At 46.6% G+C, this 57,671-nt stretch carries 49 protein-coding genes, 1 pseudogene and 1 riboswitch; of the genes and pseudogenes, 23 read left to right on the top strand and 27 right to left on the bottom strand.

The genetic code is table 11. The features are described from left to right. Positions 1 to 921, top strand: a pseudogene (locus tag A1OO_RS09775) (hypothetical protein); the annotation flags it as partial. A 558-nt stretch (positions 922 to 1,479) separates the two neighbouring features. On the opposite strand, the gene A1OO_RS09780 reads toward A1OO_RS09775, so the two are convergent. Continuing rightward, entirely contained in the window at positions 1,480 to 2,634 is a 1,155-nt protein-coding gene (locus A1OO_RS09780; protein ID WP_017002905.1) for an amidase family protein, read from the bottom strand. A gap of 66 nt (positions 2,635 to 2,700) precedes the next feature. Beyond that, positions 2,701 to 3,855 carry a hypothetical protein gene (locus A1OO_RS09785; RefSeq protein WP_017002906.1) on the bottom strand — a complete coding sequence of 385 codons (1,155 nt, stop codon included), beginning with the start codon at positions 3,853 to 3,855 and terminating at the stop codon, positions 2,701 to 2,703. A 431-nt stretch (positions 3,856 to 4,286) separates the two neighbouring features. Beyond that, positions 4,287 to 4,413, top strand: a riboswitch (glycine riboswitch). A gap of 112 nt (positions 4,414 to 4,525) precedes the next feature. On the opposite strand from A1OO_RS09785, the gene A1OO_RS09790 reads away from it, so the two are divergent. After that, positions 4,526 to 5,908 (top strand): alanine/glycine:cation symporter family protein, encoded by a 1,383-nt coding sequence (locus A1OO_RS09790; RefSeq protein ID WP_017002908.1) that lies wholly within the window; start codon positions 4,526 to 4,528, stop codon positions 5,906 to 5,908. A gap of 83 nt (positions 5,909 to 5,991) precedes the next feature. On the opposite strand, the gene A1OO_RS09795 is transcribed toward A1OO_RS09790, so the two are convergent. Beyond that, positions 5,992 to 6,672, bottom strand: coding sequence for an HAD family hydrolase (locus A1OO_RS09795; protein ID WP_016962282.1), 681 nt, complete (start codon positions 6,670 to 6,672; stop codon positions 5,992 to 5,994). A gap of 620 nt (positions 6,673 to 7,292) precedes the next feature. Here A1OO_RS09795 and A1OO_RS09800 point away from each other — a divergent pair. From A1OO_RS09800 to A1OO_RS09815, 4 genes are all read left to right on the top strand, one after another. After that, positions 7,293 to 9,449, top strand: coding sequence for an adenosylcobalamin-dependent ribonucleoside-diphosphate reductase (locus tag A1OO_RS09800; protein ID WP_017002909.1), 2,157 nt, complete (start codon positions 7,293 to 7,295; stop codon positions 9,447 to 9,449). 91 nt (positions 9,450 to 9,540) lie between these two features. Beyond that, a complete protein-coding gene (locus A1OO_RS09805; RefSeq protein ID WP_016962286.1) occupies positions 9,541 to 10,242 on the top strand; it encodes an NrdJb in 702 nt (233 codons plus the stop codon). A gap of 188 nt (positions 10,243 to 10,430) precedes the next feature. Continuing rightward, the gene (locus tag A1OO_RS09810) at positions 10,431 to 11,021 is read left to right on the top strand and encodes an FMN-dependent NADH-azoreductase (RefSeq protein ID WP_017002910.1); all 591 of its coding nucleotides are present in this window, start codon (positions 10,431 to 10,433) and stop codon (positions 11,019 to 11,021) included. A gap of 224 nt (positions 11,022 to 11,245) precedes the next feature. After that, positions 11,246 to 11,722 carry a hypothetical protein gene (locus A1OO_RS09815; RefSeq protein WP_017002912.1) on the top strand — a complete coding sequence of 159 codons (477 nt, stop codon included), beginning with the start codon at positions 11,246 to 11,248 and terminating at the stop codon, positions 11,720 to 11,722. 96 nt (positions 11,723 to 11,818) lie between these two features. Here A1OO_RS09815 and A1OO_RS09820 read toward each other — a convergent pair whose 3' ends face one another. Both A1OO_RS09820 and A1OO_RS09825 read right to left on the bottom strand, forming a co-directional pair. Beyond that, a complete protein-coding gene (locus A1OO_RS09820) occupies positions 11,819 to 13,213 on the bottom strand; it encodes a MipA/OmpV family protein (RefSeq protein WP_017002913.1) in 1,395 nt (464 codons plus the stop codon). Positions 13,214 to 13,376: 163 nt separating this feature from the next. Then, the gene (locus A1OO_RS09825; RefSeq protein ID WP_016962294.1) at positions 13,377 to 14,012 is read right to left on the bottom strand and encodes a 2OG-Fe dioxygenase family protein; all 636 of its coding nucleotides are present in this window, start codon (positions 14,010 to 14,012) and stop codon (positions 13,377 to 13,379) included. Positions 14,013 to 14,356: 344 nt separating this feature from the next. On the opposite strand from A1OO_RS09825, the gene A1OO_RS09830 reads away from it, so the two are divergent. Beyond that, positions 14,357 to 15,127, top strand: a complete 771-nt coding sequence (locus A1OO_RS09830) for a hypothetical protein (RefSeq protein WP_026023797.1) — start codon at positions 14,357 to 14,359, stop codon at positions 15,125 to 15,127. A gap of 81 nt (positions 15,128 to 15,208) precedes the next feature. On the opposite strand, the gene A1OO_RS09835 is transcribed toward A1OO_RS09830, so the two are convergent. After that, a complete protein-coding gene (locus A1OO_RS09835; protein ID WP_017002914.1) occupies positions 15,209 to 16,351 on the bottom strand; it encodes a glycosyltransferase family 4 protein in 1,143 nt (380 codons plus the stop codon). A gap of 283 nt (positions 16,352 to 16,634) precedes the next feature. On the opposite strand from A1OO_RS09835, the gene A1OO_RS09840 reads away from it, so the two are divergent. Further along, positions 16,635 to 17,561 (top strand): glycosyltransferase family 2 protein, encoded by a 927-nt coding sequence (locus A1OO_RS09840; protein WP_017002915.1) that lies wholly within the window; start codon positions 16,635 to 16,637, stop codon positions 17,559 to 17,561. Positions 17,562 to 17,567: 6 nt separating this feature from the next. Further along, complete coding sequence (locus tag A1OO_RS09845) at positions 17,568 to 19,001, top strand: lipopolysaccharide biosynthesis protein (RefSeq protein ID WP_017002916.1); 1,434 nt, start codon at positions 17,568 to 17,570, stop codon at positions 18,999 to 19,001. 257 nt (positions 19,002 to 19,258) lie between these two features. Here the strand turns inward: A1OO_RS09845 and A1OO_RS09850 are convergent, their stop codons facing one another. The 9 genes from A1OO_RS09850 to A1OO_RS09890 form a co-directional block, all read right to left on the bottom strand. Further along, positions 19,259 to 20,032 (bottom strand): class II glutamine amidotransferase, encoded by a 774-nt coding sequence (locus A1OO_RS09850; protein ID WP_016962300.1) that lies wholly within the window; start codon positions 20,030 to 20,032, stop codon positions 19,259 to 19,261. A 105-nt stretch (positions 20,033 to 20,137) separates the two neighbouring features. Beyond that, a complete protein-coding gene (locus A1OO_RS09855) occupies positions 20,138 to 21,325 on the bottom strand; it encodes an NnrS family protein (protein ID WP_017002917.1) in 1,188 nt (395 codons plus the stop codon). A gap of 192 nt (positions 21,326 to 21,517) precedes the next feature. Beyond that, entirely contained in the window at positions 21,518 to 22,462 is a 945-nt protein-coding gene (locus tag A1OO_RS09860; protein WP_016962304.1) for an ABC transporter permease, read from the bottom strand. Continuing rightward, positions 22,459 to 23,427: an ABC transporter permease gene (locus tag A1OO_RS09865; RefSeq protein ID WP_017002918.1), complete on the bottom strand. Its 969-nt coding sequence runs from the start codon at positions 23,425 to 23,427 to the stop codon at positions 22,459 to 22,461. The genes A1OO_RS09860 and A1OO_RS09865 overlap by 4 nt, the downstream gene beginning before the upstream one ends. Further along, positions 23,424 to 24,440 (bottom strand): ABC transporter ATP-binding protein, encoded by a 1,017-nt coding sequence (locus A1OO_RS09870; protein WP_016962306.1) that lies wholly within the window; start codon positions 24,438 to 24,440, stop codon positions 23,424 to 23,426. The genes A1OO_RS09865 and A1OO_RS09870 overlap by 4 nt, the downstream gene beginning before the upstream one ends. Positions 24,441 to 24,451: 11 nt before the next feature. Next, positions 24,452 to 25,399: an ABC transporter ATP-binding protein gene (locus A1OO_RS09875; protein ID WP_016962307.1), complete on the bottom strand. Its 948-nt coding sequence runs from the start codon at positions 25,397 to 25,399 to the stop codon at positions 24,452 to 24,454. Between the two features lie 9 nt (positions 25,400 to 25,408). Next, the gene (locus A1OO_RS09880; RefSeq protein ID WP_017002919.1) at positions 25,409 to 27,064 is read right to left on the bottom strand and encodes a peptide ABC transporter substrate-binding protein; all 1,656 of its coding nucleotides are present in this window, start codon (positions 27,062 to 27,064) and stop codon (positions 25,409 to 25,411) included. Between the two features lie 618 nt (positions 27,065 to 27,682). Then, the gene (locus A1OO_RS09885) at positions 27,683 to 28,693 is read right to left on the bottom strand and encodes an acyltransferase (RefSeq protein WP_017002920.1); all 1,011 of its coding nucleotides are present in this window, start codon (positions 28,691 to 28,693) and stop codon (positions 27,683 to 27,685) included. 156 nt (positions 28,694 to 28,849) lie between these two features. Then, complete coding sequence (locus A1OO_RS09890) at positions 28,850 to 29,692, bottom strand: TauD/TfdA dioxygenase family protein (protein ID WP_017002921.1); 843 nt, start codon at positions 29,690 to 29,692, stop codon at positions 28,850 to 28,852. Between the two features lie 307 nt (positions 29,693 to 29,999). Between A1OO_RS09890 and sbcB the strand changes: the two genes are divergently transcribed. The 7 genes from sbcB to purT all read left to right on the top strand — a co-directional run bounded on the left by sbcB (position 30,000) and on the right by purT (position 36,654). Then, positions 30,000 to 31,424, top strand: a complete 1,425-nt coding sequence (sbcB, locus tag A1OO_RS09895; RefSeq protein ID WP_017002922.1) for an exodeoxyribonuclease I — start codon at positions 30,000 to 30,002, stop codon at positions 31,422 to 31,424. A gap of 122 nt (positions 31,425 to 31,546) precedes the next feature. After that, positions 31,547 to 32,056 carry a hypothetical protein gene (locus tag A1OO_RS09900; protein WP_017002923.1) on the top strand — a complete coding sequence of 170 codons (510 nt, stop codon included), beginning with the start codon at positions 31,547 to 31,549 and terminating at the stop codon, positions 32,054 to 32,056. A 116-nt stretch (positions 32,057 to 32,172) separates the two neighbouring features. Beyond that, entirely contained in the window at positions 32,173 to 32,520 is a 348-nt protein-coding gene (locus A1OO_RS09905) for a CidA/LrgA family protein (RefSeq protein WP_016962314.1), read from the top strand. Further along, positions 32,520 to 33,224, top strand: coding sequence for a CidB/LrgB family autolysis modulator (locus tag A1OO_RS09910; RefSeq protein ID WP_016962316.1), 705 nt, complete (start codon positions 32,520 to 32,522; stop codon positions 33,222 to 33,224). The genes A1OO_RS09905 and A1OO_RS09910 overlap by 1 nt, the downstream gene beginning before the upstream one ends. Before the next feature lie 135 nt (positions 33,225 to 33,359). Beyond that, positions 33,360 to 34,247 (top strand): cytidine deaminase, encoded by an 888-nt coding sequence (gene cdd / locus A1OO_RS09915; RefSeq protein ID WP_017002924.1) that lies wholly within the window; start codon positions 33,360 to 33,362, stop codon positions 34,245 to 34,247. Between the two features lie 122 nt (positions 34,248 to 34,369). Next, complete coding sequence (locus A1OO_RS09920; RefSeq protein WP_083248045.1) at positions 34,370 to 35,254, top strand: DMT family transporter; 885 nt, start codon at positions 34,370 to 34,372, stop codon at positions 35,252 to 35,254. Positions 35,255 to 35,478: 224 nt separating this feature from the next. Continuing rightward, complete coding sequence (gene purT / locus A1OO_RS09925) at positions 35,479 to 36,654, top strand: formate-dependent phosphoribosylglycinamide formyltransferase (protein ID WP_016962320.1); 1,176 nt, start codon at positions 35,479 to 35,481, stop codon at positions 36,652 to 36,654. A gap of 125 nt (positions 36,655 to 36,779) precedes the next feature. Here purT and A1OO_RS09930 read toward each other — a convergent pair whose 3' ends face one another. Beyond that, positions 36,780 to 37,421, bottom strand: coding sequence for a thiopurine S-methyltransferase (locus tag A1OO_RS09930; protein WP_017002925.1), 642 nt, complete (start codon positions 37,419 to 37,421; stop codon positions 36,780 to 36,782). 198 nt (positions 37,422 to 37,619) lie between these two features. Here A1OO_RS09930 and A1OO_RS09935 point away from each other — a divergent pair, with 198 nt between their 5' ends. Together A1OO_RS09935 and A1OO_RS09940 are read left to right on the top strand one after the other, a co-directional pair. Further along, entirely contained in the window at positions 37,620 to 38,147 is a 528-nt protein-coding gene (locus A1OO_RS09935; RefSeq protein WP_017002926.1) for a hypothetical protein, read from the top strand. 194 nt (positions 38,148 to 38,341) lie between these two features. After that, entirely contained in the window at positions 38,342 to 39,763 is a 1,422-nt protein-coding gene (locus A1OO_RS09940) for a basic amino acid/polyamine antiporter (protein WP_017002927.1), read from the top strand. Positions 39,764 to 39,885: 122 nt separating this feature from the next. Here A1OO_RS09940 and A1OO_RS09945 read toward each other — a convergent pair whose 3' ends face one another. Further along, on the bottom strand, positions 39,886 to 40,296 hold the full coding sequence (locus A1OO_RS09945) for a hypothetical protein (RefSeq protein WP_017002928.1): 411 nt from the start codon (positions 40,294 to 40,296) through the stop codon (positions 39,886 to 39,888). Between the two features lie 393 nt (positions 40,297 to 40,689). Further along, positions 40,690 to 41,067: a hypothetical protein gene (locus A1OO_RS09950; RefSeq protein ID WP_016962326.1), complete on the bottom strand. Its 378-nt coding sequence runs from the start codon at positions 41,065 to 41,067 to the stop codon at positions 40,690 to 40,692. A 283-nt stretch (positions 41,068 to 41,350) separates the two neighbouring features. Here A1OO_RS09950 and A1OO_RS09955 point away from each other — a divergent pair, with 283 nt between their 5' ends. Next, positions 41,351 to 42,055: a DUF2982 domain-containing protein gene (locus tag A1OO_RS09955; RefSeq protein WP_017002929.1), complete on the top strand. Its 705-nt coding sequence runs from the start codon at positions 41,351 to 41,353 to the stop codon at positions 42,053 to 42,055. A gap of 4 nt (positions 42,056 to 42,059) precedes the next feature. On the opposite strand, the gene A1OO_RS09960 is transcribed toward A1OO_RS09955, so the two are convergent. Then, positions 42,060 to 42,713 (bottom strand): MBL fold metallo-hydrolase, encoded by a 654-nt coding sequence (locus tag A1OO_RS09960; RefSeq protein ID WP_017002930.1) that lies wholly within the window; start codon positions 42,711 to 42,713, stop codon positions 42,060 to 42,062. 254 nt (positions 42,714 to 42,967) lie between these two features. On the opposite strand from A1OO_RS09960, the gene A1OO_RS09965 reads away from it, so the two are divergent. Both A1OO_RS09965 and A1OO_RS09970 read left to right on the top strand, forming a co-directional pair. After that, positions 42,968 to 43,807 carry a UDP-2,3-diacylglucosamine diphosphatase gene (locus A1OO_RS09965; protein ID WP_016962332.1) on the top strand — a complete coding sequence of 280 codons (840 nt, stop codon included), beginning with the start codon at positions 42,968 to 42,970 and terminating at the stop codon, positions 43,805 to 43,807. Between the two features lie 21 nt (positions 43,808 to 43,828). Then, positions 43,829 to 45,634 (top strand): GNAT family N-acyltransferase, encoded by a 1,806-nt coding sequence (locus A1OO_RS09970; protein ID WP_017002931.1) that lies wholly within the window; start codon positions 43,829 to 43,831, stop codon positions 45,632 to 45,634. An 89-nt stretch (positions 45,635 to 45,723) separates the two neighbouring features. Here A1OO_RS09970 and A1OO_RS09975 read toward each other — a convergent pair whose 3' ends face one another. From A1OO_RS09975 to A1OO_RS10000, 6 genes are all read right to left on the bottom strand, one after another. Then, a complete protein-coding gene (locus tag A1OO_RS09975; RefSeq protein WP_016962335.1) occupies positions 45,724 to 46,275 on the bottom strand; it encodes a DUF882 domain-containing protein in 552 nt (183 codons plus the stop codon). Between the two features lie 296 nt (positions 46,276 to 46,571). After that, a complete protein-coding gene (locus A1OO_RS09980) occupies positions 46,572 to 48,227 on the bottom strand; it encodes a L,D-transpeptidase family protein (RefSeq protein WP_017002932.1) in 1,656 nt (551 codons plus the stop codon). 101 nt (positions 48,228 to 48,328) lie between these two features. Beyond that, positions 48,329 to 49,441, bottom strand: coding sequence for a DUF1513 domain-containing protein (locus A1OO_RS09985; RefSeq protein ID WP_016962337.1), 1,113 nt, complete (start codon positions 49,439 to 49,441; stop codon positions 48,329 to 48,331). A gap of 3 nt (positions 49,442 to 49,444) precedes the next feature. Beyond that, on the bottom strand, positions 49,445 to 50,479 hold the full coding sequence (locus A1OO_RS09990; RefSeq protein WP_241819084.1) for an imelysin family protein: 1,035 nt from the start codon (positions 50,477 to 50,479) through the stop codon (positions 49,445 to 49,447). Between the two features lie 6 nt (positions 50,480 to 50,485). Next, complete coding sequence (locus tag A1OO_RS09995) at positions 50,486 to 51,877, bottom strand: di-heme oxidoredictase family protein (RefSeq protein WP_017002934.1); 1,392 nt, start codon at positions 51,875 to 51,877, stop codon at positions 50,486 to 50,488. Positions 51,878 to 51,952: 75 nt separating this feature from the next. Continuing rightward, complete coding sequence (locus A1OO_RS10000; protein WP_017002935.1) at positions 51,953 to 53,209, bottom strand: imelysin family protein; 1,257 nt, start codon at positions 53,207 to 53,209, stop codon at positions 51,953 to 51,955. A 308-nt stretch (positions 53,210 to 53,517) separates the two neighbouring features. Between A1OO_RS10000 and A1OO_RS10005 the strand changes: the two genes are divergently transcribed. Next, on the top strand, positions 53,518 to 54,009 hold the full coding sequence (locus A1OO_RS10005) for a MarR family winged helix-turn-helix transcriptional regulator (RefSeq protein ID WP_016962342.1): 492 nt from the start codon (positions 53,518 to 53,520) through the stop codon (positions 54,007 to 54,009). 143 nt (positions 54,010 to 54,152) lie between these two features. Here the strand turns inward: A1OO_RS10005 and A1OO_RS10010 are convergent, their stop codons facing one another. Continuing rightward, the gene (locus A1OO_RS10010; protein WP_017002936.1) at positions 54,153 to 55,043 is read right to left on the bottom strand and encodes a DMT family transporter; all 891 of its coding nucleotides are present in this window, start codon (positions 55,041 to 55,043) and stop codon (positions 54,153 to 54,155) included. Positions 55,044 to 55,351: 308 nt separating this feature from the next. Between A1OO_RS10010 and A1OO_RS10015 the strand changes: the two genes are divergently transcribed. Then, entirely contained in the window at positions 55,352 to 56,578 is a 1,227-nt protein-coding gene (locus A1OO_RS10015; protein WP_017002937.1) for an EAL domain-containing response regulator, read from the top strand. Positions 56,579 to 56,672: 94 nt separating this feature from the next. Here the strand turns inward: A1OO_RS10015 and A1OO_RS10020 are convergent, their stop codons facing one another. Further along, positions 56,673 to 57,575: an aldo/keto reductase gene (locus tag A1OO_RS10020; protein ID WP_035008454.1), complete on the bottom strand. Its 903-nt coding sequence runs from the start codon at positions 57,573 to 57,575 to the stop codon at positions 56,673 to 56,675. Positions 57,576 to 57,671 lie beyond the last annotated feature (96 nt).

Genomic DNA, 57,671 nt, shown 5'->3' on the forward strand with positions numbered 1-57,671 from the left:
CAAGATATTGACCGTGACAACGATGGCCTAACCAACGACGGTGAGTTGAGAGTGCCTGAAGCTGTATTAGATTGGCCTTTACTCACTGGGAACAGTAACGTCTCCAATGGTCTACTCAATGCCAATGGCGGATCGTGGACTTGGCAGGCTAATTCCTCACGTTTTTCTACCTACGGTTTTGAAGACAACTACCGCCTGAGCTTCAACGTTAAATCGTTGGGGACTTACAACATGATTGGTCTGGGAAACGTTGAGTCCTCCGCCAGCTACACTGATATTGACTATGCCTTCTATATCGTGGGGTCATCGTTAAGCATCTATGAGAATGGGTCGAGTCAGGGAACCTTTGGCACGGTTTCCATTGGAGACACATTGGCGATTGATGTTCTGCAAGGGGTCATTGTTTATCGAAACAACGGCAACATACTCAGAACAACCACCTACAACGGAGGAACGCCAGACTTCTACATTGATACCAGCTTTTACAGTGGTGCATTGAGTTTGGGAGACTTCCAGCTGATCCCGTTGTCACCCATGGCCAGTGTTGCTTTCACCATTGACACCGATGGCGATGGCTACTCAAATGACGTAGATTTGGATAGTGACAATGACACCATTCCAGATGTCATTGAGATTGGCCTGACTGATAACGATGATAACTTACTGGTGGATAACCCTGGCTTCCAAGGACTCATCGCGTTCGCCCCCGACTCAGACAATGACGGCATCCCTAACTATCTAGATTTAGAAAGCCAAAATGCCGCTAATGACGGAACAGCCTTTGACATGAGTGCTAGCAATTTTGCTTCTTTCGATACAAATGGAGATGGCCAATTAAACGGAGAGGATGAGTTTGGCGGAAATGACGCAAACGGAAATGGTGCGGACGATCTGATCGAACCCTCAGGCGCGTCCTTATAGCAAATAGAGAGTTTGCAAATGGCCACGATTCTGTGAATTAAGCAAAGAGGTAAGTCAAATGACTTGCCTCTTTTTCCTTTGACAAATTCAATCAAAAACACCCCTATAAAGTGGCGAATTTTGAAACAATTGCTGATCACTATGTGCGCCAACATTTAACAGATTACATTCACAACGACACCCGTCGAAATAAAATCGTCAAATTCGAAAATTAGACTATTAATATCATGGCGTTACAAATCAACCCCCCAAATAATTCACGTGGTTATCCACAGATTCTGTTGATAGGTTCACGACAGGCCAAATGCAATTTTTTTCATTTAAAACATAATGTTAAGGCAATAAAATCAAAATAATAAATTTTTCTTGACCTGTTGGTAAATTACGATGTCATTACGCCATGAAATAATATGAAAATTATTGGTGCATTAAGAGTGAACAAACAGTATGCACATCACTATGTTACACAAGAGTGTCTGCTTGATAAGCAACTGTGATTTGAGGACTCAAACGGATGGAAAAAGGTAGGAAAGGACGATTCGTTGCATAACATTAAGATCAGATAAACCAGCGGCCCGCCGCTTCAAAAAGCAAACGATCTTCACCAGGGTGAGCAAGTAGAGAAACTCCCATAGGCGTGCCATTGACGTTCAAAAAAGGCAGCGTGAGTTGTGCTAGGCCTGCCACTTCAGCAATGGCATATAAACGGCGTTGATTTAAAAGAAACGTGTCATCAAGAAACATATCGTCAGGCGGTTGCCCAGGTGAAGTTGGAATCATTAACAACTCACCGCTAGAAAAAAAGCCTTGGATGCTGTCACTAAATAGTTCTCTTTTTTTCTTCGTTTCAACAAATTCTTTAAAGCTATTCCCTCGAATACGGCTCAAAAATTCTGCGGTTTCATCTGAAAATTTAGGCTTGTGAACATCAAACCATTGACCATACTGCAGATCAATTTCTCTTCCCAATATCACGGTGTGTATATTATGGGCTTGAGTTAGTGCAAGCTTGCCAAAATTTGGCACATCTTTGCTACGAATCTTCGAATCATTCATCGCCACCTCCCATTCCAGCATCGCTTCAATAGGTAACAATTCTTGAAACAAGGTCGGTGCATATTTTAAAGCCTTGAAACGGACAGCTTTAGGCGGTTTCGTCCAACATTTCTCTGCTATTTGCTGCAGTATAGGGAGCTTTTTGGACATAAAACCAACGGCATCAAATGATGGTGATAGTGCCGAAATGCCTCTCAAATCGATCATACCCTGTGAAGGTCGGTAACCATAGAGATGACAGTAAGACGCGGGAATGAGTACACCACCACAACAATCGTTTCCAATCGCAATGGTGGCTGCACCTTTAGCTACCGCTAGCGCCGCTCCGGATGATGAACCACCAAGACGAGCGTCCGGTGCAATGGGGTTTTTCAATCTCGCAAGGAAAGGATTCTGCCCACTGATACTGGTACCAAAATCATCCATTTGCGCTTTGCCGATAAGACGACAACCTGAATGCATCAAAGCAGAAACCACGCTTGCATCATTTTTAGCGGGTTCATTGCCATCAGACCAATCTGGGACACCTATTCCCGTGACCAGCCCTTTTATGCTAACAGAATCGCTGACGACGAGACGCTGTCGCGTCAGTACACCAGCCGGAATATCCTGCCGTTCAGGCTTTATCGCTGTGAGAAGGTAATTTTCCTCTATCATCGATACTATTGACCTTTTTTCCGTCCAATATTCATAAGGTTATATCTAAACTAAAGATCCTGCTTATTACAGCATCATTTTTTGACATTGATTGACTAATGCAACACGACTCGTTCTGAAAGATTTACTCGTAAACAGCTCTTCATTGATTTCGAGTTTTCGACTTTGCAACCAGCTTTCAGGTGACGAGCCTTGACCATAAGGAATTTTATAAACATGAAAATGTTGATTCTGATGCTGATAAATTAAGTTTGCAGCAACACGAAGTGGCTTTAACTGTTCGTTAAGATATAAGCGAAAATCGCCAGTACAATCATTGACGATGTATGACCCATTGTCGCTGCGAATAGCGATATAGGGTTTATCAGATTCAGTATAGGATGCTAGCGCCCATACACCTGTTTTCTGAGTCAGCTTAAGGAACGGTAAGCTGCTAGTACCGGTGTCATCGTCTTGGGCTTCCAGTGCACCACGTTCTATTTTCTGCACCTCTTTTTCGCTGGGTTTAGCATGAACGACGCGTACTCTAGGTGGTGCAACTTCTGGTGAAGTATCATCAAGCCAGCCAGTAACGAATGACCAATCCAACATTTTCATACCTAAAGCAACGACAACAACAAGCGACGACATCGCCATTGCAGGCAGCCAAAACTTCTGTGCCCAAAGAAGTAATCCCGGTGTCTTCACACCGGATTTTCTATCGAGTTCTGTTTCCATCACCTCGTTGTCGGAAAGCGCGCGTCGTAATTCTCCCGCCAATTTATGCTGTTCGGCAATGGCGCTGTCTTTTTGATTGGAGAGTCTGTTACGCTCTTCTTTAAGTAACACCAACTCCCCCTCCAACTGCGCAATTTTTCTCGAAAAGTCTGCGCCAGATGCGCTACTTGTGTTCGCACCTACGCTTTTGCCTTTTTGTGCCTGACTGAGTTGGACTTTAAGTAACTGATTTAATGCGGTGAGCTCATCTCGCTCTTTCTTTGTCTTGAGCAGTTCTCGCTCTAACGCGCCACCGTCACTGAAACTCGCAGACGCCGGTATAGACAACGCGTTTTCACCGCGTCCTTTAATGGTGTTGTCATAAGCGTGACGCACAAGTTGCATCAGGGCTTTAGACCCACCTTTGTCTGGGTGTACGCGCGTAGAGAGCAGTTTATATCTCTGCTTTACGGTCGATTCAGCGTCACCTGGCTTTGTGCCTAAGAGTTCATTAAACGTCGTCATTTCTTATAGGTTATTTACTAATTGGTTAATTTATAAGATGAAGATTTATCGGCGGAAATAGGGAAAACTTGAATGCAGATGACTCACTAGTTCTCTGCATCTATCACGAGCTCATGTGTATCATAAATAAGATAGTAACCTGTGGTACTTTCTGCCTCACGAATTGTTGACGTTTTGTACTGCATCTCCTTTTAATGTATCAATGTAACCACATCCAGTTAACACACCCTGCCAATTTCACCTTGTTTAAGTTCAAATTCGCCTAAGAGCCTTATTTATCATTGCATTCGTATTTCTGTGATCTATGATGCTTTCGACAATTTGACGTTCCGTTGAAGACAGCAGGAGAGAGATGGCATTGCCATCCGCCGAAGAAGTAAATCTTTCAGGCACCCAATATGTGCATTTGCACGTGGGTATGGACTGTTGTTGGAGGAGCCTCTGGAGAGATCCGTTAAATCGGGCGCCGAAGGAGCAAGCTTGCGTATTCGAGTACATCCACCGTGATATCGAATAACTTCAAGTGAAACTCTCAGGCAAAAGGACAGAGGAGATAACCGCAATAAAGTACCCACTTTACTGCTGCTTTTTGCGGCTATTCTCCTCCTTTTAATCAAAGCCTGCTTTTTCTTACATTTACTCAAGAAAAGTGGATATTAAAGGGGGATAAATGAACTATTCACTACACAACCTACTTGAGATCATCGATAACCTCGTTTGGGGTCCACCACTTTTATTACTGCTAGTTGGCACGGGTGTATATTTCACATTTCGCCTCGGTGCAATCCAGTTTCTTAAACTCCCTTTAGCACTAACGTATCTTTTCACCAAAGAGAAAAACGTAAAAGACAAAGGCGATGTATCCAGTTTTGCCGCATTGTGCACCGCCCTCTCCGCCACCATTGGTACAGGCAACATCGTCGGTGTAGCCACTGCCATCAAACTTGGCGGCCCAGGTGCGCTTTTTTGGATGTGGATGGCAGCCTTATTTGGTATGGCGACAAAATATGCCGAATGTCTACTCGCGGTGAAATACCGTGAACAGGATGCCAACGGTAATATGCTGGGCGGTCCAATGCTTTACCTTGAAAAAGGTGCAGGGCAAAAATGGCTCGCTCGCCTATTTGCATTCTTCACTATCGGTGTGGCGTGTTTCGGTATTGGTACTTTTCCACAAGTGAATGCCATTGTGGACGCGGGACATATCGCATTTAACATTCCCCATGAAGTCACTGCCATTGTGCTGACCTTGTTAGTCGCAGCAGTCACTATCGGTGGCATCAAATCAATTGCCGGCATGGCGAGTAAGATCATCCCAACCATGACGGTCATTTACGTCACGGCGTGTGTGGTGATTTTATTCAATAATGCCAGCGCGATTCCTTCGGCAATGAGTTTGATTGTTAACTCAGCATTTACTGGCGCAGCGGCAACAGGCGGTTTTGTTGGTGCGACCATCATGCTCGCAATTCAGTCGGGTGTGGCGCGAGGGGTATTTTCAAATGAATCAGGCCTTGGCAGTGCGCCTATGGCAGCAGCTTCTGCCCAAACGAACTCCTGTGTTCGTCAAGGTTTGATCTCTATGGTCGGTACTTTCCTTGATACCATTGTGATCTGCTCTATGACGGGTCTTGCTCTGGTTCTAACCGGCGTATGGTCAATGGACATAGAAGGCGCGAGAATGACCACCGAAGCCTTCTCTTTGGGACTTAACCAAAGCTATGGCCCGATGGTAGTCGCCATAGGACTCATGTTCTTTGCCTTTACGACTATTCTGGGCTGGAACTACTACGGCGAGCGCTGCGTGGTGTATTTGTTTGGACAACGCGCAGTGCTGGCTTACAAAATTGTGTTCTTAGCGCTTGTGCTGTCGGGGGCTTTTATTAAGCTGGATATGATTTGGTTAATTGCAGACATTGTTAACGGATTAATGGCAGTGCCTAACTTGATCGGCCTGATCTTACTGCGCCATGTCGTTGCTGATGAAACGAAAGCTTATTTTGATTCCCTGAAGCAAAATCTGAGCGAAGAATCTACACATGTGAATGCATAATTCCGCCCACCAACTCATGATAACTACACAAATAAAAACAGCGCCAGATGGCGCTGTTTTTACTTTAAATCATGATGGAAAAATCAGGCTGATTTAGCATTTAACATGTTAATTAGCCCAAGTTTCCCGAAAATAGCATCATAATGAACGAAGTTAGGAATCCGCGTGTGGTGCTGCACTTTTGTTCCCACCGCAACAAATTCATACCCTAACGTATTCGTCGCCATCTTGTCCCACTCACCATCACCAAAATACACGCGACGGCTAAACACGGCGCCAGTATCTTGCTTGGCGCGAAACGCGGCCAGTGCCATTATCTCACTGCGCGTCATCGCATCCGAGCACGAAGCAAAGCTCACACCACTCACGTCAAAACCTGCGGCTTTGAGCTTCATTCGTGCAGACTCTTCCCAGCCGCCCGTCGCAATAGCGAGCACGACATTTGGATGAGACTTCATATCGTTCACAAATTTAATGGCACCAGGCGTTGCTACCAGTTCATTCGCATTTGACGTGATGTAAGCACGCAGTTTATTCAGAAATAGGCTTTTTACCTCACGAAGAATTCGCATTCTTTCGTGACGCATACCTTGCTGTTCAATCAGTTCTTCTAAAATGCCTACGTCAGTCACATTAGTGAACGCGCCCCAGTCTTCTGTTAACTGCAGACCTAGCACTTCTTCGACGGCTGATCGAAAGCAGTCGGAGTCGAAATCATAACTATCGATGAGCGTACCATCGACATCGAGCATAAACAGGTTCATTCGCGCCTTTCCTCAAATCTTGTCATTACTCTGTTCTCAAGGCTGATTTGATATCGCGCTTGGCTTTCCCCACACAGCAAACTCAACATTGTATTTACAATCGCAATCTCATGGCAACATTATTTGTTGGCTTCTAGAGATAGTAGACCGTCATCAAACTCGACGCACCGTGTATTGAAAACTGGCGAACAGACAAAAGGTTGCGCTTTAATACAGTAAAAATATCCATATGTGTTGAACGATTCCCTATCATCACGAGGAAATCACACTATTTTTTTTCATTTTGACGGAAGAATAGAGGTAGGATGACAAAAAAATTCAGCGCGCCGACAAAAAAACCACATCTTTGCCCTTTCACCTTGGTGTTTCTGATCTGACGAATATGGCTAATTTCCGGTCATTGTCTCTCTAATTGGTTTCATGATCAGAACAGTTTGAACACACAACACACTATACCGTAAAGAGAAGTAAAATTTGTTCCATAAACTCTGCTTGTCAAGACTTGAAGATCACACGATATAGTGGTTTGATCTGCGCCCTTGCCAATCAGAGACACAATATAGTGTCTTTGGCCAAGCTTCGCTCAACAAGTCGGCATTACTCTCGAGGTGCAATTCATAATGGCCAAAACCAAGTCAGCTTCTGAAATCGAACCTACTGGTGTTCTAGCAATTCCATACCAAGATACGTCTATGGAAATCTGGGACAGCAAGTACCGCTTAAAAAGCAAACACGGTGAAGCAATCGATGTCACACTCGATGACACATTCAAGCGTGTTGCTCGTGCACTTGCCGATCTCGAAGAGAAATCGGTACAAGACAAATGGTACCAAGAATTTTTGTGGGCACTTCGTCACGGTGCAATCCCGGCAGGACGCATCACGTCTAACGCTGGCGCTTTCGAGCACAAGCCTGCAACGTCTACCATCAACTGCACGGTAAGTGGCACCATTGAAGATTCAATGGATGACATTCTAGGTAAAGTTCATGAAGCAGGCCTGACCCTAAAAGCGGGTTGTGGTATTGGCTACGATTTCTCTACCTTACGTCCACGTGGCGCGTTTGTATCAGGCGCTGGTGCGTACACATCAGGCCCACTGTCGTTCATGGATATCTACGACAAGATGTGCTTTACCGTGTCGTCTGCAGGTGGTCGTCGTGGCGCACAAATGGGTACCATGGATATTCGTCACCCTGACGTGATGGAATTCATCCGTGCCAAGCGTGAAAATGGCCGTCTGCGTCAATTCAACTTGTCACTACTGATCAACGAAGAATTCATTGAAGCAGTGAAGAACGACGGCGAATGGCAGTTAATCTTCCCTGTCACTGAAAAAGAAGCACGTCAGGATAAAACTGATCTGCACAACGATGCCAATATCGTGTGGGCAGACTGGCCAAGCAGCGAAGGATTTGTTGAAGACGAAATCGGCCGCATTGCGTGCAAGATCTACCGCACCATGCCAGCGCGCAATCTTTGGAACGTCATCATGACGTCAACCTACGACTACGCAGAACCTGGCTTCATTCTGATCGACAAAGTTAACCAGATGAACAACAACTGGTTCTGTGAAGAGATCCGTGCAACGAATCCTTGTGGTGAGCAGCCTCTTCCACCGTATGGTGCGTGCCTACTAGGTTCAGTTAACCTGACCAAATTCGTTCGTGACCCATTCACAGAGAAAGCACGTTTCGATTGGGAAATGTATCGTAAGGTTGTCGCGACTTTCACCCGTATGTTGGACAACGTGGTGGAGATCAACCAACTGCCGTTAGCAAAACAGCGTGAAGAGATCGAAACCAAACGCCGTCACGGTATGGGTTTCCTTGGTTTGGGCTCTACGCTGACGATGCTTCGCCACAAATACGGCAGCGCTGCGTCTATCGCGTTCACTGAGCAAGTTTCTCAGGAAATGGCGATCACCGGTTGGGAACAAGCTGTTGCACTTGCCGAAGAGAAAGGCGTTGCACCTGTGATGGACCAGGAATTCGTTGTTACCGCTAAAATGCTCCGTCTACGCCCAGAGATGGCAACAGACGGCATTAAGATTGGTGACAAGGTGAAAGGCAAAGTTCTTCACGCCAAATACAGCCGTTACATGCAGCAAATTGGCGATATTCGCCCAGATTTAATTGCAAAGCTGGTTGAGAAAGGCGGTCGCTTTACGCACCACAGTTCAATTGCACCAACAGGAACAATTTCACTGTCGCTAGCGAATAACGCGAGTAATGGTATCGAGCCAAGCTTTGCGCATCACTACACGCGTAACGTGATTAAACCGGGTAAGAAATCGAAAGAAAGCGTCGACGTGTATAGCTTTGAGTTGCTGGCCTACCGCGAGATTATCAACACCAAAGCGATGCCATACAGCACCAAAGAAGACGAGCAATTACCTGAGTATTTCATCACCGCCGACGACATTACACCAAGTCAGCACGTAGAAGTTCAGGCTGCTGCGCAACGTTGGATAGACTCTTCAATCTCGAAAACCGCCAATGTGCCAACCGACTTCCCGTTTGAAGACTTCAAGAACATCTACATGGATGCGTATGATAAAGGTCTGAAAGGCTGTACGACCTTCCGCTTCAACCCAGAAGTGTTCCAAGGTGTATTGGTGAAAGATGAAGATCTTGAGAAAACCACGTACGTGTTTACGCTGGAAGACGGCTCTACCTTCGAAGCCAAAGGCAACGAGAAGATTGAGTACGACGGCGAGATTCACTCAGCAGCAAACCTTTACGATGCGCTGAAAGAAGGCTACTACGGTAAGTTTTAATCCTATCCCCGAGTAACCTCAAGATACTCGGGGATACACATTGTCAGGATGGCTTGCGATCAAGCTGTCCACTCTGAAGAAGTAATTCGTTATGACACGTAAAATCGAAAGCAAAATTGTTTCTTATAAAGTAAAAAGCAAAGACGTCGTTCAAGAATCACCGGTTAAATTGGTAGAAGACGTCGCGCCAGTGCTAGAAACCATGCATGAAGAAATGCCACGTCCAGAGGTTTTGCTGGGTACCACCTACAAGCTGAAAACCCCTGAGCACGTTTCTGAGCATTCTCTGTTCATCACCATCAACGATGTCGTGTTGAACGAAGGCACCGATCATGCAATGCGTCAGCCATTTGAGATTTTCATCAACAGTAAGAGCCTTGAGCATTACCAGTGGATTGTGGCGTTAACGCGCATTATCTCTGCCGTATTCCGTAAAGGTGGCGATTGCACATTCTTGGTTGAAGAGCTTCGCTCAGTGTTCGATCCAAAAGGCGGTTACTGGAATAAAGGCAAATATGTGCCTTCGTTGATTGCAGAAATCGGCAACGTTATTGAACAACATCTGATGCAAATCGGCATGCTGGATAATCCAGAAATGGATGAACACCAAAAAGCATTCCTTGAAGCGAAGCGTGCTGAAAACACAGCGAAAGTGGAACCAAAAGCAGAAGAAGAAGTGAACACAGGCTTCCCGCCAAGTGCGACGCTTTGCTATAAGTGCCACAACAAAGCGGTTGTTGTAAAAGACGGCTGCCAGACTTGCCTAAACTGCGGCGATTCTAAGTGCGGTTAAACGCATAATTGCTCGAGAAGGGCTTCCTGTAGGAAGCCTTTTTTATAGGTTCACATTCAGCAAGCGTTATCTCATTCAATATTTTCGAACACTACCCCCAGATTTTTCCGCTTTTTTGCCTGCTATCCTTTCTCTATAGTTGTTATCACAATAAGACACAGTAAACACGAATATTAATAGGGCATGAAATGGCAAATGTACTGGTTCTAAAATCGAGCATTCTTGGCGAGTATTCTTCTTCAACAACATTGATTGATGGAATGGTTGACCAACTTGGCCGCGACAATTTCATTATCGAGCGTGATTTGGCCGCGCACCCCGTTCCCGTGCTGGATGGTGAACTTGCGACAGGTTTACGTGGAGCGAAAAACCCCACTCAGAAACAGCAAGATGCGCTAGCGCTGTCGGACCAATTAATTAACGAAATCCAAGCCAGTGATACGTTGGTTATCGCTGCGCCAATGTACAACTTTTCCATTCCAACACAGCTAAAAAACTGGTTCGATTTTATTGCACGTGCGGGAGTGACATTTGCATATACAGAGCAAGGCCCGCAAGGTCTATTGACTGGCAAGAAAGCCATCATAGTGACAACGCGAGGCGGCATTCACAAAGACACTGAAAACGACCATGTCGTCGGCTACCTCAAAACGGTACTTAGCTTTGTTGGTATTACCGACATTGAATTTGTTTACAGCGAAGCCTTAGCAATGGGTGATGAACCTGCCAAGGCTTCAATGGAGCAAGCTGCAAAAGACTTACTAGGCTTAGTTTCCTAGCCCGCGCGTCCAATTCATTGCAAATATATTGCCAACATCAAACGCGAGAAGTAGCCAACACTTGGTCACGTTTCGCGCTTTGATTTTCTTTATTTGGGCTCCCTGAGCCCCCTTTTTTTACCTTATCCCCGAGCAACCTCTCAGCCTTGTTTATCTCCCATTTTCTTTTGTCCTTAAATCCCGTTTTATAAGCCATCAGCGAATTCATACTGTTGGAGTCATAAATGATTAAAAGCAATCCATTTTCAGATAAAGATCCCGATCGCGCAGAAATTTGGGACATGCTCGTCGCCAAAGATATTCAGGCTTACACCCAAGCGAATTGGTCAATGGTGGAAAACGACTTTCTGGAGCATGAATTTTTTGCCGTGAATGCAGGATTCGATCAAGACCCGGGGAAATGGAACTTGGCATTTTCACGTTTCGGAGATTACCGAGACTCATGGTTAGAAGCTGCGCGTGCAAGTCTTGATACGAAATACGCAGAGCCTCTAGAAGACGCTATTCATAAGCTCACCACGCTTGAACAAATCGAAGTAAAAGACGGCAAAGCCATCGCGCGTAAGCAGTTTGATGGCACCATTCAGGTTGTCGGCAAAGAACCTGAGGTGCTGAAGTGGCAAACGCTGTATTACCTGAAGCAAACCGAATCAGGCTGGAAAATTGTAGGCTTCACGGGTTACCTTCCCTACACTGCCTAAATACCAAACATAAAGAAGCGGGCTCTAAAGCCCGCTTTTTTGTTCATCAGATTGACCATCGCATACATTCCAACGCGTAGGTGCCAGCTTCTTAGTTTAGAAGTCCATCTGCAAGTAAATCGTGTTGTAGTTACTGCCACCTTTGATTCGACCAAACTGGCTCGCTTTCTCAAAAATCGCCGAACGGTGATGAATTGAATAACCCAACCACAGATTGTTCAATTTCTTCTGACCAATCAAATCACCGACATTCACATCAACAGAAAGATCAATGTAGTTGAGCAAATGGCTTGGCTCATAACCTTTGCGCTCCATTTCAGAGCTTTCTACATAGGTGATGTTATTGACGTATGACAAACCTTCTGCCGCACCGATTCGCCATTCTGTTGGCCAATCGAACGTGTAATAGGCCTTAATCGCCATCACAAACTCGGCTGACGAGGCTTGTACCTCAGAACTCCAGTGCCAAACAACGCCAGGCGTCAAGTAAATATCCAGTGGGACGCCAAACAGAGAGTCAGTCAACGGATGCCCATAAAACACCGAGGTTAACGTATTACCATAGGGGTCTTTTTCCGTACCACCTGCAATGATCTCACCAATGTTAGAAGGCGTTGCCCAACCATACGCTAATCGCCAATATGGACGAGTCGAAATCTCTCGTTCGCCATCGCGTTTGTGATCATTGAAGAAACCGAAACCAGCGAAAACCTCCCCTTGCCAATTCTTGTCGATGGTAGCCGCATGGCGAACATTCTTATCAAAATACGTCGCGTATGCCGCCCCGACGAGATAAAGATTGGAATAGACGTGGTAACGCCCTTTCATGCCCGCTTTGAGATCAACGCCAGCTCCAATGTGTACCCCTTCATTTCGGTATTCTGACAACCCGTAATAGAAGCTATTGAAGTCTGCATCTTTGTAACGCGCCGAAACCGTCGCGTCGAGGTCAAAATCCTCTGTATGAATTGTTTTACCGAGCGTGGCAACACTGTGGAAACGATAATCTTTATCCGATAACACATCGAGATCTGCATACCAGCCATCACCAAGTTGGCGTTTTAGTTGGAAACCAAAGTCGCCGGTATCACCGCCGATATCGTTCTGTACGGCCGTCGGCAAATCAATAAATCGCATGCGAAGGATAGCATTGACCCGCCACTCATCTTCTTCCCAAAGACGGATGCCGCCTTCTGTTCCATTGATGAAAAACGCTTCATCTTGGTAGAACATCATAGGGACGAAGCTGGAGACATTCGCGCTGCCACCTTCGGCGTAAGGAACACCAGCAGAACGTAACGTGGCGGCTATGCCCCAGTTTTCGCTTCGCTTAAGGCGCAGTGTTTCGACAGTATCGACGTCAGGCTTCTTTGTCTCTATCGCCACATCGAGACGAGTTTCAGTGGTATCTGTGGCGTCAACAACTTCAGCCCAACACACAGGGGTTAATAAGGTTGCTACTAAAGCGAGGTATTTGGGAGTATTCAACATTAAAGACGCGGTTTATTAGTTCATATTGCGACCAGTTTAACTTAAGGACAAGTAACTGTGTGATTTTAAAGATAAGAATAAGCAAAATTATGGTTGATTCCCTTCGGGTCAAGGCTAGCAAAACTCATCATTTCACTTGCCCTAACCCGAACAGGAGAAGGCATCAACGTTCGCGCGCCGTCAACACAAACAAGTCAACATGTCCCAGCAAGGAAGGGTTAATAGGCCGGATCGGGTTTGCGTTGTGCCAAACGGCATGATCGTCGAGCAGCGCCACATCTCCGTCGTTCATTGCCAGCGAAAAGAACGGCTGCTCGGCTTTGTCTTTGTACACCAAAATTTCCCCGCCTTGCACGTTTTTCCGATGAATTGCCGCTATCGCAATATGATCAAAGCCATCCTGATGCACTCCTTCTGGCGACACGGGAGTGATGTCATTTAGGGTAATCACTCTCATTTGATGGATCTCGATGTCCTGCTGATCGTCCAGTTCATTGTTGTCTTTAAACAATCGACAAAGCTCAAAGAACCCTTCCGAATGAAGAACATTCGGCGACAAGTCTTCAAAATGGCGAACAACACCACCTTGGTGTTGGTTAATGGATCGGCTTTGCACAAAGGTGTGTTGGGGCATTTGGCGGACAGCGCCAGCATCACACTGCACGATGGAATAGCGTCTTAATCTGTATTGACCATCGGCGTGTGCGGTAGTTGGCAAATGGTCAAACGTCGGTTCGAGTTCTTGTACTGCTAGGTCGCTGATATGACATAGCTGCATAAGATAATCTGGATGATACATGTTACGTCCTCCATATCGATCTCTTAACGAGCATCTCTGGGTAAGAAACACACGATAACTGTCATTACATTAAGTTAACGTCACCACATCAATTTTGACAAACATTCACAGAGTGATTAATTAATCGATATGGGATATACGCACAGATAAACTATACATATTACAAATGCCAGAATAATAATTTGCATAATTTGATCTGCGCCTCGTGTAAAAACACAGATTGAGAACTTCACCTCGAACCTCGCCCTTCCATTCAGCTAACATTCATCTTCAGTCGATATGATGAAGTTGTAGTCACTCACAGGACGCTAACCGAGTGACCCTCAACCAACAGAGGTATTTAGATGGGAAGAATGTTTAAAGCGCTGATTATCGTTCCAATTCTGGTGATTCGTGTGCCGGCTTATGCTGAGCAACTCGACGTAAAAGTACCCGAAAATAGCCAGAGCATTTCTTATCAGCAGCCACAAGCCGGTCACGAAGCGAGCCTTTCAGAGCTGTTTTCTATTCCTTCATTCCGCGCCCAAGCCATCGCACAACCACATGCCGATTTAACCAAGCTTTATGCCTCAGCCCCAGCTGCTCAGGCAGAACTAGAACAACTTGCCAGCGATATTGCCAAACAAAGTAACGGCAACGTGTTATCCGCTGGATTGAAAGGACTGGAGCGCGCAACCGAAAAGGTCAATAAAGAACTCGATGGTGATGTATCACGCCTCACTGACCTTGTTCGAATCACTGTGGAAACGGACTCAATAGAAGATTTGAATATCGCTTATGAGCAATTAGCCGCGTCAGCGAAAACAATGGAAGTCATCAATCGTTTCCATACTCCTCGCCCGTCTGGATATCGAGATATTAAAGTCTTGGTTGCTTTGCCAGAAAGCAAAATGATTGCTGAAGTTCAACTTCACTTAAAAGCCATTTCTGGGGTTAAAAATGGTAAGGAACATGAGAACTACGAGCAGATACAAACCATCGAGCGCAGTGCGACGTTGAATGCTCGCGATTTGAGCCAATATGAAGTGGCAAAAATTGAAAAGCTACGAAAAGAGTCTCGTGCCTTGTATGACCATGCATGGCAAGGTTATGAACCGTACGGTATTGCCATTTAGTGCATTTCAAATACTTTAAGGGCGCACTTTGCGCCCTTAAACTGTTCATTAACCCCGCCGCGTCACTAGAGCCCACTAGCCTCAAACACTTTCGATCCATCCAGATAATCGCTTGGCTTGCACGTAAGCATTAAAGCTATCAACGACTCGCTTGTGAGCGTGGTAGCCCATTTTTAGCCGCTCTTGAAAAGTAAGCCGAGCAAACTGAGCCAAGCTGGTAGCTAACTGTTGTACATTTTGCTCATCCACTAAATAGCCTGTTTCTGGAGTGACGATTTCTTTACAGCCCATGATATTGGTCGTAATGACGGGCGTCCCCACCGCCATTGCTTCTTTAAGAACCAACGGCCCTGTATCAACACATCCTGTTTTGGAAAAGCAGAACGGTGCCACTAAGCAATCGTAGTCAGCCAAATGTTCTTTCACCCAATCATGAGGTTTTGCGCCGAGAAAAGTTACACGCTTAGAAAGTCCGTGCTCGCTGACCTGCTTAATTAGGTCTTCCTCCATATCGCCAGTGCCTACAATATCCAGTTGAAACTCAACCCGATCTTTCAAGGACGCTAACGCCTCTATGAGGTGATGCACACCTTTTTGTTCAACCAAACGCCCCAAGAACACAAGACGAAGGTGAGAAGAGGGCTGCTTCCCGCGAAGGATAAATTTATCTGTTGTCACACCACAATGGAGTAATTTGACGTTACCGCGCGCCACGTTATCAAAGTCATTGAGCATGTCTTGGCAGACTGCGACAACGAAATCACTCGCTTCGATTTTGTTCTTAATATCAAATGCTGCCTCGTACACATCGTGTCCATGTGCCACAAACGAACAACTGATATTAAGCAGTCTCGCTGCAACAATAGCGTGTGCAGCGGTATGTTGAGCAAAATGGGCATGCACATGATCCACTTTTTTCTCCGCCAATTGCATTGCAAGTTTAAGGCCATAGTAGAACAGTGAACGCTTAGGCAAACCAACTTGACCATAGACGAAATGCATAGCCTTGAGCAGTCCCCGTTGAGAAATCTGAGTCCAAAGATTCCAGTCAACATCTTGCGCAATTTCTGCCAAGTCGTAGTCAAAACGCTGCTCACTTTTATTGATATCAAAGGCAAACACCATAACCTCATGACCACATGCTTTAATGGACTCAACTTCGGTTTGAATAAAAGTTTCGCTCAGGACAGGATACGTAGGGGCGATAAAGGCGACTTTTTTCATTGGGACACGCTCAGGCTGCTGCTTTTTTATGTGTATTCAGCCAATAGCAAATAAAGTGCCAACTAAAGTTAGTGATATTTATTAATCAGTTAGCGTTAATAGAAGCTAACAACACTACGAAACCTGCATCGTTTTGTCAGTTTGACATTCAATATGCATCTTTTCGCCCGTACTAGGTACGCGCCCCTATCGCCCTTCTATAAAAATACTTATAAGTCAACAGCTTGAAATAATGGCACATTCTGTGCTGTTGTTGAGTTTCGTCTGGCCATAGGAGCACATCATGGACAAGGTTTCGGTTATCACCCCCTCACACAACTGTTTGCCATTTTTACCCAAAGCAATGGAAAGTGTGCTCAATCAAACGCACAAGAATCTTGAACTGCTGATCATTAATGACAACAGCAGTGACGATACAGAGGAGTACCTCACCACTATTACAGATAGCCGGATACGCGTATTCCATACCGCAGTTGGCAGTGCGGCCAAAGCACGCAACATCGGGCTTAGGCATGCTAAGGGCGATTACATCGCTTTTCTCGATGCAGACGACTATTGGTACCCCGATAAATTGGCACTGCAACTGAACTTACACAAACTCCACCCAGATATCGCGTTAAGTTTCACTAATTACGAACATGTTGATGAAGAGCTTCAGCCGATTGTCGATTGCTTTGCTTACTGGGGCCATTATCAACAGGCAAGTGGCCAAGCCTTTCGGATTGACAGAGCGCTTGAGACGATTCTTATCAATAACATCATTGGTACATCAACCGTGATACTGAATCGCCACCAACTTGCACACCCCATTTGGTTTGATGACTCATTAAGCTTTGGCGAAGACTGGGATCTCTGGCTTCGCATTTGTGAGCAGCACCCTATTGGTGTGCTCAGCTCGGTGCAAACCGCTTACCTGATGCGGCAAAACTCTCTAACCCAAACCCAAAATCGCAAACTCGATAATTTGCGACATATAGAGAGGATATTTGACCAATATTGCCGAAAACATCTACACAGTGAGGTTTCGTCTCAAGGGCTTACTAAAGGTAAAGCTCGCTTGCTTGAAGGCTATGCAGACTATTATCGCAGCAGACATCAGTACGCTAAAGCCATCTGGCTTGGACTAAACTCGCTTCGTCTTGATATGCACAAACGCCGTGTTCGCAGTCTGTTGGGTGATTGCAGAAGTGTACTCAAAATTGCTTGGTAAACCGTGATGGCTTGGATGACACAATCTTTCTACTACGCGATAGGCATTATCATGATGAAGGGCATTTCATTATTAATGTTGCCCTACCTGACGCATAAGTTATCACTCGTAGAATATGGCTCGTTAGAGTCACTGATCCTACTGGCAGATATCGGCACGATTCTATTCAGTTTTGGAATTGTCGATGCGATGTACCGCTATGTAGGAACTTCAGAAGGAAAGCGGCGCCAGCAGTTAGTCTCAAACTGTTTCACTCTCAGTGTCATCATTTGTTTTATTGGTAGTGGGGTAATCCTCTTAGTGACGCCATGGCTGCTCACTTTAATGCCAGTCGAGTTTGCTTGGTATCAAATCGCTTTGTTACTGATCCCTACTATGCTCGATGGCGTGATCGCCATACCGCTAACCTTGATGCGAATGAATGCTCTGGCCAAGCGCTTCTGCTATCTCAATGTAATCAAAGCTTTTGTGCAAGCCACTCTCACCGTCGTCCTGCTCGAGCTAGGATATGGGCTAGACGCCGTACTGATCTCAGGGGCCATTTCAAGTCTGCTTTTAACGCTCTGCCTTGTTGGATATCAACGAGGACAAATGGGAAAAATTGGTCACCTTGCAGATTCCAAACAACTCCTTTCTTTTGGCGTTCCCGTGCTGATTGGGGCAGTCTCAATCTATCTCGTCCAAGGCGCAGATCGCTGGTTCCTTGCCCATGGTGTCGGTATCGAAGAGTTAGCTGTTTATGCGGTTGCAACCAAGTTCACGCTGATTTTGGGCTTGCTGATGCAACCCTACGCACTATGGTGGTTCCCTACCCGAATCCCCATGTTGCAGAACCCAGATGGCAAACAACAATGTGCGGATAAGGCAATACTTGGCACTAATCTCGGTATTATGCTTGGGACCTTGCTCATCCTCACGGCGCCAATGGCAATTCAGTGGCTACTACCCGAAGTCTACGCCGATGCGAGTGTCGTTCTCGTATTCCTATTGTTGATAGCTATGATCAAAAATGCTGGTGATTACATGAATCTAGGCTGCTATTGTGGCGATTCCAGCCAAGCTCAAATGTGGATTCAGGCAGGGTGCGCGCTGTTTGCACTCATCGGATACAGCGTGCTCACTCCACAATGGGGTGTTTTGGGAATTGTCGCTGTGCTCTTTAGCGCCCATTCACTTCGCCTCATATTTTTCTATGTGATCAGTCAGCGAAAACAACCCCTCCCTTACCGACACGTCAAATGGCTTGCCTGTCTTGGAGTTTCGGGGCTTATGCTCACGCTGAACAGCATTTTGAATCAATGGCTATATCATCTTCCTACTATTGTCTTAACGCTACCGGTTGCCCTGATGACCTTGGTGTTTTACCTCAAACTCAATATCATCGACATACCGGTGACATTGCTGGTTAAATTGCGGTTAAAACGAAATCCGGCTCATTAAAATACACTTTGGCGACCATAGAGCACTCAGTGGAGCTCTAAAATGACTCCGCGCGTACTAACAGAGATAAGGCGTTTCGTCAGTAAAGAACAGCAACGTCAAATTAGAAAACTGAGTTGATCGGATTGCAGATTTGCAAAAACAGAATGGCATTGAACGAAAGGGCACACAGGGCCCTTTGTCCTGTTCATGATCACCGTGTCACCGGATAAGGTCATGACCATAGCTAATATTCAAGCGGTGCTATCATGCGTTTCCTATGCGATGTGAAATTCTGTCACTGTCACTTGCTCACCAACCATTTCAACAAAACTTTGAGCTGGAATACTTTTCCACTCATGTCTGTCTAGCTCAAACGGCTCAGATGCAAGTACAACACCGCTGTCGACACTTTTATAAAACATGGTTGGTGGCGTACCGAACGAGGCGTAACGCAAAGCCCAGTATTGATGACCATCGCTGATACACAATGCCGCCTTGAAAGGCTGATCATTAATGCCCTTATTGCCCATCTCTACTTCAATCATGCTAATCACTCGTCTTAATGCCAATTTGGGGTTTTGATCTAACCCGTGCTGCATTAAAAGGAGGAATATCAGCTCGCTATCTGTTGTACCTTTACGCTTTAAATAACAAGGCTCATCGAGCTGTCGCTCAAGTTGATAACGAACTCTTTCGAACTCTGGGATTTGCCCATTGTGCATAAAGAGCCAATTTTTAACGTTGAACGGATGGCAATTCTCTCGAGATGTGTTTGCACCTGTTGATGCCCTCACATGTGCCATGAAGCGATGAGATTTAGTATGTTGGGCGAGAGAACGTAGGTTGGCATCAGACCAAGCAGGTAACACTTCACGATACAACGCAGGCGTCGGCTTTTCACCATACCAGGCCGCACCAAAACCGTCAGCGTTGACCGCCGTCACTGCTTTCGACGCTTCCATGCTCTGCATCACCAATGAATGGTTAGGCTGATGTAGCATTTCATCCAGAAAACACGGTTTACCTTGGTACGCCAGCCATCTACACACGACAATTACTCCTTGATTATCATATCAGTAGTATGACGCAATCTCGGTTTATTGCAGTGCGACGTGCCACAGAACATTGACGTGCCGTAGATTTCTCAATAGCCGCTACCCTGGGTGCCCGTCTACGCGCGCCTTAATCAGCATCGGACCGAAACAAACAACAAAGCCACCAAAAGCCATACTCCAACCTATTCCCGCGATAACGACCCATGTTTGCAAATGTTCGGGCCAGACTATTGGTCCCAACACTCGCACCAGCGTCGCCAATACCAATGAAAAATACGCAAAGCTAAATGATGGGCCTTGATAAATCGCCCTGCCAGTATGTCCCATACTCACACGAGCAATCATTGCCAGAACAACACCAGCCAATGTGCCCATCGCAAAAAGGTGAATCAATGAATGTGAAATCCATGCATTACCGATATACAACGCTTTCGCAATCAAGCCGACAGGCAGCGCAAGATAAAACAGGTGCAATGACCAAACGAGAGGCTCACCGAATGATCGGACTCCTTGCCAACGGTATAAACGAATACACTGAGCGATACCCGCGACCCATAGTAACGACGCGTTGAACCACGTTGGCACCAAAGGGAAAAATGAGATAACAGCAAGCATCACAAGAGGAAGTATGGCCAACATCTCGAGCCATAATATGGGCTTGGGTGCTTCAAGCTGGAAACGCTTGGCGGTGAAAAACGGTATCACTCGCCCCCCCATGATGGAGATAAGAATCATGAACCACCACAACATCGCCTGCCACAGCGCATTAGCGGAAAAGGGTGGCATGCCCTTTACAGTGGCATAACTCGCCAAATTCGCACTGATTGCCACCAGCAACATCGGAATAAAAAACAGATTTCGCCAGCGTTTAGTGATCACCACTCGATAACCGATCTCCCACCCTGTCAGCACAAGAAATGACGTATCAACTAATGCGATGATAGATAAAGGCGTGTCCGTCCAAAACAGAACCCTCGCTGCAATCCACAGCATCACAATAAAGGCCAGCCGCCCACCGGAGGTGCCTTTCACACCCGTCCACGTCTGCACAGCGGTCATGAGAAATCCCGCGACAACAGCCATCGCAACACCAAACAACATTTCATGGGCATGCCACCAGATCGCAGGCACGTTAAGCGGCGATTGGCTTCCAGAGGTAAACAACCATACCCAAGTGCAGATCGAAAAAACGGCATAAATACCCGCCAGCAGAAAGAGCGGCCTAAAGCCAAGACGAAGTATGGGCGGGATTCTCTCTTCTTTTTCTTTATCAACAATATTGATCATCATGGGCACCTAGGAAGTATTGAAACTATAACATGTATAATATTTACATGTTTAAGGCTAATTAGAAAGAAGAGGCTGCAATTCGAGTACAAATCATTTCGACGAGAAGATTTCGGTGGGAAGATATATCTCGCTAATAGTCTGAATAAAAAGAAAAGCCAGCATTCGCTGGCTTTTTATTGAGTTTGAAAATCAGTTACCCGATTTAGGATCGAGCGCGTCTTGCAACGCATCACCGAGGAAGTTAAACGCCATCACGGTCACCAAAATGGCGATACCGGGATAGATCGCCAACCCTGGAGATTGCCAGATGACTTCTTGCGCATTTTGCAGCATGTTGCCCCATGAAGGCATCGGCGGTTGAATGCCTAGACCTAAAAATGACAACGCACTTTCCAGCAAAATTACGCCACCCAGCGCCATGGTGGTTGCGATGATCACGGGCGACAACACATTCGGCAATACATGACGACGAATGATCCGCCAAGGCGAAGCGCCATAACCGACAGCCGCTTTCACATAGTCACGCTCTCGTAATGACAACGTACCAGAGCGCACCAAACGCGCTGTCGTTGGCCAGCCAAACAAGGCGACAATCACAATGATGCGAATGAAGCTAGCGTTCTCACCTTGCGCCCAGCTTTCAGGCAGACCCAGTTTACTTAGGTCGACCGCCGCCATCACGATCATCAAAGGTAATGTCGGCAGCGACAGCGTGAAATCAGCAATACGCATTAGTACAGCGTCAAGCTTACCGCCAAAGTAACCCGCAAAGACGCCAACTAAGGTGCCTAGTATTGCCGTCATCAAGGCTGCAACCGCACCGACTGATAGCGACACTTGACCGCCATAGAGTAAACGGAGGAATACATCTCGACCTAGCTCATCGGCGCCCAACCAGTGAGCATCACTCGCAGGCTCAAACCGCGCAAAGAAATCCACTTCAAATGGGTCGTGTCCAAACCAACTCGCAAGCAGTGGTGCGCTAAAGCAAAGTATCGCAAACAGTATGATAAATACCGCACTCACCAAGCCGGCTTTGTGTTGACAGAACCGGTGCCACACAAGTACCCATGGCGAAGAAGCTTGGCGCTTCGGTGCTGCAACGGGAGCAGCATTGGAAACATGTTGTGTCATGCGGATGCCCCTTTTGTCAGACTGATTCGTGGGTCAAGTTTTGCATAGGCAATATCTGCAAGCAGGTTACCCAATAGCGCAGTAAAAGTGATCACCATGAGTCCCAACAGAGCAAGGTTATAGTCATTCCCCATGATGGCATCGAAGATCAGCTTACCCATACCCGGCCACGCAAACACGGTTTCCGTGATCAATGCACCAGACAGTAAGAAGCCAATGTCCAACGCAATAATGGTCACTAAAGGGATCATCGCATTACGCAATGCGTGGTGAAAAATCACACGGGTTTTTGACGCCCCTTTCGCAATCGCTGTTCGAATGTAATCCTGACGCATGACTTCTAGCATGGTGCCGCGAACATAGCGGGAATGACTCGCCACATTCAAAACAGTCAGCGATATTACTGGAAGGATAAGGTGTTGCAGTTCCACCCAAAAACCACCCCCTTCGGCCTCACCCGTGCCACCAGCTGGCAGCCAGCCAAGTGTGACTGAGAAGACAAGAATTAGCATTAGCGCTAGCCAAAACGCAGGTGTTGAGAAACCCACAAAGGCACCAAAGCTGATCACGTAATCCACCCAAGTACGATGTTTCAATGCAGCAATCACCCCAACAGGAATAGCGATCAGCAGTGAAAGCAAAGTCGCAATGCCCACCAGCTTTACCGTATTCCACACAGCCGGAATCAACACGTCTTCCGCAGGTTGGTAATACAGACGCGAATAACCAAAGTCACCCTGAACGGCGGCAGATAGCCAGTGCCAGTAACGTTCAATCAACGGTTGGTCTAATCCCTGAAGGGCTTTGAGTCTTGCGACATCTGCTGCTGTCATTGTCGGATCTGACGTTGCCATCAAATCAATCGGGTCTCCGGGCATGAGACCAATCAGCGCGTAAGAAACAAATGAAACTAAAAACAGGACAAACATGCTCTGTAGTGTGCGGCCAATAATGAAACGCGTCATACCGTGGCCTCCTTACAATCAAACTTTTTTGCGTCAATCACTTCACTGGGGAAGTGGCAAGCAACAATATGCTTTTCATCACCGCCATACATCAACGCCTTAGGCGCTTCAGACTGGCATCGATCCGTCGCTTTCGCACAGCGCGGATGAAACGCACAGCCACTGGGCGGGTCTATCGGGCTTGGCACATCGCCTTGTAACGATAACCCTCGCTTGCGTTTCCCTCGCCCCACCTCAGGTACAGCGGCGAGTAGTGCCTGACTATATGGGTGAGCAGGGTTAGCAAAAAACGCATCGCGCGGTGCTTGCTCAACAATCTGACCGAGATACATCACAACAATGGTATCGGCGAGATAGTCCACCACGGCCATGTCATGGCTAATGAAGAAAAAAGACAGGTTTCGTTCGCGCTGTAACTCCGCAAACAAATTCAACACTTGGCTTTGCACCGACACATCGAGTGCCGACAGGGGTTCATCAGCAATGATCAACGAAGGTTCGAGCACCAAAGCGCGAGCGATACAGATACGCTGACGCTGACCACCGGAAAACTCATGCGGATAGCGATCGAGTGCGTCTTCACTCAAACCCACAGCGATTAATGCATCAATCACCTTGGCTTTGCGCGAGGCTTTGTCGCCAACGTTATAAACATCAAGCGGCTCCCCCACCAGTTCAGAAACTGGCATGCGCGGATTCAGTGCAGAGTACGGGTCTTGAAATACTAACCCAAGTTTACGGCGCAACGCTTTAAGCGCCTCGCCTTTCAAGCCCGCGGTTTTCACACCGGCAAGCTCAACCGTGCCTTCAGCTGGCGCTTCTAGTAATGCGACCATGCGACCTAACGTCGATTTCCCGCAGCCTGATTCGCCAACAATCGCTATGGTCTCCCCTTCATTCAATGACAGGGATATCTTGGTCACCGCTTTCAGTTCTTGCGCAGGTTTTCCAAACCAACCTTTTTGACCAATGGGATAGCGCTGACAGACATTGTCTAGTTTTAATAATGTCATAAAGTCCGTCCTTATGTATGGTGGCACGCCACCGTGTGAACGGTGTTGAGTTCAACCGATTCAGGCATTGCAGACACACAGGTCGGCGTCGCTTTGCTGCATCGATCGGCGAACGGACAACCAGAACCGCGTAAATCGAGCGGGGGCACGGCACCTGGAATCGCAGGCAACACATCACGTGCAGCGCCAATTTTTGGCAATGTCGCCAGTAGCCCTTGCGTATAAGGGTGCTGAGGATTAGCGAACAGTTCTTCAGCGGTTGCTTGCTCAACAATGCGTCCCGCGTACATTACGATGACGCGCTCAGCAAGCTGAGAGACAACACCCAAATTGTGGCTGATGAATTGAACCGCTGTGCCTGTGGTATCACGAAGCTCTTCCAGCAAATCGAGAACCTGAGCTTGTACCGTGACGTCCAATGCCGTCGTGGGTTCGTCAGCGATAATCAGTTCAGGTTCACATGCCAGCGCCATGGCGATCATGACACGCTGCCGCATCCCACCAGAGAGCTCATGTGGGTAAGCAGTTGCACGTCGAACTGGATCGGGAATGTGCACCCTTTCGAGCATGTCAATCGCGCGCTCTTTCGCTTCCGCTTTATTGTTACCACGGTGAAGTTCAAACATCTCCGCAATTTGATCCCCGACCGTCACAACAGGGTTAAGCGCAGTCATGGGTTCTTGAAAGATCATGGCGATACCTTCACCGCGCACTTTCTGCCAATCCGCATCGCTGTTGCTTAGCAGGTTTTCACCACGAAAGACCACTTCACCACTGGCTTTCATGACGTTTGGTTGCAGCCCCATTAGCGTCAACGCAGCAAGGCTTTTGCCACACCCTGATTCACCGACAACGCCAAGGATCTCGCCTTTGTTGATATGAAAGCTGATATCGTTAACCGCAGGGTAGCCTTTAAAGGCCACCCGCAGACGACGAACATCAAGTATCTTGTCGTCCATGTACGGCTCCTACTTCTTAGTGGTGTACCACTCTTCAACCCAGTTGGTGGATGGGAACATATGACCCGTCGGTGTCACACCTTCCAACCATTTCGGCATCACGAAGCTGTCTGCACGGAAATACAGAGGCAGTGCTGGCAGGTCTTCCGCATAGATATTCTGAATTTCATGGAAGATCTTCTTACGCTTTTCGGTATCCAGCTCTGCTTCTACCTTGTTTAGCAAATCATCCATCGCAGGGTTTTGGTAACCAATGTAGTTTTGACCAGACCAACCGTTTTCTTCCGTTGGGATGTTAGTAGAAAGCAGCGTGGTACGCGGTGGACTCTCAGGTGATGAGTACCATGCAAACATGGCTAGGCCTTTGTGCTTGCGCTTGTTTAACGTTTCACCGAAATAGACACGCGCTGGCTGGTTATTGATGCTCACCTTCACACCAATCTGTTTCCACTGGGATTGAAGAACTTGCTGCACCAGCTCACGGGTTTTGTTACCCGCTGTCGTCATTAATTCGATGCGTAGCTCATTACCTTCCGAATCAACCATCACGCCATTTTTTAACGTAAATCCAGCACCTTCGAGCAACTGCTTGGCTTTTTCAGGATTATATTCGTAGCGTTTTACGTCAGCAAAAAAGGTCGTATCACGTGGGCTCACGTTCGTATCTGCGACTGGCTGCTTACCACCGAAAAGCTTATCCACCAATTGCTCTCGATTCGCGCCATAAAGAAGCGCCTGACGAACTTCCTTAATGGCCAGATGCGGGTTGTTCATCGTGGTGTCTAAGTGCTCGTAAAGCAGACCAGGCTCGTAGTGAACCTTGTATTTATCACCGTGACGCTTTTCAAGTTGCAGCACTTGATCCAATGAAAGGCCGAGTTCACCGGGCAAATAGTCCACAGAGCCAGAAAGAAGATGCGCTTCTAGCGCTGAGGTGTTCTCAATGGCTTTAAATATGATTTCGTCAATGACAGGAGACTTACCTTTCCAATGCGGATTTTTCTGAGCGGTGATGAAACTTCCTGCATTGACTTTCGAAATCACAAAAGGACCGAAATACAAACCAGGGTTTGTTGGTTCAGTGGCGTACTTGGTGGTTTTTGAATAACTCGTTGGATCCTTGCTATACACATCGCCTTCCACATGAGCAGGCATAGCAGTAGGAATGAACGTATTGTATTTGAATGTGATTTTGTTCAGAACGACTTCAAAGTTCTTGTCATCAAGCACAACCAGCTTTTCCATGGTCTTGGCTTCTTGAAGACCTGGGTTGCCGACACGCTCATCGGTTTCAATCGCGTAACCAAGCGCGATATCTTTGGTGGTGACAGGAACACCGTCCCCCCAAAACAAATCATTTGGAATTTGCACTTTGAGTTTGATGCCTTCACGACCATCATCAAGCACTATTCGCTCTGCTAATCCGTTTTCAAAGCTGGGCACGTCGACACATGCGTTACATTGTAACAACCAGTCTTTGCCATAAATCACCGTGCCGCGGTGCGCTGTACTCAGAATGTATGATGCCGCGACGTTCGAAACGAGGATCGGGTGAAGGCCCTCTGGGTATTGAGACATCCCAATTTTTAACGTTTCAGCGCTTGCTGATGCAGCCGAAAAAGCCAGTGGCGCAGCCATCGCCAACGCGAGGATTGTTTTTTTCATTTTATCAGTTCCTTTGTATGCAACAGGGGCAGTTCCGTTACCCAAAAACTATGCGCAATAAAGATGGTTTTCTTAGCCCCAAAACTAAATGCAGCGAAAAATTGCGCATATTCATCCAATGTTAAACATATGTTTCATACAAAGTCGACAGCATACTGTTTAGTATTTATGCGGAAGGATAAAATAAATAGCCGAAATGCTTGGCTGAGTCGCATTTCAACATATTTAACATTTTTTATACTTATTATTCAGTAGGTTACAAACTAAAACAAAGCAAGTTATTGAATATAAACCCATACGATACGCCTTTTTACCCAACACTAGATTTCAACATGTTATGCCGAGAGACACACACAACTGGCGTTCGCCCTTTTATAAAAGGGGGCATAAAGAGAATAAAGAAGAAAACGTCGACAGATAGACAGGAAAGCATGGTGCATAGATAGGCTGAACACACAGCAATAACACTTCTCGAGTTTTAGCATCACCTTCTACATTAATGTTATCAGGCAGCACATCCCTCTTAGCTCTCTGATGTAAGACGTCGTTTCACCCACCCTATTTGTCACATAAACAAGGATGCTAAGGAGCGATAAGCCCCCTAGAAAAGAAAGACCATCAAATGCAGCGCTTAAGTAACGGGATACGTGATAGGCACCATGCAGCAACGAGCGAACCGAGGTAAACGACGAAAGTAATAACAGGAATGGAAATCAAAGGTGTGAACGACATTGCGCCGATTCCTGCAAAATTGAGTATTTCTAGAACCATCGGATGGATCAGGTAAACGCCTAGCGTCAACGAAGCGAGCGCTTTGGTAACATCAGTAGTCCAAAGCGGTCGGTTTTTTCGCTTAAACATAAACATCACACTGATCGACATGGGAATGACAGTAAGACTCAAGTAATCGTAGAAATAGAGACCTATTTTTACAGATGAAGCGGATGCCAAGAGAAAGAAGCCTAATGATGTAACAACAAATGTAGTCACAAACACGCCGACAATCATGCGAAATGGCGGATAGCGTTCTGTTTGGCGTAACAAATAACCCAAAAAGAAATAGGGTACATATAACAAAAACCAATTGATGAACAAACCCGCGTCTTGCCCATTCAGCTTTTCAACACCTGAATTAATCGCAGCGATCGACATACCCGCAACAACGAGCACCCAAAGCGCATTTTCAGAGGCTTGCATGACAACCATTCGAAAAAATGGTGTAAACAGATACAGCCCTACGATCATGTAGAGAAACCACATGTGATAATAAGGTGTACCGTTCAATACACTAAGAAGAAGCGAAGACACCGATTCAGGCTGATTTTTAACCACCCCTTTAACAACCTGCCAGCCGAGATAGACCAACGTCCAAAACACTAACGGGATAAGCAGCCTTGAGACGCGCTTTTTGTAGAAATCTTGCAGGGATTCCGTTTTAGAAGGGTCAAGTAACAAAGCGCCACTTATCATGACAAAAACAGGCACGCACCACCTGACTGCGCTGTCATACACATTCCCTATCCACCAAGAGATGCTACCCAGTTGTGCATCAAACACAAAGTCTGCCGCGACATGCAACATCACGACCGCCAGAATCGCGAGGATCCTAGCGTTATCTAACCAAACCATTTACTTGTCCTTGCTAACCAATAAAAAATTGCGAGCTTCGCCAACCGATTTTGGGTATGTTTTTTGATTAACTATAGCCCAATATTTACGCTATTTTTCCAAGGGTTAGAGAGACAATAACATTCTGTGATAATGACACTCACTGGCTCTGTATGTTCACAACGTGCTGTAAGCCTGAGGCTCATCGCCTTTTACGACGACACGATGCAATCTTCTTGGTTCGTCACCGTAATCGGTAACAGCGAAATGTTGAGTACAGCGATTATCCCAAATGGCGATACTTCCTGTTTGCCAGCGAAAACGTACCTGAAATTCTTCAACATGACTGTATGAAAATAGCGACGATAATAATTCTTCACCCTTTTCTAAGTCTTCGTCATCGACACGCTGGCAAAATTGCTCGTTGATATAGAGGGTAGGTTTTCCTGTTTCTGGGTGTACTGTCACTAAAGGATGATGAATATCCTTTATCCCGCTTGAAATGTTACTTACTTTGCTCTCGCCCTGCGCATCCACTTCATCAAATCGACTCCCTGCAAATCCATGCACAGCATGGGTTGCTGTTCTGCCGCGTAGTGACTGTTTCAACGCATCGGGCAGTGCTCGGTAAACCGCTTCCATAGAAACCCAGATAGTATCTCCCCCAGCAGAAGGAAGATGCTGCGCGCAGAGCACCGAGCATTTGGGTGGTGCTTTCTGCCACGTCATGTCCGTGTGCCAGTAACTCTTACCAGGCGGATTTCCGCGTGTGGTTTCGATGACGCTGACTTGAGGGAAGCCCTCGACATGAGGGAAGAATGGGTGTGGTGCTTCCAATTCGCCAAAACGCGCTGCTAGCTCAAGCTGTTGTTGCGGTGAAAGGTGCTGTTTGCGAAAAAAGATCACTTTGTGAGTTAAGAATGCCTGATAGATTTGCGCAAACTCATTCTCACTACAATTGGCCAGACTGACATCATCAATGCTGGCGCCAATATGCTGGGACAGCGGCGTTATTTTCATTTTCTTCCCTTAATGTTGAATTCGATATTTATCGCTATATTTCCAATAGAACGGACAACAACCGCTTTCCATTCATCGATGATACCGCGTTACGCGTTATGAGCCATACGCAGACGCTGACCAAATCACAGATGAATGCCATGGGTAACAACGCTCGCCCTGTGCAACCTCTGAACGCAAGGTTAGTACTCGACGGCGATTAACGTCATTTAGGGCCTGCGCATCCGGCCCTTTTCTTTGCCATTGCAAGATTTCTCACCAATTTTGCGGTAACATCCCCACGTCTTTCAAACCCTTGGATACCACCGTGGCAAACACCAACGAACCAACTTTTTTCTTCTTTGATTACGAAACCTTTGGCATCAGCCCTGCTCTAGATCGACCTTGTCAGTTTGCAGGCGTAAGAACAGACAAAGACTTCAATATCATCGGTGAACCGTTGGTCATTTATTGCCAGCCACCCAATGACTATTTGCCTCAGCCAGAAGCGTGTTTGATTACCGGAATTACGCCTCAAACTGCCGTTTCTCGCGGATTGCCTGAGCCAGAGTTCATTGCCAAAATTCATGAGCAACTCTCTATGCCAGGGACATGCTCAGTGGGCTACAACAATATTCGATTTGATGATGAAGTATCGCGCTATACGCTTTATCGCAATTTCTTTGACCCTTACGGGTGGAGTTGGCAAAACGGTAATTCAAGGTGGGATTTGTTGGATGCAATGCGTGCCGCGTATGCACTTCGCCCTGAAGGCATTGAGTGGCCAGTAAACGCTGAGGGTGCCAGCAGCTTTAAGTTGGAACATCTTTCCGTTGCCAATGGTATTGAGCACGCGAACGCGCACGATGCAATGGCTGATGTGATTGCCACCATCGAAATGGCGAAGAAATTCAAACAAGCCCAACCTCGTTTGTTTGATTACCTGTATACACATCGCAATAAAAATAAGCTAACAGCATTGATCGACATCGTCGCGATGAAACCGCTTGTGCATGTTTCAGGCATGTTTGGCACTGAGCGCGGTAACACCAGTTGGATTGTTCCCGTTGCGTGGCACCCAGACAACAAAAACGCCGTTATCGCCATTGATCTTGCGCTCGACCCATCCCCATTGTTTGACTTAGATGCAACGGCACTTCGTGAACGTTTATATACAAAGCGTGCCGACCTCGCACCTGATGAGTTACCTGCTCCTATCAAACTCATTCACATCAATAAATGTCCTGTCTTAGCTGAAGCAAAAACCTTGCGTCCAGAAGATGCTGAAAGATTGGGTATTGATCGCCAACGCTGTCTTGATCACTTGAAGAAACTTCAGGCACACCCACAGGTAAGAGAAAAACTGGTCGAGCTTTACGCTGAAAAGCCCCAGTATGGCGATGCTAACAATGTGGATGCGGCGCTCTATGATGGTTTCTTCTCGCCGTCTGATCGCTCCACCATGGATATCATTCGTCAAACCAAACCGGAAAATCTCGCGGCGCTTGAAATCAATGTCGCTGACAAGCGTATTCATCCGCTGTTGTTTCGCTACCGTGCTCGCAACTATTCTTGGACGCTGACTGACAGCGAGCAAAAGAAATGGCACCTTCATCGCCGAGATTATTTCGAAACACACTTGCCTGAATACATGGCGCGATTGGAAGATCTCGCTGAAGAAAATCAAAGCGACACAAAAAAATTAGCGATTCTAAAATCCATTTATCACTACGTCGAATCGCTTGTATCTTAGTGATTATCACTAACCTTTGCTGAATACCGCGTGATGTACGCTATACACCTCCAAAGAAACAGAGGTGTTACATTTGAATTTCCGTGATTTGAGTCCACACTTTTCTAATAAGAGATAGTGAGGTGGATGAGAAAATGGTAACCAAAGTAAACAGTCGGTGCTACCGCTTTTCTAACGTCGATTTTGAACCAGAAAGCCGTTCCTTGTTTTGGCAAGACAGTACAGTAAGCACACTCACCTATGAAGAGTGTCGCTTACTAGAAATGCTTTGCTACCATGCTGGAGAAGTGCTGTCTGCTCGTATTCTGTATGCTTCTACATCGTTACCCGACTCTTCTTTTTCTCAGCACCAAAATAGCCTGTGCTCACTGCTGGCTAAATCTTATCGCCATGGCGAAAAAACACTTCCGTTAGATGTGGTGGGCGATCATGGCTACCGCGTTGCGTTGCCTCAAAAAACCTATCAACGACAAGCTGAAGTGATACCCAATCCCTCAGAACCTGACCCTCTTGACATTCACATCGATGAACCCGTACAAGAATTGAAAACACAACGTAACGTTGTGCCCATCATTACAGGTACGCTTCTTTCTGTGCTCAGTGCTGCTGCAGCGATTATCTATCTGATGTAACGCCCTTCACGTTGCCTAACTATTGTGCAATGGTAGGAATTACCATGTTTTGAACAAGATTTTCATAGCGAGCTCAGTCTAGAATAGTTTCACGACTGTCTATCAGGGTCTTCGACGTGAAATATCTTCTTGGTTTCGCACTCATCGCGATTTATACCCTTGTGGGTAGCTTACTGACTCAACTGTTACACCTTCCAATACCCAGCAGTATCATTAGCATGCTGTTGCTTTTCGTGAGCCTAACAACGGGCATCGTACCGGGACGTTGGGTAAAAGATGCCTGCACGGTACTGATTACCATCATGCCACTGTTCTTTATCCCTGCCAGCATGGGGCTAATGGATCACTTTCATCTGTTGATCACCGATTCGATGCCTCTATTGGGCGCCACGATATTGAGCTCTACGGTGGTGCTGATTGTTATGGCAAAAATTCTGGATAAATATCAAGGGGAAGATAACTAATGTGGCTTATTGCAACCCTTGTGGTGTACTTCATCGCCCGTCATATTGCCTTAAAACTACGTCATCCTATTTTCAATCCTTTGCTGATCAGCTTACTTGTACTGATGCCAATGGTGATTTATTCAGGCAATACCTACAAAGAATACTTTGACCAGAACAAAGCCATAAATTTCATGCTTGGCCCTGCGGTAATTGCATTGGCGTATCCCTTATACGAGCAAATGCACGTGATTAAACGACACTGGAAAACCATCTTACTGGCATGTCTTGGCGCGAGTTTGCTCTCAATGACTCTTGGCACCACATTCGCGTTGCTGGCGGGCGGAGATCTCCAGATAGCAGCATCTGTGTTGCCAAAATCTATCTCAACGCCTTTTGCCTTGGGCACGGCTGAACATATAGGCGGTATTCCCGCGGTCACGGCTGCACTCGTGGTGGTTGCAGGGCTTTTCGGTGCACTGATTGGCTATCCGCTACTGAACATCATGAAGATTAAATCCTCTCTTGCTAGAGGCCTTTCAATCGGCGCGGTGTCTCACGCCATAGGCACGGCAAAAGCAGCTGAAACTCACTATCAGGAGGGCGCATTAAGTTCATTAGCGTTAGTGATATGTGGGATCATGACAGCCATTCTAGCCCCGTTTGTTTTTCATGTCATTGAGTTCTTTGTTAATTGCAGCCCAATCTCGACCTGTATCAAATGAAATCGAATTCATGTGAGGTCACTTATATTTATGAAATGATACGTCTCATTGCACTATTTAAGTGATCAAAATCACATTAATAGGCAGGCGTTTGCTCTTAAAATGATTCCCCATACAACAACACTTGGAGCAAGCATGCGAGTTAGCATTCAAGACGCGATTGCAGCCCTACCCTCACCACTCAAAGAGGCTATGGAACAACTCTGCACCTCGCCAGATTTTGACGCGACAATCAGTGCCCAAGACTATGAAAACCTACTCAAGCTAACGGGCTTAGCAGACAAAGGCCTGCGTGTTGCCATGCTGCCTATCGCTGCGGCTTACTCTATCGCCCCTATTTCAAAGTTCTATGTTGGCGCGATTGCTCGTGGCGCGTCGGGTCGTCTCTATTTTGGTGCGAACATGGAATTTGAAGGTGTGCAGCTCAATCAAGCGGTACATGCCGAACAATCTGCCATTAGCCACGCTTGGTTGAAGGGGGAATCTGCGCTTAAAGACATCACCATCAACTACAGCCCATGTGGCCACTGCCGTCAGTTTATGAATGAGATCAACGGTGCGGATACACTAAACATTCAACTTCCCGATCGTGAAGCCAAGTTATTACACGAATATCTGCCAGAGCCTTTTGGCCCGATTGATCTCGGTATCGACCAGCCACTGCTGGTTCCTGTTAATCATGGTTTAACGGCCGAGGAAGACGATGCACTTATTCAGGCTGCTGTCAGCGCAACGAATCGCAGTCATGCACCGTATTCACACAATTTGAGCGGTGTGGCTATCCGTGACAATAACGGGCAGATCTTCTCAGGTATGTACGCAGAAAATGCCGCGTTCAACCCTAGTCTTCCCCCGTTGCAAGTCGCGCTCATCGCCATGAACTTGGCAGAAGTAGCATTGAAAGACATCCAAGAAGTTGTTTTGGTGGAAAAAGCCAATGCCGTGATCAGCCACTTGCAAGATACACAAGCGGTTTTGGAGGCCCTAAACCCAGACATTCCGTTGGGTTATTTGGCCATTTAATGCCCAGTTGATGCGTTTATCGTCATAACATTGAAAAACGCTGGGTAACGCCGGCGTTTTCGTTATACCCCGCAGACAAAGTTCGCTACTATCACGTCACTTTTCCTAATTTCTGTACACGCATGAGCCAATCTCACAACCCCGTTCTTGGCGCTTCTTGGATGCTCACCGCTGGCGTATGCTTTGCGATGATCAATAGCCTTGCGCAATATGTCAGCTTCAAAATGCAACTACCTTCCACCACGGTTGCGTTTGTTCAGTACTTTATTGCGCTGATTGTGATGATCCCTTGGCTGAGAAGCATGGGCATTCGCCAAGCACTTAAGACCGACCATCTCGGCATGCACTGTTTACGCGTTTTCTTCTCAGTCATTGGTATCCAACTTTGGCTATGGGCACTCGCTTATCCCGTTCCGATTTGGCAAGGCATTGCGTTACTGATGACCTCCCCACTGTTTGCCACAATTGGTTCAGGCCTATTTCTGGGTGAGCGAGTAGGCCCTGCCCGCTGGCTTGCTACATTGAGCGGTTTTGTAGGCGCAATGATCATTCTTGAGCCTTGGTCAGACGATTTTAGCTGGGCAACCATGCTACCTATCGGTGCTGCGTTCTTCTGGGCAACTTATTCCTTGATGGTTAAGAAACTGTCGCACAACGACTCACCCACCACCATGGTCGTTTACCTGCTATTGCTCATCACGCCGTTTAACATCTTGCTAGCGATACCAGATTGGACAATGCCAAAAGGAGAAATGGTGTGGCTTATGCTGCTTGGTGCAGGCCTGCTCACTGCTGTTGCTCAATGGGCTATCGCCAAAGCGTATGCCGCTGCGGATGCGTCATTCGTTCAGCCTTTTGACAATGCCAAACTGCCTTTGAATGTGTTGTTCGGATTTTTGGTGTTTGGTTGGGTCCCGCCGGGTCGCCTTTGGTTGGGCGCTGCGATCATCGTCGCTGCGGTGTTCTTTATTACCCATTGGGAAACGCGTAAAGCTAAAAATAGCTAATACGACTTTTTGTCGTTTTCCGCCGCCTTTTTAGGCGGCGGTACTTCTATCGACCACTTATCACTGCTAAGCATTAATCACCCCGTCATCGTCAACCCGTCGCCAATAAACACTCACTTAGTTCATTCTTCCTAAAACCTTACAAACCACAAAGGCAAACGCTTGCGCAAACGATTGCTTAAGGTAAAATCACCAGCAGTTATTTGCATTGATGGAAGATAATCATGATTGGTACAGCAACTCGTCCGGGCGCCACACGCGTCCTGCTGTTGGGCTCTGGTGAGCTAGGTAAAGAAGTAGCGATTGAATGTCAGCGTCTTGGCATTGAAGTCATCGCGTGTGACCGTTACGCGGATGCACCCGCGATGCAAGTTGCGCATCGCAGCCATGTCGTCGATATGCTCGATGGCGATGCGCTTGCAGCCATCATTGCCCAAGAGAAACCAGATTACGTGGTGCCAGAAATCGAAGCCATTGCCACTGATCGCCTCGTTGAGCTTGAGAAATCCGGCGTGAATATCGTCCCTACCGCTCGCGCAACCCAACTCACCATGAACCGAGAAGGCATTCGTCGTCTTGCCGCAGAAGAACTTGGTGTGGCAACCTCCCCGTATGCCTTTGCTGATACCTCAGAAGCGTTTCACGCGGCAATTGAATCTGTTGGTATGCCGTGTGTGGTTAAACCTGTTATGAGCTCTTCAGGCAAAGGCCAGAGTGTTGTGAAGACCAATGCTGACATCGAAAAAGCGTGGAACTATGCACAAGAAGGCGGTCGTGCAGGGCGTGGTCGCGTTATCGTCGAAGGCTTTGTTGATTTTGACTATGAAATCACCCTTCTTACCGTCAGTGCAATAGATGGCATTCATTTCTGTGCACCCATTGGCCATCGCCAAGAAGATGGTGACTACCGCGAATCATGGCAACCTCAAGCGATGAGCGTAAAAGCCCGTCAGGCAGCCGAAGAACTCGCAAAAAAAGTGGTGGCGGCATTAGGCGGTTATGGCTTATTTGGCGTGGAATTATTCGTAAAAGGCGATGATGTGCTATTCAGCGAGGTGTCCCCTCGTCCACACGATACCGGAATGGTAACGCTGATTTCGCAAGACCTTTCTGAGTTTGCTCTTCACGTTCGCGCGTTCTTAGGTTTACCTATCAATGCGATTAACTTGTATGGCCCTTCGGCATCTGCCGTGGTGTTAGGAGAAGGCAGCTCAAACAACATTGGTTTTGATGGTCTTGCACAAGCACTACGTTACCCTGATACCCAAGTCCGTCTGTTTGGTAAGCCGGACATTGATGGCCGTCGCCGTCTTGGTGTGGCATTGGCAAGAGACACAGATACCAATTCAGCAGTGCGTAAAGCCGTTACCGCAGCATCTGCCATTCAGATTGATTTTTGATCTCGATTAATCTGTTTAGCGCTACATCTAATCGGACAAAACGAACCTAGATTGGCGCTGCCGAAATAAACCAGCCACCCAATGGGTGGCTGGTTTTCAATGAGAGAACGTCAAGCTTTCTTGTTTTATTTCGACTCGATCATCCACACTTCTTCTACGAAATACGAAGCCGCTTGCCCTTTCGGTGGGCGATCGCTGTTTTCATCTCGTGCTAACTGCGTAATTTTATAGCCGTCATACAGTGACATCACCTCTTCCGCCGTCACACTAAAAGGAGGGCCATCCATCTGATCTTGTGGGTAATCCAATGTCACTAACAATATTCGACCACCTGGTTGCAGCAAAGAAAGAAGCCTATCAACATATCGCTGTCGCATGCTTTGGGGCATAGCAATCAGTGCTGCGCGATCGTAAATCAACGGATAGGTGTCTAACGGCGCGGTAAAATAATCACCGCTGTAAATGGAGACCTCATCAAACTGATAAAGCTTCATGATAGGGCTGATCGCCGTCACCAGCGGCGTATAAAGGTGCTCTGAGAAAAACGCACGCACGGCGATCTCACTCAATTCCACACCCACCACGTCATCATGTTTTGTCGCCAGCCAGCCAAGATCCACTGACTTTCCGCACAGAGGGACAAATACCGCTTCTTCGCGTTTTGGGGTTAATGCTGCCCAATATTTTGTCAGCAGAGGGTTCGTGTCGGTAAGGTGAAAACCAATACGATTCTCCGCCCAGCGGCTATGCCAGAATTCCTGATCCATATCCAGATCTCATTATGTATTTCCATTGTGAGGCCATTTTAACAACGCCGTCAGGCCACATAAACTGATTTTTAAACCGATAAGATCATCAATATTCGTGATCACCGTCTCGATGTTCTCTTCATTCCTATTGTTTTTTGATAAATATATAACTACTGTATGCCTATACAGTATTGGATATACACACAGGACTTTGAGATGAAACAATCATATGCAACGCTTCATGCGGTATCTCATTCAGACCATTCTCGCTCTGCGGTTCGCCAGCATTACGCACGTATTGCGGCAGGCTCTAGGAGTTTTCATGAAGCTGACTCAAGTACCCTGTCGGCTAGCAGCACAACGTCGGGAAACCTGGTGCCAGTTAGCGTATATCAAAACAATATGAGTGAATTGGCCTACCTGCTTCGTTTGTTGAAAACGCATAGCAGCAGCCAAAAATGGATCACCTTGATTGCACCGCCTTCAAATTTTTGTTTATCCCTTTTTCAGCAGGCTGGCATTCAAGCATCTCAAATCCGTATTGCAAGACCAACAGCCACTTATGATGCGGCAGCGCTGATGCAAAAAGCGATGGCGTCAGACACATCATCCGCGGTTATCGCATTTGGTGATTTTCACGATTTCGAACAAGCTTCAATGCGCTGCGAGGATCAACGAGATTCGGCGAAAAGTATGTTTGCACAAGGTTTCGTGATTAACGGATTGCCCGAACACCTGCACTAAAGCTGTCTTCAAAAATTACTGCCTCGCGGTATTTTGTGTATTAAATGCACTCAATGCCGCGAAACCTTTCCTATTTCAAGACATCTTGTGATTCTTCAATCGCATCCAATAAATTAGCAATCATTAATCCCATTTCTGAACAAATGCTCCCTATAAGTTCTTAACTATAATGACCCACTTCTGAAGTAGATTTTGTGGGCATTATTTTGGGCAAAAAACTGGACTTGAAAGCGCTAACGGCGCTAGTGATTGGCTCAATGATTGGCGCTGGTGTATTTAGCTTGCCGCAGAACATGGCTGCTATTGCGAGCCCTGCGGCCGTGACGCTAGGCTGGGCAATCACAGGTTTTGGCATGGTGTGTTTGGCTCTGACCTTTCAAGAACTCATCGTCAACAAACCGGAAGTGACGGGGGGGGTATTTGGTTATGCCCAAGCCGGTTTTGGTGATTTATGTGGGTTCTTCTCTGCTTGGGGATATTGGCTCAGTGCCGCCGTGGCGAATGTGTCTTATTTGGTGATAGTTTTCAGTACGCTGGGGCTTTTCTTCGACACCAGTTCGTTAACCCTATTTGGAAATGGCAACACGCTACTTTCCATTGGCTTGTCATCAATACTCATCTGGCTTGTACACACCTTAGTGTTACGCGGGGTGCAAACCGCAGCTATCGTCAACTATGTCACCACTATCGCCAAACTTATTCCCATCATCATTTTTATCGTCGCCGCACTGATTGCTTTCAAATGGCATACCTTTACGTTCGATTTCAGCGGCAGACAAATCGCCAATGAGCCCAGCTTATTTGATCAAGTCAAACAAACCATGCTGATCACTGTGTGGGTATTTATCGGTGTGGAGGGTGCGGTAGTGGTATCCAGCCGCGCTAAAAACCGAAAAGACGTTGGTCGTGCCACCATCCTTGGGTTACTCACCTGTTTGTTCCTCTATGTGTCTGTCACGTTGCTCGCTATGGGTGTGGTATCGACGCCAGAACTCGCTAAATACCCAAACCCTTCTACGGCAAAAATACTCGAAGCGCTGATCGGCAAGGCTGGGGTTGTGATTATTGGAGCCGGTTTGATTATATCTGTGTGCGGGGCTTATCTAAGTTGGACCTTACTGGCCACAGAAACGCCTTATAGTGCGGCAAAAGAAGGTATGTTCCCCAAGTGCTTTGCCGAAACCAACAGTAATGGCGCGCCAACACGTTCACTATGGCTAACCAGCTCTGTCGTACAACTTTGCCTGATTTTTATGTATCTCATTGGTGGCGGGTATGACGATCTCCTCACCATCGCGTCGGAAATGATTCTGGTGCCCTATTTACTGGTTGGCAGCTATTTGTTCAAGCTCTCTTATTCAGAACTGAGCAGTACGAGAGTACGGATTATATCAACACTGGCGACGGTTTATGGTGTGTGGCTGCTTTACGCGTCTGGCTTACACCACCTATTGTTAGCGGCGCTTTTGTATCTTCCTGGCATCGCATTTTACATCTATGCAAAACGTGAGGCAGGCCAGCCTGCTTTTGAGGGAAGAAACAGAATTCTGTTGGCATTGGTGATTGCAGCAGGTTTGGTGGCTGTCTATCTGCTTGTGAAAGGTGTAACACTGTAACTGCTGAATTTTCAAACAATGTGTTTCAGGCAATACGGTTTTGCTTGTTGTGCTGATTTCTCAAACTACGCCATCTTTTCAGTAAGAGATGGCGTTTTTGTCTTCTAGAAAATAGCCTGAAGCTAGAGAGTAACCTGCAAAATGTCTCGCTCTTCTTGGAATTGAACGATCTCTACCTGTGTTTTCCGACGAATTTTTTCTAGCTCATTGGCATCGAGGGCATATGGCAGCATGATATTAAGCGCTTCAATATGCTGCTTTTTGGCTTCTTCAATCAAAGTGATAAGGTTTGAAACATCGCTGTAAAGCGATGACAGTGAGTGACTAACCTCGACAGTAAATGCCTCGCTAGGAAAGCGGCAACCTTCATCACTGATTACACTTGTGTTCCGACGTCGCCAACGTGCAATTTGCACTCTCAGCACTTGAAGAAATGTCCAGTGCTCCCGACTAGACTCGCAGAGAAAGTGGGTATAATCAAAATTCACTACGCTGCTGGTTTGATTTTCACTACCGCCAAAATATCCTGTCATCGCAAATCCTGCTGCTTTGTTTTATTGGATACATTCCCAGATAACGCCGAGACCACAACTCTGTCACCACCAACTTTCAGCATCTAGATGACTGTTTAGACACTTCAAACAGTCATCTAGATTTGCAGACAACATGACGAAAAACCGTCGAATACTGCGACAATGAAATTCGTTGGTGCATGTTCAAATTACAACCCACTATATGCATTTTTCGAGATTAGTCTCGCAAATAAAGTAGAAGTTTGGGTTGGATCAGCGTTTCATTTTAGCTGCCTAGAAATACAACTAAACTCGGCTACACCATTGTAACAGGCGATTAAATTTTGGCTATTTTTGACTACAAAAAAACCAGCTCGAAAGCTGGCTCCAAAAACCCGTGAAACGCAGAGAAATTTAAAGTGCTTTGTAGAGCACTTTGCTTCCCATTTGTAGGCGTTCAACCACACCTTCTTCAGCCAGTTTCTTAAGGCCAGCAGAAGCCCAAGATGCTGCCTTAGATTCTTCCTGACCTGCTACCAAGCCAATTCCTTTCGGATTGATACCTTCAGCATTCTGACGAACGATGTCGAGAATTTGCTGTTGTTTTGGCGTCAGCGACGCGTTTACAACCGCTTTGGGTGCGGCGTCGGTTTTTGGTTCAACGACTGCTTTCGCCGCTGCGACGACTTTCACTGGCTTTTCTTTTTTCAAAGACGCCACTGAAGCAGACTTCACTGCTTTAATGTGTTTTTGAAGTTTGCCTTGAACTTTACGTTTATGAGAGATTTTCATTAAATCGTCCTACTCCGATGCACTGCGTTAAGCATCCCCTGAATACAGCAGGGTGAAAAACAAAGCGCGTTTTATACCAAAATCCGGATGGGTTTTATAGCGCTAACCGTGTTTTCGGGCAAAAGTTGCGCCAACTGTCGGAAAGTGTTTATCTTTTTGTTTGAAATATAAACAGCGCGTTTATCGCACTCCCGCTACCAAACGGCGTATTATGTTAAGCAACCGTTCATCAAGTGATCGCACTATGCTTTGAATATGTATCGATAGGAGGAAGCACAACAAGGTGAAAAGACAATTGCTTATCTATCCTCCTCACCAACATATTGGTAAGTACTTTACGATCGCTGTCGTTGCGCTGGTGATGATTGTGCTTGCCGTTGTTATTTTGAACCCTCAGATTAACCTTGCCCCAGCCTTACTTGGTCTGAGCTTGATTGGCGGCCTCGGGGTGTACATTTCGCGGATTATTGACCAACAAAATCTGTCGTTTTCGTTATCCGAGATGCACCTCCAACATCACACGCCAAAAGGCGGGTGGAGCGTTAGATGGAGAGACATTCGAGAAATTGGAATCCCCTCTGTTTCTCAAGAAGGCTGGCATCAACCTATGCCTTGGATTGGTATTCGGCTAAAAGACTACGAACCCCTGCTGGACGGCATCAGTTTTCGACTGGCCAGTCATATTATTATGGAGCAACGCAGTTTACTGTTGGTGGCCTATCGCCGATCAGAGTCTCCGCCCAACACCAAACTTGAAGACATGATGTTTGACGATACGCCCTATGTCAGCGCGAGTGGGAAAGTCTACAAAGGCTTAGTGGCAATGCTCGCTAACAGAATGAAATATACCCGCGAGTTATTGGGTTTTGATGTCTTTGTAAGTGAAGACCTGTTGGATAGACCGTTGGAGGATTTTGTTGGGTTAACACGACAGTATTTGGCTTCTGCGGGCAGAATGCCCACAGAGACCACAAATATAGAACGGTGATTACTTACCAAATAGGCATGCTGTCTGCAACGTAAGGGTTTTGCTGGCGCTCAACACCAAAGGTAGATGTTGGACCATGACCAGGAACGAAACGAATGTCATTGCCCAGCGGGAACAGTTTGTCTTTGATCGAACTGATCAGTGTCGCGTGATCGCCTTTGGGGAAATCCGTCCGACCGATGCTGCCGTTAAACAACACGTCACCAACCCAAGCCAGACGATCTTCATCGCTCACAAATACCACATGACCCGGTGTATGGCCTGGTGTGTGAACCACATTCAATGTGCTATCACCAATAGTGACGCTGTCGCCATCATTTAGCCATTGATCGGGCTCGAATGACTCGGTGCGCGCAAATCCAAACATTTCACTTTGCTTCGGTAATCCCTGCAGCCAAAACGCATCCTGTTTTTCTGGACCAATCACAGGCACTTTATAAGCCTCTGCAATATCAACCGTGCCACCGACATGATCAAGATGACCATGGGTAAGCAGAACCTTGGTGACTTGGACGCCCAGCTCATCAACTTTGGCAATCAATTTAGCCACATCACCACCGGGATCAACCAACGCAGCTTCTTTGGTTTTATCACACCAGATAATTGAACAATTTTGTTGGAAAGCGGTAACAGGAACAATCTCGAACTTCAAAGCCATAATACAATCCGTATAAATGCGAAAACGCCCAAAGCATACCACGCTCTCCCGCGGATTTTCACGCTCTCGTCATGGTCGCCTCGCAAATAGCATGCCCTTAATTCGGTACTCACTCACTGGCACTAAACGCCTATTGTCATTCCCTTGCCATCAATATGACATCGGGATGTCACCGTATTGACAACATTCTTTCATCCAAACCCAGTAGCCTAACTTTCGTAGAGTGACTTATTTTGATCATTAGACGGAAGACTATGACTCCAATCTCAGTGCGTACTCTGTGGATTTCAGATCTCCACTTGGGCAACAAAGATTGCAAGGCTAAATATCTGTTAGATTTTCTGCAAAGACATGAAGCAGAAACCATCGTTTTAGTTGGCGACATCGTGGATTTCTATTCGATGAAATCAAGCCGACATTGGCCAGAAAGCCACAGTGAGATTCTCTCACTCCTCATCCATCGGGCTCATACAGGTTGCAGGTTGATTTATGTTCCGGGTAACCATGATGCGGCCATCCGAGACTATCTTAAATTCGATTTTGGCCGTATCGAAGTTCGTGCACGATTTATCCATGAAACCGTTACCGGAAAACGAATTATCGCCGTACATGGCGATGAATTTGATAGCGCAGTTTGTCATAGCCGTTTAACCGAGATAGCGGGCTATATCGGCTACGACTTTCTGCTATTTCTCAACCGAGGATGGGCATGGACAAGACGTAAGCTTGGCTTTCCCTATTGGTCGCTCGCTTCTTACATCAAATCGAAAGTTCAATCCGCCAATATCGCCATTGCGCGCTTTGAACATGCTGCAGTGCAATATGCACAGAGGAAAAACGCTGATGCCGTTGTATGTGGACACATTCATCACCCAGACATTAAAACACTGAATGGAACGCTATATCTCAATGACGGTGACTGGATTGAAAGCTGCACTGCGTTAATTGAACAACATGAAGGCACGATTCAGCTTATTCGATGGACAGAAAAGCCCGAATTACTGGCGGAATCAACAGCGTTCGCTGACCACACTAAATGGACCATAAATACAACAAACGGGGACGCCTCAGATCGAGATACCGAAGCCGCGTAGTCACATACAGTAAGGACGCCCATGTTTAATATTGACGATGTTATCACCCATCATTACCCCACCTTGGCGGAAAAGCCTTGGATCGCCCGACCGGTTTCATCCACACTTCGACGCTTACTCCACCAGCAAGCTTTTCATGATTTCGGCCACAAATATCCTTACCTCAAGGGCTTTGAGTTTATCGAACAGGTCTTGGATTATTTTCACTTTAGTTATTTCACCAGCGACCGAGAAAAAGAGCGCATTCCCGACTCTGGACGAGTGATTATCATTGCCAACCACCCTATCGGTTCGCTTGATGGATTAGCGCTACTCAAGCTGGTGAGAGAAATCCGCCCTGACGTTAAAGCCGTCGCCAATAACCTGTTAATGCAAATTGGTCCTCTTCACAATTGCCTGCTTCCGGTTAATAACATGTCGGGTAAAACGCCAAAAGAAAACTTACGCAAAATTGATGAATGGCTAAACAATGAGGGTGCATTGATCATCTTCCCCGCTGGCGAAGTATCGAGACTAGGCCCAACCGGTGTTAAAGACATCGACTGGCACAGTGGCTTCTTGAGAATGGCGACAAAAGCTAAGGCGCCGATCCTTCCCATTCACGTTGATGGCCGAAATTCTGCGGTTTTTTATGGCGCGTCGATGGTTTATAAGCCGCTTTCAACACTATTGTTGGTCAATGAAATGTTTGGGCAAGAGAACAACAACATCACCTTTACCATTGGCGAAACCATCCCTTTTTCAAGCTACAGTACCAGCGCAAATTTACCGTACAAAACACGAGTAAAGCTTTTTAAGAAGCACCTTTATAACATCGGCAAAGGGAAAGCCGGTCTCTTTCCCACGGAGTCTGCCATTGCCTCGCCAGAACCTCGTCTCACGCTAAGAAAAGAACTTGGAAACAGTGAGCGGCTTGGCGTTACGCCTGACGGTAAGGAAATCTACCTGTACCGATACAAAGATGAATCTTCCGTGATGCGAGAAATCGGCCGATTGCGAGAAATAGCATTTCGCGCCGTCGGTGAAGGAACCGGTCAGCGGCGTGACATCGATAAATATGACGAGCACTACTTTCATTTGGTGCTTTGGGACCCCACCGTGATGGACATTGTTGGCGCTTACCGTTTTTGTGATACCCAAGCGGTCATTGCCCAGCAAGGTATTGAGTGCTTATACACCCACACTTTGTTTGACTATGACCAAGGCATGACGCCCTTCCTTGATGCTGGGTTAGAACTGGGGCGAAGTTTTGTTCAGCCTAAGTATTGGGGCAAACGCAGTTTGGAATATTTGTGGCTGGGGATCGGCGCATTCTTGACTAAGCATCCACACTATCGCTACTTGTTTGGCCCAGTTTCCATCAGTAATGCCATGCCACATGCTGCCAAGGAGCTTCTCATCTTCTTCTATCGCACCTATTTTGGTGCCACGAACAAGGTCGCACAGTCTAAACAGCCATTCAATTTAGACACCCAAAAAGAGCATGAATTGCTAAGTCATTTTTGCGGTAACGACTATCAACAAGATTTGAAAACATTGAAAGTGTTGCTCGATAACCTCGGCACAGGCATTCCCACACTTTACAAACAATATGGTGAGCTTTGCGAACCCGGTGGTGTGCAGTTCTTGGATTTCGGTATCGACCCAGATTTCGCGAATTGTATCGACGGATTAGTGATGGTGGACATGACCAAACTCAAAGAGAAAAAGCGCCAGCGCTATATCCGAGCTGACCAAACCATAGCGAAATCAAAAGAAAAAGAAGCAGAAGCAGAAGCAGAAGCAGAAGCAGAAGCAGAAGCAGAAGAAGAAGCGATAAACGTCTAGCCGAAAAAAACAAAAAAGGCGCTAGCTCGAAAGCTGCGCCTTAATCTTTCACTGAGTAGCCTCCACAGAGGCTTGTTCAGGGAAATCTATTACCACGTTCTTACTGGACCAGTATCAATGTGGACAAACCCACTATTGGGGTAATAGCCAACGCCGCCCGCTTTGAGCGATCGCGCCGCATTACGAATATCTGCCAATGGCACGCCTTCAATATAGAAATCGAGAGCCTGCCCCGTCATGTGGTAACTTTTCTTCGCTTGACCGCCACCATTTTTACGCAGCATTTCATTCGTCGCCGGTGAACGATACCCTGAGATCATGGTAATCGGATTCTTCGCGCCGACCTGCTGATAAATCGCGGTTAGCTGATCGTATAACTTCTCATCCATATCTGTAGAAACGTTTCTGCGGTGATCACGACACAAATTGTTCAGCAGTTTCAGTTCATCTTCTAGATACTTTTGGCCATTAAAATAGCAAACATTAAGGTGTTCGCCGGTGTTTATGCTTGTCATTGCCAATTCGCGTGGCTCACCAGACGCCAAAGGCAACGCGAATGCAGCTTTTGGCAACGAAGCCGCCACAATACACGCCGCACCGCCCAGCAAAAAGCGGCGACGTTGAGTATCCAAACCGTCCATAAAGCCCACTATTTCCCAAAATAAAAACTCAAAAAAAAGCCGCTCTCTGCTTTGACTCAGCAGTTCAGAGCGCTTCAAACATTTTGGAATTTAACGGCAGAAGAAGCAGGAATCAAACGGTCAAGTGTCTCTAAAATGAGCGAAACGCTGTAAAAAATACCGCTTCGTGCTGATTTTAAGTTGGTTTTTATCTTTGTCAGCGAAGTGTAAAAATATGTAATTGTGGCGTAGGTCTCAACTGACCTACGCTATCACACGGGTTCGTGTTACCCGCTTTTCAATTCGCTAGGCTAGGATTACAGGTTTTTTGCGGTTAATGATGCTGAAAGTGGCGTGCTGCGCTTGGGTCGTGCGTCATAATGATAGACATCATTGCGGAACTGCACTTCCCCATCTTCGTTAACCCATGCGGTTTGATAAATGGTGTGTACCGCGATTTTTTGTCTGAGTGATACCCACTTGGTTTCTGGGATCCGGCGATAATAGTCATAGTCACCAAATTCGAGTCCGGATCGGTTCAATAGTACTTGCGCTAATATCTCCGCTTTTTGAACCCGAATACAACCAGAACTAAATGCTCGGCTTTCTTTGTTAAACAAGCTTTTAGCTGGCGTGTCATGCAGATAAATCGCATTCCCATTAGGCGTATTAAACTTGTAGCGGCCCAAGGCATTAAAATTGCCAGGAGATTGTTGCAATCGATAAGGGAAGTTTCTCGCGGTCACGTTTTCCCAATCAATGTCTTCATGAGGGATCACGCTTCCATTCACCCAACTGCTTAACACTGTGTAACTGTGCTTTGCCAAATACTCATTATCTTGGCGTGCCTTAGGCAAAATGTCCTTTCGCATGATAGTCACGGGGACATTCCAACTTGGGTTAAACACAACGGAATCTAAGCGAGAATCAAACAAAGGTGTGCGTCGACTAGGGCGACCAACCACGACTTTGCTGTCGAGGATCATTTCGCTATCAATCCAAAGTTCCATTTCATAATTTGGAATATTCACAAGGATGATTTTCTGCCTTTCAGTCGGCCACAACCGCAAGCGCTCCATGTTCAGCGCGAGGATTTGGATCCGACTAATAGCCGATTTATTCAACCAGCGGCGTGTTTTGTCTCCAATCACCCCGTCTTCTTTTAAGCCATGGCGAGCTTGGAAACGCTTAACGGCCTGAGAAAGAACAGCGTTATAAAAACTGACCTGTTCGATTTTCAAGCGCTGCGCTTCAGTGACACTCAGCACCCCTTGCCGCTCAAGGTTTGTGATCAAACTATCTGCATTATCTAACTTGTCACCCGGACGGATCAAACCACGCTGAATGAGCTTAGGCCAATACGTTTCTTCGTCATCTTGGAGTTTGACGATGGCCTTAGCCATCTGCTTGTACTGTGAGGTGCTAGGGCGCAGCTCAAAGACGAAGCGATAAAGCTTATTCCGGCTAGCAAACGCAATAAGCTTGTTGGTTTGCGTCACCGTCGGCGAGGGAAGCGATTCTGTGATATCAGTACCGAAAAACCAGCTTTTGCCATTATCTGGGATCGATTCTATGTAGCTGATCAAGGCAAGCAAGCTGTCGGTTGCAAACACATCATACGCACGCCAATCACCGCTGCTTCTTAGATCTCTAAGCACGACGGCACGCCATTCAAAGTTTTCACTTAGGCCTGCAAGAGAAATGATATTGATCTGTGTTTCGAGCTCATCTTTTGCACGATAATCATGCCAGATAGGTGAGAAAGAAAAATACTCATAAATATTCGCAAGCTCATTCGTGTTAGAAACCAATCCAACGTCTGACTCTGCTTGTTTTACCCAAGTGACTGCCGCCAATGAAGGCTTTTTTTGCATATCAGAAGGCTCTGATGCGCATAACGACGGTGCCCACAAAAACATTGGAATGAGTGCTGTTACCCACAATGTCTTGAAAAGCGTACGAGCTGAAAACATGCGCTACCTCCCATTTGAGATCTTAGTATGGCAAAGGACGCGGCTTTCGTTAGCGGATTTTTTATGATTCTAGAAAAACAAAGGGTTAGAAAAATGTCATTCTAAAGCATGACCCAATGATTATCCCAAGTCACCTCAGATGTCTGAAAAGTAATACTTTTTCTCGGTTCTTGTATTACCACTCTTCCTGTTCCCGCACTGATCGCGAAGCCTTCCCGTTGCGCTGACGCACCAGAAGCATCCATCAATGAAGAGATCGCCTGAAGCTCACCCGTTTCTATGTCCCATATTCCAAAGCAATTTCCACGAGGAGAAGTTGCAATAACCTGCGACCCCGTGCATGCCACACTGCCAATGTACTGCTGAAAACGCGTCCAGTGTTCAGTACCCGCCTTTAGTGCAGTAAAGTCACCATTATTTCGTCTTATCGCTAATAAAGGGGCGATGTGGTCAGGGTCACCTTTATATTGCTGCGCAATCACCACGTCCTGATTAGGGCTAACAGCAAGATGACGAATGCTAAGTTGGTGGTCTGCAAGTTGATGCTTTTCAACAATGCGGCCTGATGGAATGTCTATCAACACCAGTGACGGAGACATCGAATCAAGGTTTGTCGCTGTTCGATTATCGGTACGAATACCACCAACAGCGACAGCTAACGTCGTTTCGTTAACCACTTTTATCTCATGCGGCCCGATCCCAAACCCCGCTATTTCACGCTCTTTTTTAAGCACGCCATCTGGGTGAATGTGATAGACGCCGATAATACCCTCACTCGTCCCCTTAACGCCTTCGGTGGTAAACAAAGTATTTCCGAGCACATCACCATGACCATAGAAATATCGATTAGTATCGGAAAGATAGGTCGAGATTGTTTGTCCCGTTTCAATAGATAGCACTTGGACAAATGCCCCAGGTCGACGTGCGAACACAAAACCGAGCCGAGTGAGAGGATCGACCACCAGCCCATGCCCCCGAGAAGGCAGTGGCGAGGTATAACATACCTCCCCCGAATCATTCATTGCCATCACGGCGAACATCCCATCGCTTTGCCGAGCACAGCCAATATAGGCGGGCGAGGATTGTGCAGCTGACGTTCCGCGAAGGGTTAACCCGCCCGCTATACTCGTTGTTGCCATTACGCCAAGCGCAGACAGCATTACTCTTCGGCGTTTTTGGCTTACTTCTGTTTGCTCTTCATTGTTCGGGCGCACGAGCTAATCACCATCCGTCGAATTAAAACCAACCACCATGCCAAGTGCAGGTGCCGCTTCATCGGCCAACGCGATCTTCAGGTACTCCAAATTGTTCGAAAGCGTCATTAATTGACGATAACCCGTTTGGTTGGTCAGAATGGGTTTCATGCCATTACCTGTCGGCACACTCTCTTGCGCGGCCTTCCAATGCTTAGTTAATCTATCAGCTAACTCAGACTGATCCCTATCACGAAGAAGCGTATCGAGAGTGACAATATAACGCGCATTCAACGCTTCAATACTGCTACGCAGCAAAGCCAATGATTGCGATGAACGCCAGGCTTGCGCTTGATACGGCTTAGGGAAACCTGGTTTCCCCATAGGGAAGGACAACGTTTTGATGGTGGCGTCTAGCTGCCCCGCCAAAATGCTGAGTGCCGCTTTCTCACGTTGATCTTGTGACGAAGTTTCCCAAGGATTAGTTTGCCAGATAGCCTCCATTTCAAGGGTTGATTGCTTCAAACGTGCCGCTACCGCTTGCATCACTTCGCAACGGGTGGCCAAAGCAGAAACATTTGCTTTATCAAACAACAACCATTCCAACGCACCAAGCCCCTGAACCGCAACACTGCTGCCGGCTAAACTCTCTGGCGTGACGTCACCAGCGCTATCAAGTAGCTGCGTAAGTTGTCTACCTGTGGTGTTTTTCTTGTCAGGATAGAATTGGATTTGCCAACTCAAAGACATGGCGGCTTCGTGACCAAAATTGGCGCCTGCTAACGGTTGCCACGCCCTCATGGTTTCCGTCCATTGTGCTTGTGCGTTCGCTAACGTCTCTGGTGTTGCTGTTTTACACAAAGACGACACGTCTGCTTCTAGCTTTTTGGCGTGCAAAGCAAACGTTAACGCAGACTGTTTTTGCATATCCCAAAGCAAACTTGAGGATATTCCAGAATTCGCTGGATTATCACAACCCGACAAAAGTGACAGCGTCATAATTAACGCGAGCCACTTGGTACCATCCGTGTATCCGTTCATCAAAAGACTCTTCATCATTCGTTCCTATAACGACTTTAGAAACGCAATCAAAGCTTCGCGCTGTTGTGTGTTAAATCCCAACACGGCTTGCTTGCTAGCTTGCGCTTCACCGCCATGCCAAAGGATCGCTTCTAATTCATTTCGAGCTCGGCCATCGTGCAAATACTCGGTATGACCGTTCACTTCTTCGGTGTAGCCAATACCCCATAGCGGCGCGGTTCGCCATTCGCGGCCATTCGCAATGAACTCACCGCGGTTATCTGCCAAACCCTCTCCCATGTCGTGCAACAATAAATCCGTGTATGGGTGAATGATCTGATCACTCAGGGCTGGTCTGTCTTTTCGCTCACCGGTTTTTAATGAAGATTGATGACAGCTTGCACACCCTGCACCTAGAAATAGTGCCTCCCCTTCGATGACACGCGGATCATCGATATTTCTGCGCATGGGTACAGCGAGGTGTTGAGAATAAAACTCAACGAAATTGAGGATTTTCTCACTGACTTCTGACTCTCCACCATTGGGGAGCCGCTCACAAAGATCTTGTGACGCTGAGCAATTTTCCTCTGGGAATAATGTGCTGGTTAAGCCTAAATCACCATTGAATGCAGCGGCATTTTGTTGCATTAATGACGGTTGACCCGCTTTCCAGCCAAAACGTCCGATCACGGTCTTAGCTTTTTCCACATCCCAAACGTAGTTGGGTCGACCCGACACACCTTTGCCCGCGTCTTCTTGCGCCACTGCTATCGCCAGTAGCGTCGAATCAGGAATGGATTCCAACAATCCCAACCCAATCATCGGTGGAGCAATGCGTGCCGACATTTCAGTGTCTGGGTCCATTTCACCGTAGTTTAAATCTTGAATACTAATAATTGGCTTACGCAACGTGACAGCGTGACCATCTTTAAACGTTTCGGTGTGGTATTCGTAGTCGACCACAATACGGCCTTCTGGCTTTTCACCAGAAAGCGCAAAATCTTGAAGCTGGCCGCCATAAATAGGCTCAGAGATGTTTCCGGTCATAATCAGCTGTTTTTTCTGCGCATGGGTGATTGCCGGAATACTCAAGCGGATCAACAAGGAAACCGCATTCTGATCGCCCTTCTGCGGCAGGTGTCCGCGACCATCTTTTATGTGACAGTTCTGGCATCCGTTGGTATTGAACAGCGGACCAAGTCCATCTCTTGCATCGGTAGATGCAGGTGAACTCACCCAAGGGTTGCGAAAGAAACTGTTACCGACACTGAAATCAATGCGCTCACTCATCGGTAAATTAGTCGCGGGTTGGGAAAAGGCATTCGCGCCTTGTTTGTTCGTCGTGGTATCGCCGCCAGTTTTAATCGCACTCGCCGCTGACGAAAAAGAGAATGATGAAAAGACAACGAAAGTGAGGAGTAAAAGCGAATATTTCATAACTACAATCCATACAAATAAGCGCGCAGCCAACACAACAGATACTTTGCGTTGGCGACGCCCTAATTGGCGTGACTAAAACTGATGATCAGCGCTGTCTGGGTTTAAGTTGCTAATCTCTAGCAAGCCAGCGATAGACTCAATGCCTCGCGTTTGCTGCACTAACGCGGCAATCGCGTCATTGATCATTTGATGTCCAGCCGTGTTGTTTGAAGCAATCAGTTGGTCAAAATGAACATTGTTCACTTCAGCTGATTCCACCAACTTAAACACAGCGCTTCGGGCTGAATCAAAATCTGATTTGATCGCATTCGCTTTTTCTGGATTGGATTGTTTAACCATGTCGAACAATGAAGGGCCGTTCAAGGTCGAACCATCTGCACGGGAATATGTCCCAGTGAAGACGTTATAAATGCCTTGTTCGTTGTAGTAGTGAGAGTTATGCGTATTGTCAGAAAAGCAATCATGCTCATCTTCAGTCGAATTCGCTTCTAACGCGACTTTCATACGCTCACCCGCCAATTCGCCTAACGAAAGTGAGCCCATACCAAACAACATCTTACGCAGGCCGTTTTCACTGCTTTCACTCAATAATGTTTGACGATAATTATTCGACACGCCCTCTGCCCATTGATTTTCCATCCATGCCAAATCCGTGATCAGCAATTCTGAAGCGGCCTTTAAATACGCTCTGCGACGGTCACAGTTATCATTTGTGCATGACGCTTCGTAAGCAAAATCAGTATATGAGCGATTACCCGCGCCGCTGTTTGTACCGTTAAGGTCTTGCCCCCAAAGTAGAAATTCGATGGCGTGATAACCCGAGGCTACATTGGCTTCAGACCCACCCAATTCGTTTAAGGAAGCAATCAACTCCGGCGTTATCTGCTTAACATCCAGCACGTCATGACCAATGCGAAGCGAATCATTCGCCACAATGTTCGCCACAGCGCCGTCATTACCGAGTTCATATTGATAATCCTGTGCAACATAATCGATCAGCCCTTCATCCAACGGCCAAGCATTTAATTGCCCTTCCCAGTCGTCCACAATGGCATTGCCAAAGCGAAACACCTCAGATTGCTGATACGGCACGCGCGCCGCAAGCCATGCAAGTTTTGCCGTCGCTAGAGTTTGCGCTGAAGGTTGCTCAATGAGCGCATCGATAGCGACATCGAGTTGAATCGCTGTTGTGTGTGAATCACTGTAAACAGCATGGGCAACATCTGCATAATGCTCGACAACCTGCTCGGGCGTTGCAGCCGCGGCATTGAATGAAACAAATGAAAGTGAACATACGGAAAAGGCAAAAGCCCGTGATGAAGGCGTCATAATCTATCCTTGATGAGTGATGTGTAACAAGTTATTGCGAATGAGAGTGATTATTACACTCAACAATGCATTAGTTCAAATGATAATGAGATAAAAAATCATTTAGATACGCATCTAGTGACAAGGAAACACTAACAACTCTTTATCAAAACGGATAATTCGACATCAAAATAGATTCTTTGACGTAGCAACATCGCATCTTTGGTTTCCGGTGTGTAAGGTTGTTTAAAAAGCCTTTTAATATTTGCTTTTTACACAGATAATTTCGCGGAATTTCACACTCTGCACAAGGTTAAGGAGACGCTTCGATGGAGAAGCACGAAGAGGTACTGGTTGCGCTTAGGCAAATTATTCGAGCCATCGACCTGCATTCACGTAAGCTCAACAAAGTCGCTGGTCTCACCGGCCCTCAACTCGTGTTAATGCGAGCGATTCATGATTTGGATGAAGTGACTATTCGTCAATTGTCGAATCACACCAATATGAGCCAAGCCACTGCAACAACCATTCTCGATCGCCTTGCTAGTCGTAACCTTATCGTGCGTGTAAGAAGTAATCTTGATAAGCGAAAAGTGCATGCGCACCTCACACCAGAAGGCGAAAAAGCGCTTGAGCAAGCGCCAAAGCCATTGCAGGAAAGTTTCATCTCTCGCTTTCAATCGTTGGAAGAGTGGGAACAATCTTTGCTGATTTCTTCGGTGCAGCGTATTTCATCAATGATGAATGCGGAAAATATTGATGCTGCTCCTCTCTTAGAGGTTTCAGCACTGACCACCGCCGAGTCAGAGAAAGCCGAATAAGTATTTTTCTTTAAGTCATGAAACCATGATTTTCTCAACATGCTTATCTAAAACAAAGAGCCCTTTTAGGGCTCTTTGTTTTTTTGAACTCTCTTACTTTTTCTTATCAATCTAACTTAAACTCCGCATCGGCACTTCGTCGTCTAAATACTTTTGGCCGCTTTCCTGCCTTTTAACATCCCCGTAGCCAGTGCCGTACCTGAGAAGATGGCTAACGCCCCGATCAGCATTCTTACCGTGATGGTTTCATCGAGGAACATTGCCCCCCAAACGGCCGCAAATAGCGGTATGAGAAAGGTCACCGTAATGGTATTCGCGGGCCCAACACGGCTAATCAATCGGAAAAAGATCACATACGCAAAACCTGTCGACGCAAAACCAAGTACCATGGCAGACATCCAGCCAGCAGCACTTGGCATTGTCTCAGGCCAAAACAGAACACCGAATGGCAACAACACCAGTGTTGAACCCAACTGACTGCCCGTTGCGGTAACAAGTGGCGGAACACCCGTCAAAAAGCGTTTCGTGTAGCTTGCCGAAATACCATACATTAGCGTTGCCCCTAATACTGCGAGAACCGGCCACCCTAGACCTTGGTCACCAAAATCCAACTTACCCCACACCAAAATCACAACACCGACCACACCCATGAGAAGACCAAGTATCCGGTTTTTCGTCATGGATTCGCCAAGCCAAAAATAAGCAATAATCGCCCCCCATATTGGGGTTCCCGCATTAACAATCGACGCAAAACTACCTGACACACTGATCATTGCATATGCGAATAGCAAGAAAGGAAAGGCCGAACTGAACAATCCAACGACACAAGCATGAAACCAATGTGTTTTGAATTCACCTAATTGGCCTTTCACGATAAGAATGGGTAAAAGCAGCAACGTCGCTAAACCAACGCGAACCAATATCAGTGCAAACGGGCCAAAGGATGGCACGGCATAACGAATCAGAATAAAAGCCCCCCCCCAAAGTGCGGCTAAAAGCACTAAGTCAAACACATCTTTCCGTTCCATTTCCATTATGTATCCTGCATTTGTTTGTTACTTGTCTTGAAGTCACTCGGTGTAATTACCACTAATGTAATCGCTCAGATGAATATCATTCGCCGAAATCGGCCATTGCAGCGAGATCAATGAGCTTAATGAGCTTAATGAGCTTAATGAAAATTTACACATTTTTTGGATGAGTGACTGAGCGCTAAGCGCATCAAAAAACTCAATAAATCACAATTTTTGCCACTATGTCGGTTTTTTAGGATGAGCGATAGATTGTAAATTGATGGGAAGCATCTAGTTTTAACATTGAGACATATTTTTAGGACAATGAGATGAGCAAAGATAGACGTATTTTGATCGTTGATGACTCGGCCGCCATTTTAGAGTTGATTGGTGGCATGCTTAATGATCTCGGATACAAGTATGTCACTCGCTTCTCATCATCAGTCGATGCAATAAATGAAGTGCGTCGGTTTCCTGCTAAATATGACATTGTACTCACCGACCTAAACATGCCAGACATTGATGGAATGGGCGTGATCCGAGAGCTCGGCAATATGAGTTTCAAAGGTGGCGTTTGCATTATTTCTGATCTGGATGTGCGGATTATTGAACTCGCGGCGGAAGTCGCTCGCCAACAGTTTATTTGCCTGCTTGGTAACGTTTCCAAGCCGCTAAAAGTAGAAGCTTTGCAGCTGATCATTGACAGAATGGACCAAATCGAAGAACGCCGATTTACCAACTTTAAAAAAATGCGCAAAGAAGAGTTGCTCAACTGTATCATGAGCCACCAAGTCATACCCTACTATCAGCCTAAATTGAACCCTCAAAATAACCGCGTCGAAAGCCTCGAAGTCCTCGCACGCATTCGACTACCGGGCGAAGCAGATGCCGTGCTGCCTGGTCGCTTCATTCCCACCGCAATCAAACATGATTTGATGGATTTAATGACCATGCAATTGGCCGAAACGACCGCCAAAGATATGTCAAAGCTGTCAGAGATATTCGGTGACAAGGTCAAAATCAGTATTAATTTGTCTGCGCAGCAATTGGCCGACTTAGAGATCCCCAACCGCCTCGAAAGTCTCTTTGAAGCAAGGGGGATAGAGAAGACACGGGTGGTACTGGAAATTACAGAGGAATACGCTCTCAAAACGTGCGAACAGATGGAGTCACTCAATCGACTTCGCATCAAAGGCTATGGATTGTCGATGGATGATTTCGGCACGGGCTTCACCAATATTCAACAGTTACGGAGTTTGCCTTTTACGGAAGTCAAAATTGATAGAACACTGATCAATCACATCCATCAAGATCTATTCAGTCAAGTGATCGTCCAATCACTGGCAGAAATCACTAATTCATTTGATGTGGATTTGGTCGCTGAAGGTATAGAACATTTTGAAGATCTGGACTATCTCTATTCCAGATACCCCGGCATTTTACTGCAAGGCTTTTTGATTTGTCGGCCCAAGCCCATTGAAAGCTTGGGCAGCTGGTACAACAGCTGGTTAAAAGGTGTTGGTGCAACTCTTGCAACCAATGGAACAAGCAGCTAAGCCCTTTAAGCTAAACACTGATTGTTCCGGATAATCACGAATCAATCCATTGACGTCTATACATGCAATATGTCGGCGCAATCTCTTTCAGCGTTTATGGCACCCCAAACCCTTTGCTGGCGACCCAAATGCGATACCACTGTTCGCGACTAAGCGCCAAAGACATCGCTTCCAGCGCCGATTTCACTCGCTCAATTTTACCAGACCCCACGATCGGCAAGGGTTTGCTAGGTAAGCGATGTACAAATGCGTAGATCACCTGCTCTAGCGTGGCATCCAATTCTTGAGCAATCTCACTCAACGTCTCTCTCAAGCGAACGGCCTGCTCTGAATCAGAATGGAAGATTTCTCCGCCTGCCAAACAAGACCATGCCATTGGTCTTACGCGTAACTGCTGCATCAAATCCAAGGTGCCATCGTGGGCGACATCAAAGTTGATAGGGTTGATTTCCACTTGGTTGGTGACCAATGGCTTATCAAGTCGTGACTGAAGCAATGAAAATTGACTTGGCGTGAAATTAGACACACCAAAGTGTTTCACTTTGCCAGCAAGGTGCAGCTTTTCAAACGTTTCAGCCACTTCATCGGCATCCATCAAACAATCTGGGCGATGAATGAGCACTACATCGAGGCTTTCCACGCCAAGGCGTGACAAGCTATTGTTCACCGACTGAGTGATATGAGACTCACTGGTGTCATAGTGATTAATCTTACGCTCGGGCGCCGTTTTACTCACTAAATGTATATCGCATTTAGAGACGATTTCCATTTTATCGCGTAGGCTTGGCTCCAGTTTTAACGCCTCGCCAAACAACGTTTCACAACGATAATCACCATAGATATCAGCATGATCGACAGTGGTAATACCCATGTCTAGGTGCTGCTTAATAAATGTGAGTCTTTCTTGAGCTGACATGTTCCATTCAGCCAAACGCCAATAACCCTGAACCAACGCAGATAGCTCTGGTCCATTTGGTGCGATGACTACCCTTTCCATTTTCGCCACACTGAATACTCCTACATTGACCTACAAACCTAGGTCCAAAAAACAACGCATTGTCGAGAAAAATGCAATCGGATACGTTTCGCAGAC

This window comes from Enterovibrio norvegicus FF-33, from assembly GCF_000286835.2.
Taxonomy (GTDB): Bacteria; Pseudomonadota; Gammaproteobacteria; order Enterobacterales; family Vibrionaceae; genus Enterovibrio; species Enterovibrio norvegicus_A.

What these genes read in the sequence shown, in the direction of transcription:
- A1OO_RS09780 (WP_017002905.1), bottom strand. Translation starts at nt 2,634, where the DNA reads ATGATAGAGGAAAATTACCTTCTCACAGCGATAAAGCCTGAACGGCAG.
- A1OO_RS09785 (WP_017002906.1), bottom strand. Translation starts at nt 3,855, where the DNA reads ATGACGACGTTTAATGAACTCTTAGGCACAAAGCCAGGTGACGCTGAA.
- A1OO_RS09790 (WP_017002908.1), top strand. Translation starts at nt 4,526, where the DNA reads ATGAACTATTCACTACACAACCTACTTGAGATCATCGATAACCTCGTT.
- A1OO_RS09795 (WP_016962282.1), bottom strand. Translation starts at nt 6,672, where the DNA reads ATGAACCTGTTTATGCTCGATGTCGATGGTACGCTCATCGATAGTTAT.
- A1OO_RS09800 (WP_017002909.1), top strand. Translation starts at nt 7,293, where the DNA reads ATGGCCAAAACCAAGTCAGCTTCTGAAATCGAACCTACTGGTGTTCTA.
- A1OO_RS09805 (WP_016962286.1), top strand. Translation starts at nt 9,541, where the DNA reads ATGACACGTAAAATCGAAAGCAAAATTGTTTCTTATAAAGTAAAAAGC.
- A1OO_RS09810 (WP_017002910.1), top strand. Translation starts at nt 10,431, where the DNA reads ATGGCAAATGTACTGGTTCTAAAATCGAGCATTCTTGGCGAGTATTCT.
- A1OO_RS09815 (WP_017002912.1), top strand. Translation starts at nt 11,246, where the DNA reads ATGATTAAAAGCAATCCATTTTCAGATAAAGATCCCGATCGCGCAGAA.
- A1OO_RS09820 (WP_017002913.1), bottom strand. Translation starts at nt 13,213, where the DNA reads ATGTTGAATACTCCCAAATACCTCGCTTTAGTAGCAACCTTATTAACC.
- A1OO_RS09825 (WP_016962294.1), bottom strand. Translation starts at nt 14,012, where the DNA reads ATGTATCATCCAGATTATCTTATGCAGCTATGTCATATCAGCGACCTA.
- A1OO_RS09830 (WP_026023797.1), top strand. Translation starts at nt 14,357, where the DNA reads ATGGGAAGAATGTTTAAAGCGCTGATTATCGTTCCAATTCTGGTGATT.
- A1OO_RS09835 (WP_017002914.1), bottom strand. Translation starts at nt 16,351, where the DNA reads ATGAAAAAAGTCGCCTTTATCGCCCCTACGTATCCTGTCCTGAGCGAA.
- A1OO_RS09840 (WP_017002915.1), top strand. Translation starts at nt 16,635, where the DNA reads ATGGACAAGGTTTCGGTTATCACCCCCTCACACAACTGTTTGCCATTT.
- A1OO_RS09845 (WP_017002916.1), top strand. Translation starts at nt 17,568, where the DNA reads ATGGCTTGGATGACACAATCTTTCTACTACGCGATAGGCATTATCATG.
- A1OO_RS09855 (WP_017002917.1), bottom strand. Translation starts at nt 21,325, where the DNA reads ATGATCAATATTGTTGATAAAGAAAAAGAAGAGAGAATCCCGCCCATA.
- A1OO_RS09860 (WP_016962304.1), bottom strand. Translation starts at nt 22,462, where the DNA reads ATGACACAACATGTTTCCAATGCTGCTCCCGTTGCAGCACCGAAGCGC.
- A1OO_RS09865 (WP_017002918.1), bottom strand. Translation starts at nt 23,427, where the DNA reads ATGACGCGTTTCATTATTGGCCGCACACTACAGAGCATGTTTGTCCTG.
- A1OO_RS09870 (WP_016962306.1), bottom strand. Translation starts at nt 24,440, where the DNA reads ATGACATTATTAAAACTAGACAATGTCTGTCAGCGCTATCCCATTGGT.
- A1OO_RS09875 (WP_016962307.1), bottom strand. Translation starts at nt 25,399, where the DNA reads ATGGACGACAAGATACTTGATGTTCGTCGTCTGCGGGTGGCCTTTAAA.
- A1OO_RS09880 (WP_017002919.1), bottom strand. Translation starts at nt 27,064, where the DNA reads ATGAAAAAAACAATCCTCGCGTTGGCGATGGCTGCGCCACTGGCTTTT.
- A1OO_RS09885 (WP_017002920.1), bottom strand. Translation starts at nt 28,693, where the DNA reads ATGGTTTGGTTAGATAACGCTAGGATCCTCGCGATTCTGGCGGTCGTG.
- A1OO_RS09890 (WP_017002921.1), bottom strand. Translation starts at nt 29,692, where the DNA reads ATGAAAATAACGCCGCTGTCCCAGCATATTGGCGCCAGCATTGATGAT.
- A1OO_RS09910 (WP_016962316.1), top strand. Translation starts at nt 32,520, where the DNA reads ATGTGGCTTATTGCAACCCTTGTGGTGTACTTCATCGCCCGTCATATT.
- cdd (WP_017002924.1), top strand. Translation starts at nt 33,360, where the DNA reads ATGCGAGTTAGCATTCAAGACGCGATTGCAGCCCTACCCTCACCACTC.
- A1OO_RS09920 (WP_083248045.1), top strand. Translation starts at nt 34,370, where the DNA reads ATGAGCCAATCTCACAACCCCGTTCTTGGCGCTTCTTGGATGCTCACC.
- purT (WP_016962320.1), top strand. Translation starts at nt 35,479, where the DNA reads ATGATTGGTACAGCAACTCGTCCGGGCGCCACACGCGTCCTGCTGTTG.
- A1OO_RS09930 (WP_017002925.1), bottom strand. Translation starts at nt 37,421, where the DNA reads ATGGATCAGGAATTCTGGCATAGCCGCTGGGCGGAGAATCGTATTGGT.
- A1OO_RS09935 (WP_017002926.1), top strand. Translation starts at nt 37,620, where the DNA reads ATGAAACAATCATATGCAACGCTTCATGCGGTATCTCATTCAGACCAT.
- A1OO_RS09945 (WP_017002928.1), bottom strand. Translation starts at nt 40,296, where the DNA reads ATGACAGGATATTTTGGCGGTAGTGAAAATCAAACCAGCAGCGTAGTG.
- A1OO_RS09950 (WP_016962326.1), bottom strand. Translation starts at nt 41,067, where the DNA reads ATGAAAATCTCTCATAAACGTAAAGTTCAAGGCAAACTTCAAAAACAC.
- A1OO_RS09960 (WP_017002930.1), bottom strand. Translation starts at nt 42,713, where the DNA reads ATGGCTTTGAAGTTCGAGATTGTTCCTGTTACCGCTTTCCAACAAAAT.
- A1OO_RS09965 (WP_016962332.1), top strand. Translation starts at nt 42,968, where the DNA reads ATGACTCCAATCTCAGTGCGTACTCTGTGGATTTCAGATCTCCACTTG.
- A1OO_RS09970 (WP_017002931.1), top strand. Translation starts at nt 43,829, where the DNA reads ATGTTTAATATTGACGATGTTATCACCCATCATTACCCCACCTTGGCG.
- A1OO_RS09975 (WP_016962335.1), bottom strand. Translation starts at nt 46,275, where the DNA reads ATGGACGGTTTGGATACTCAACGTCGCCGCTTTTTGCTGGGCGGTGCG.
- A1OO_RS09980 (WP_017002932.1), bottom strand. Translation starts at nt 48,227, where the DNA reads ATGTTTTCAGCTCGTACGCTTTTCAAGACATTGTGGGTAACAGCACTC.
- A1OO_RS09990 (WP_241819084.1), bottom strand. Translation starts at nt 50,479, where the DNA reads ATGATGAAGAGTCTTTTGATGAACGGATACACGGATGGTACCAAGTGG.
- A1OO_RS09995 (WP_017002934.1), bottom strand. Translation starts at nt 51,877, where the DNA reads ATGAAATATTCGCTTTTACTCCTCACTTTCGTTGTCTTTTCATCATTC.
- A1OO_RS10000 (WP_017002935.1), bottom strand. Translation starts at nt 53,209, where the DNA reads ATGACGCCTTCATCACGGGCTTTTGCCTTTTCCGTATGTTCACTTTCA.
- A1OO_RS10005 (WP_016962342.1), top strand. Translation starts at nt 53,518, where the DNA reads ATGGAGAAGCACGAAGAGGTACTGGTTGCGCTTAGGCAAATTATTCGA.
- A1OO_RS10010 (WP_017002936.1), bottom strand. Translation starts at nt 55,043, where the DNA reads ATGGAAATGGAACGGAAAGATGTGTTTGACTTAGTGCTTTTAGCCGCA.
- A1OO_RS10015 (WP_017002937.1), top strand. Translation starts at nt 55,352, where the DNA reads ATGAGCAAAGATAGACGTATTTTGATCGTTGATGACTCGGCCGCCATT.
- A1OO_RS10020 (WP_035008454.1), bottom strand. Translation starts at nt 57,575, where the DNA reads ATGGAAAGGGTAGTCATCGCACCAAATGGACCAGAGCTATCTGCGTTG.